Here is a 55,309-nt window from a genome sequence, read left to right on the forward strand (position 1 = left end):
TAACGCGGCGCGCTATGCGCCCGGGGCACAAGTCAGCGTGGTCGTCCGCTATAGCAGGGACAGCCTTCGGGTGTCCGTCGTCGACAAGGGTTGCGACGTTCCACTCGTGTCCCCGGCGGGCGGGGGGCATGGGCTGGTGGGGATGCGGGAGCGGGTGGCGATGCTCGGCGGAACCCTGTCGGCCGGACCCCAGGAGGGCGGCGGGTTCGCGGTGGTCGCGGACCTGCCGTGCGGCGACGGCACCCGCCCGACCTGAGTGAGGCAGACTTCCGTTCCGCTCCGGGCCGGACGGTACGGTACTCACGTGACTATCCGGGTCCTGGTCGTCGATGACCAGGAGATGATTCGCGACGGCCTGGCGACCATGCTCTCCGCCGCGCCCGACATCGAGGTGGTCGGCCTCGCCGGCGACGGGCGCGCCGCGGTCGAACTGTGCCGCGAGTTGTCTCCCGAGGTGGTCGTGATGGACGTACGCATGCCGGTGCTGGACGGGCTCGCGGCCACCGCGGAGATCCTCGGAGGGCGGAACCCGGTTGGCGTCGATCCCTGTCGCGGTGACCCGACCGCGCATAACCGGGGCAGGTCGGGCGATCCGGACGCCGCGCCCGTGCCGAAGGTGCTGATCCTCACCACGTTCGACCTGGACGAATACGTGTACGAGGCGCTCGGTGCCGGTGCCAGCGGCTTCCTGCTCAAGGACGCCTCCGGCGCCGACCTGATCGCGGCCGTACGCGTGGTGGCGGGCGGGGACGCCCTGCTGGCGCCGACCGTCACCCGCCGGCTGATCGGCGACTTCGCCCGCAGGCGTCACTACGAGCGGCCGAGTCCACAGGCGGTCGCGACGTTGACTCCGCGCGAGCGGGGCGTATTGTGCCTGGTTGCCCGCGGGCTGTCCAACGCGGAGATCGCCGCGGAGCTGACGCTGGCGGAGCAGACGGTCAAGACACACGTCGGCAACATGCTGACCAAGCTGGGGCTGCGTGACCGCACCCAGGCGGTGGTCTACGCCTACGAGAACGGCCTGGCGGGCTGATCCGGCGTCCGGGCACGCCGTAAGTACCAATTGCCGGCATCGGCTGATACCTAAGTACTAGCTGCCACTCGCGCCTCAAGCGGGACGCGGCCCGGGCATCTGTTCTCGTAGCGTTTTGATCGCACGCCCGTTGAACACCTTGCCACCAGCCCTTACCTGCCGTTCTCCGCGCGTCCCCCTCGCGACGCCCGCCAGAAGTTGAGGTCTTGTCGAGCATGTCGATCGCCACCATGTCGCCGCCCGCCACCGTGACGCCGCCCGCCACCCGCGGCAGCGACTTCGCGACCCTGTCCGGCCGCATCGCGGCGGCCGGCCTGACCAAACGCCGTCCCGGCTACTACGTCGCCCGGATCAGCCTGGTCGCCGGCCTCTATGTCGCGGGCTGGGCGGCGTTCGTCGCGGTCGGCGACTCCTGGTACCAGTTGCTGGTCGCCCCGTTCCTGGCGATCGTCTTCGCCCAGCTCGCCTTTGTCTCGCACGACATCGCGCACCGGCAGGTCTTCCGCACCCGGCGGCCGAGCGAGATCGCCGGTCTGATCGCCGGCAACCTCGGTATCGGGATGAGCTACGGCTGGTGGATGGACAAGCACACCCGCCACCACGCGAACCCCAACCACGAAGAGCGGGACCCGGACGTGGTACCGGACGTACTGGTCTGGTCCACGCGGCAGGCGGAGGCCAGCCGGGGCATTCCCCGACTGCTGGGGGGCTGGCAGGCGTACCTGTTCTTCCCGCTGCTCACTCTGGAGGGACTCAGCCTCCACGTGAACAGCGCCAGGGCGCTGGCCAGGCCCTCTCTGCGGCACCGGTGGGCGGAGTCCGGGCTGCTGGTCCTGCATTTCGCCGCCTACCTGGCCGCCTTGCTGCTGGTGCTCTCGCCGGCCAAGGCACTGGCCTTCCTGGCCGTTCAGCAGGGGCTGTTCGGGGTGTACCTCGGCTCGACGTTCGCGCCCAACCACAAGGGCATGGAGATGCCGTCCGAGGACGACCAGGAGCAGTGGGACTTCCTGCGCCGCCAGGTACTCACGTCACGCAACGTGCGTGGCGGCCATTTCATCAACGTGCTGCTCGGCGGACTGAACTACCAGATCGAGCATCACCTGTTCCCGAGCATGCCGTCGGTGAACCTGCGCCGCGCCCGGCCGATCGTCCGGGACTACTGCGACGAGATCGGCGTGGCCTACACCGAGGCCGGCCTGATCGGGTCGTACGGTCAGGCGCTGCGGTACCTGCACGAGGTCGGAGCGCCGCTGCGCCGCGGGTCCGAAGCCTGACGGGTGGTCAGCCGCTGACCGGCAACCTCGCCGTTGCCGGTCAGCGCAGTTGCAGCACGCTCATCCGGCTGATCTGCGGTTCCGTGGACGTGCCGGCTTCGGGCGCCGAGTAGCTCGCCACGGTCGTCAGGTGCTCACCGGGCAGATGTTCCCGGCCGGGGTCACCGACGAGCACGAGGGCGCCGCGGGCCGCCGCGCGGCGCAGGAACGGCCAAATCCGCTCCGCGATGGCCCGGCTGTAGAAGACGTCGCCGGCGAGCACCACATCGGCGGGGTCGCCGTCCCCATCGAGAAGATCGCCCGGGGACACCAGCACGGTCACGTCGTTGGCCCTCGCGTTCAGGCCGATCGCGGCCAGGGCGTACGGGTCGATGTCATTCGCCGTGACCGACGCGGCCCCGGCCAGCCCGGCGGCGATGGCCACCAGCCCCGATCCCGACGCCAGGTCCAGTACCCGTCGGCCGGCCACCGTGCGCGGGTGGTCGAGCACGTAGCGTGCCAGCGCCTGCCCGCCCGGCCACGCGGTGGCCCAGAACGGAGCCGCCATCGCCCCGCCCGTCTCGGCCTCCATCCGGGCCCACCAGACAATGGCGTCCTCGGCCAGGTGCAGGCGGACCTCGGGAACCAGGGGCGCCTCGACCAGACGGAGCCGATCGAGTCCGGAAACGGTCGACTCCATCAGCGTGCCCTGCAGATAGGAAGTTGCTCCTGGTCGACTCGTCATGGGGTCAAGCATGACCGACGTCGAGACGGCCCGTACGGGGAATCCCGGCATGTCACGTACCGACAACGGTCGCGGACGATCGGTAGTGGTACTACTCTCTTCTCTGGTTCACTGATCAACACAGGTCAGATGACGAAGGAGTAGTTGCGTGGCAACAGGCACCGTGAAGTGGTTCAACTCGGAAAAGGGATTCGGTTTCATCGCCCAGGACGGGGGCGGCGCCGATGTATTCGTGCACTACTCCGCCATCGCCAGCAGCGGGTACCGGGAACTCGCTGAGGGTCAGAAGGTCGAGTTCGAGATCACCCAGGGCCAGAAGGGCCCTCAGGCGGCAAATGTTCGACCTCTCTGAGGTCGACCGCCCGGAATATCGGAGGCCGGCGGCCAGGCTCGACCTGCCGCCGGCCGACGGTTCCCGCCGCCGCGTCCCCGCCGTTCCGGCCTCTCACGAAGCCTGAGTGGTCAGCAGGTAGTCGTCGGCCTCGGGGCTCCACTGCAGACGGACGGCTCCACTGGTGGCCGCCGCCTTGCAGAACTGCAGGAAGCTGCGGTAGCCGAGCTTCTTCTCGCTGAAGTCCGGCCGCACCCGGCGGAGCTGGTTCTTCAGGCCGGACAGCGCCACGGTGCTGTCGTTGCCAGCCAGGTCCGCGACCACGGCGCGGAGTAGCCCGAACGCCACCTCCCGATCGCCGTGTTCGGGCAGGGACACCTCGGGATCGCCCTTGGCGGGGCCCTCGGCCAGCTCGACCACGTTGCGCTCGGCGAGGTGACGCAGGAGTTCGCCGAAGGTGCGGAACCCGTAGTTCGACTCGCTGAAGGTCGGGTCCTTGCGCAGCAGGGTGCGCTTGAGCGTGGAGGCCGTCACCGCACCGCTGGAACTGCCCTGGAGGCCGGCCACGGTCTGGGCCACGAGGCCGGCCAGCGCGTCGACGTCGTGAACGGGTTCCTCGCCGGTCGGTTGCGGCTCCGGTTCCTGCTCTGGTTCCTGCTCCACCGGTAGGGGCTCGGGGCTGGGTACCCGTGCCGGGCGGGTGCGCCGGCCGCGCGCCGGTGGGGTCTCGATCCCCTCGAGACGGTCGTAGTAGAGGAACTCGTCGCAGGCCGGCGGGAGCAGCGCCGAGGTCGACTTCTCGACTCCGACGCCGATGACCCGCTTGTTGAGTTCGCGAAGCTTCTGGACCAGGGGAGTGAAGTCGCTGTCGCCGGTGCAGATCACGAAAGTGGAGATGTACTCGCGTTCGAAGGCCAGCTCCACCGCGTCGACGGCCATCTTGATGTCGGCGGCGTTCTTGCGGGAGGCGCCCATGCGCTGGGGCATCTCGATGAGCTCGACGTGGGACCGGGTGAGCATGCGCCGGTCCTCGTCGAAGTACGACCAGTCGGCGTAGGCCCGGCGCACCACCACTCGTCCCCGCTCGGCCAGGGCGTCGGCGATCGGGCGCAGGTCGAAAGCCATGCCGCCGAGGTGTTCGCGTGCGCCCAGCGCGAGGTTCTCATAGTCGAGGAACAGCGCGATGCGATCTTCCTGGTCCACGGGATCAGCCTACGACTCGACCGGCGGCGGCTCAGCTCAGGATTCGCTGGTAACACACCGAGATCGGCGAGCCGACGTAGTGACCGAACAGGGGGATGGTGCGGTATCCCTCGCGCTCGTAGAAGCGGATCGCGTCCGGCTGGCCGGTGCCGGTCTCCAGCCGGAGAGTCTGCCAGCCGCGGGCGAGCGCGGCCCGCTCCAGGGCCCGCAGGACGGCGGCCGCGACTCCGGTGCCCCGTGCGTCCGGCACCACGTACATCCGTTTGATTTCCGCGACAGCCGGGCCGAGCCGGCGCAGGGCGCCGCAGCCGAGCGCCGTGCCGGCCCGCCGGTCGACCGCGACGAGAAACACGTCGACGTCGCCGGCCGACGGCGGAGTCCCCGGCTCGTGGTCGTCACAGCCGTAGCGCGCGTCCAGCTCGGCGCGCTGGGCCGCGCGCAGCCCGGCGCCGGCCGGGTCGTCCCAGGGCCGCTCCTCGATCAACCAGTCCGCCATGCCCGCCTCCGATTCGTAACAGCCGTTCCGAGAACAGATGTTACGGTAACGTCTGTTACAGCCGCGTGAACTCATCCCGGGAGCGACCGATGCCACGCACGGCGGACCGCCCAGCTCAGGAACAACTGCTGTCCCGGGCGGTCTGGCAGGTGCTCGCCGAGCAGGGCCTCGACCGGCTGACCATCCGCGCCGTCGCGGCCACCGCCGGCTGCACCACCGGCCTGGTCATGCACCGCTTCCCCAACCGGCAGGCGCTGCTGCTGCACGCCCGGCAGCTGCTACACGAGCGCACCCGGCAGCGGATGGAGGCGCGTGAGGTGGCCGCCGCCGACGCGCATGCCGCCCTGCGGGCAGTACTCGCCCAGAGCCTCGCCGTCGACTCCGACGGCCGTACCCACGCCGTGGTCTGGCTCGGCTTCCTCGCGGCGGCTGTCAGCGACGAGGAACTTGCCGCGGCCCACCGCGTTCACAACCGTGCCTTCCGCGACCGCCTGGCCCGGCTCGTCTCGGCCGCCGCGCCCGACTGGCCGCGCGCTCGGGTGACGACTGCGGTGACCGCGCTGGCCGCGATGGTGGAGGGTGCGGCGGTCCTGGGCGCGGCCGATCCGGAGGGCTATTCGGCGCACGCGCAGCACGCCGCGCTCGCCGCCACGCTGACCGCGTACGGCCTCGGCTGAGTGCACGAGTATGTGAGTGCGCAAGTACGCGAGTAATCGCGACCGGGATTCCCAGTGATTCCAGCAATGGCCCGAACATTTCCACGATTGCAAATCTCTACAAATGTAAAACAATGTCCGGGCGGCCGAGAACGGGTGAAACACCGCCGGAACGGGCGCCCGACCGCGCAACGATAAATGCAGGTGGCTGCATGTTTGCCGGTGATTCGCATGTGGGCCAGACGCCGTTTGCCGTGCTCGCCGAGATTGGCGCTGGAACACGTCATCGAGCCCGCGAAGGAGACTTCTGATGGGACACGGCCACCCGCATCCCCACGACCACGATCACGACCACGGTGATCTTTCCCCGGTCCTCGACGAGTCCATCCCCGACAGCGAACTGTCCCCGACCGACGTCTCCCGGCGTCGCTTCCTGCGCGGTGCCGGCGTGCTCGGCGCGGGTGCCGCCGCGGCGGCGGCGGGTGCGTTCGCGGCGCCCGGAGTCTCCGCGGCGCACGGCGACGGCGCGCCGCTGGGCCGTTCCTGGGCGGGCCACTCCCGGCACAACGGGTACCTGTGGCTGGCCGGCGACCACCACATCCACACCCAGTACAGCAGCGACGCCCAGTACCGCGTCATCGACCACGTCCGGCACGCGAACGCGTACGGCCTGGACTGGATGGTCATCACCGACCACGGCAGCGTCCAGCACGCGAAGATCGGTGTAGACAAGGTCAACCCCGACATCGTCGCGGCCCGGGCCGAAGTCGACGACACGCTGGTGTTCCAGGGCATGGAGTGGAACATCCCGGCCGCCGAGCACGGCACGGTGTTCGTCCACCCGGGCAAGAACGAGGTGGCGGTCCTCAAGGAGTTCGAGAACACCTTCGACGGCGTCGTCACCAACACCGCCGACTCCACCCCGGCGAACGAGGCCCTCGCGGTCTCCGGCGTCAACTTCCTCGCCAGCGCGGTCGCGAAGCGGCGGGTTCAGGACGCCCTGTTCCTGGCCAACCACCCGGCCCGCAAGGGCATCGACTCGCCGCACGAACTGCGGGCCTGGCGCGACGCGCAGCCGCACATCGCGGTCGGGTTCGAGGGTGCGCCCGGGCACCAGGCGTCGGGCATCCCCGCACCGCTCGGTCCGGGCGGCGGACGCGGCGCCTATGACTTCGCGCCCAGCGCCGCCTCCTTCCCGGACTACCCGCTGGAGAGCTACCGCACCTGGGGTGGTTTCGACTGGATGACCGCCACCGTGGGCGGGCTGTGGGACAGCCTACTGGCCGAGGGCAAGCCCTGGTGGATCACCGCGAACTCCGACTCGCACCAGGTCTACGCCGACACTGCGGTACGCGGCGGCGGTGACTTCAACACCAACGGCCGGTACGACGACCCGGTGTACGGCGGCGGGGCGCTGGGGACCTCGTTCTCCGACTTCTGGCCCGGCTTCTACAGCCGCACCCACGTCGGCGCGGCCGACTTCTCCTACGCGGCCGTCATGGCCGGGCTGCGCGCGGGCCGGGTCTGGGTCGACCACGGCGGCCTGATCGACGGGATCGACGTGCGGGTCAGCGCCGGCGGGAGTTGGGTGACCCTCGGTGACACGCTGGTCGCCCGGCGCGGCACACCGGTGGAGCTGAGCGTCACCGTCAACCTCGCCGGCGGACCTAACTGGGCGCAGTTCCAGCCCAAGCTCTCCCGGGTCGACGTGGTCCGCGGTGCGGTCACCGGCCCGGTCTCGAACCGGGACAGCTTCACCGCGCCGAACACCAAGGTGGTGAAGTCGTTCGAGGTCACCAAGCCGTCCGGCCAGGTGACGTTCACCTACCACCTCGGCGACCTGGAGCAGGGCTTCTACCTTCGGCTGCGGGGCACCGACGGCAAGCGCACCGCGCCCGGGTTCCTGGGAGCCTCGATCGACCCGGCCGGCCCGGCGATGGACGTGGTCGGTTCCGCCGACCCGTGGGCCGACCTGTGGTTCTACACCAACCCCATCTGGGTGCTGCCCAAGCGATGAGCGTCTACGGCCTGGATCTGGGCCACGCCACCACGGTGGAGGCCGAGCACTGGCTGGCGGACCTGCCGTCAGTGCCCGGCCTGGTGGCCTGTACCCATCTGGTTCATCACGGTCGCCGCCGGGTGGTGATCACCCTTGCCGCTCCGGCCGGTCTGGACACCGTCGGGTTGCCGTACCGGGCGGACCAGCCGACCGGTGAGGACGGCGCGACCCGGACAGCCGCGGACGACCATGCCGCCGGACGGGCGGGACGAGCGGTGATCTACCCGGGCGTGGAGCGGCTGGTTGGCGTACTGAGCGTCGCCGACCTGCTCGCCGCGAGCGCGATCGGCCGGGTGAAGCTCATCGGCGGCGTGGACCCGACCGTCGCACCGGACACTCTGATCGACACCCGGGACTTCGTGCGTCCACAGTGGATGGACGGCGAACTGACCCTGGTGGCCACTCCGGCCCCGGCCGGGCGGATCGCCCCGTTCGAGGTCCCCAACCCGACGCCGTGTTGCGGCGGCAGCCACTGACGGCCTCACGAATTCGGAGGAAATCAGCGAGCGATCGGATGAAATGAACCATTGACCGCCGTCGGTATGCTCGGCGGATGGCTGCTCGGCACGAGTCAGGTCAGGAAGATCCGGATCGGGCCGCCGTGCGGTTCCTGGTTCTCGGCCCGGTCGCCGTGCAGGTCGACGATCTCGAAATCGCCGTGCATCGCCCGAGGGAGCGCGCGCTGTTGGCCTACCTCCTGCTGTCTGCCAACCGGATCGTCCCGTTGGTGGAGTTGGTCGAGGCGATGTGGGGCGGGATCGCGCCCGCGACCGCGAGGGCGCAGATCCAAGCGGATGTGTACGCGATCCGCCGGGTGTTCCGCGAATCCCGGGCGCCCGACCCGATCGGTACCGTGCAGGGCGGTTATCGCATCGCGGTCGGCCCGGCGGAGCTGGATCTCGCCGAGTTCTCGCAGGCGTTCGCCGGTGCCCGGAAGTCCATCGACCTGGGCAACTCGGAGACCGCGGCGCACCTGTTGAGGCAGGCACTGGCACTGTGGCGCGGGCCGGCGCTGGCCGGGCTGCGTGGCGCGTACGTCGACGCCGCCCGGGCCGGCCTGGAGGAGCGCTGGCTTGCCGCGCACGAGGAATTGGCCGACATCGATCTGCATCTCGGACGGGAGACCGAGGTCGCAGCCGAGCTGGGCCGGTTGGTGCAGGCGTACCCGCTGCGGGAGCGGTTGCGCGGCCAGCTGATGGTTGCGTTGTACCGCAACGGTCAGCAGGCTGAGGCGCTGGCACTCGTACGCGACCTGCGCAGGCAACTGGCCGACCAGTACGGTCTGGATCCGAGCCCGCAGATCCGGCGCGTCGAGCTGCTGATCCTGCGGGACGACCCGGCACTGCGCGCCACCCACCGCTCGCGCTGGCTGTTCGACGACGCGTCCGCGGCGCCCGGCGGCGACGGTGACTCCCAGCCGGCGCGGCCGGCTCCGGCCGAACTGCCCCCGGCCATACCGGACTTCGTCGGGCGCGGCGCCGAGGTGGCGCGGCTGGACAGCCTGCTGCCCGACGCGACGGCCAGCGGGCTGACCACGCTTGCGATCGTCGGTCGCGGCGGGGTCGGCAAGACCGCCCTGGCGGTCTGGTGGCTGCACCGGATCGCGCACCTGTTCCCCGACGGCCAACTGTTCGCCAACCTTGAGGGCTACGGACCGGGGCCGCGGCCCGGGCCAGCCGACGTGCTCGCCCGGTTCCTGCGCACCCTGCGGGTGCCGGAGGAGCGGATCCCGACCGGCCAGGACGAGTTGGCCGGGCTCTTCCGCAGCCTGGTCGCCGGCCGCCGGTTCCTGATCCTGCTGGACAACGCCGCCGACGCCGACCAGGTGGTGCCCCTGCTGCCCGGCGACGCGCGGTGCCTGGTCGTGGTCACCAGCCGCGACCGGTTGGGCGCGCTGGTCGCCACGCAGGGCGCCCGTCGGCTCACCCTCGACGTGTTCGACGAGGACGAGGCGCGGGCGCTGTTGCGCGCGGTCCTGGGTACGGACCGGATCACGGCGGAAGAGGACGCCTGCGCCGATCTGGTCCGGCTGTGCGGGCACCTGCCGCTCGCGCTGCGCATCGCCGCCGCACGCCTCGACGATCAGCACTCCACCCCGATCGCCGAGTACGCCGCCACGCTGGCGGCGGCCGGACCGCTGGGCGGCCTGGCCATCGACGAGGACCCGCAGGTCGCCGTACGGGCCGTGATGGATGCCTCGTACGTCCAGTTGACCGGCGACGAGCGGCGGCTGTTCGTCCTGCTCGACCTGGTTCGCGGTCCGGACTTCACCGCCGAGGTCGCGGCCGCGCTCACCGGTTGGTCGGTGTCCCGCGCCGAGACCGCGCTCGACCGGTTGGCTGCCGGGCATCTGCTCAACGCCGCCGGCACCCGGTACGCGATGCACGACCTGGTGCGCATCTTCTGTGCCGAACACGCCGGGAGCGAACCGGACGGCGGGGACCTCGACGCCGCGCGGGAGCGGATGTTCGGCTGGTACCTGCACCAGAGCGATGCCGCCGCCCGGCTGCTGTACCCGCAGATAGTCCGCCTCGAATTGCCGCCGGCACCGGCGGGGCTGCCACCGGTCGGTTTCGGTGACCACGGCGACGCCCGCGCCTGGCTCTCCGCCGAACTGCCCAATCTGTTGGCGGCCATCGAGTTCGCCGGTCCCCGGCCGGTGGCCTGGCTGCTGGCCGACGCCCTGCGCGGGTACTTCTGGCAGACCCGCCGCACGCTGGACTGGCGCCGGGCCGCCGAGGCCGGGCTGGCCGCCGCCGCCGAGCGCGGGGACCTGGCCGCGCAGGCGGCGGGCCGGCTCAGCCTCGGCCAGATGTCGTACTGCTCGCGGCTGTACCCGCTGGCCATCGAGCACTACACGGCGGCGCTGGCGCAGAGCCGCGACGTCGGATGGCCGCAGGCACAGGCGGCGATCCTGACGAATCTCGCCTCGGTGGTCGCCGACACGGGGCGACCGGCTGAGGCCCTGGAGCATCTCCTGGCGGCCCTGCCCATCAACCGGGCGGAGGGCTGGCGTGCCGGCGAAGCGATCACGCTGGGCAATCTCGGGCTCGTCGCCGCGTCGGCCGGTCGGCTGGCTGAGGCGGAGAACTGGTACCTCCAGGCCCTGACCCTCCACCGGGAAGGGCAGTCGTACGCGAGTACCGCCGTCATCCTGGGCAACCTCGCCGACATCGAGATTCTGACGGATCGGCCCTCGGCGGCGTTGCGGCACGCGACCGAGTCGCTGAACCTGGCCCGTAAGGTCGGCCGGCTCGACGCCGAGACGCTGGCGCTGATCTACCTCGCCGACGTCGAGGGGGCCAGGGGTGACCTGGCCGTGATGCTCCAGCGCGCCACCGAGGCGGTGCGCCTCATGAGCACCGGCAACGACCTGCAGATCGAGGCCATGGCGCGCAACAGCCTCGGCCGGGCGTTCGGTCGCTGCGGCGACCACCGCGCGGCCCTCGACCAGCACGCCGCGGCACGCCGGCTGGCCATCGAGACGGGCAGCCGCTTCGTCGAGGTGGAGGCGCTGATCGGGCTGGCCACGATCCGGCTGTCCGTCGGCGAACTGGCCCAGGCCGAAGCGGACGTTCAACGGGCGATCGAGGAGTCCCGCGCCCTCGGGTACCGCGTGCTGGAGGGGTACGCGCTCGGCGAGCGGGCGCGGCTGGGACTCGCCGCGGGCGAGTTCAAGGAGGCGATCCACGACGCCCGCGAGGCGCTGGCCATCCACCGGGAGACCGGCGGCCGGCAGGGGGAGTTGCAGGCTCTCGCGCTGTTGAGCCGCCTCGGAGCGGACACCTAGCGCCGGCGCGATGTGCGGCGGTCCACCCCCCGTTCTGGCAGACCGCCGCGTCACCGGGAATCACCACCAACTGGCTGTCCAGGCGCTGTACGTGGTGCCCCAGTACAGGCAGCTCAGCTCGTCGTCGATGCAGTGGTACCTGGTCGTCACCGTCCGGTGGACCTTGTTCGCGCCGTAGTAACGGTAGGTGTACTGGTAGTTGGAGCATGCCTTGTAGACGTCGGCGCTGCTGAACCCTTGCTCGTCGTGCTCCCACACCTGGTCGTCAGGCGTCTCCCACCACACCTCGGTCGGAGTGTTCTGGTAGAAGTACGGCGAACTGAAGGTGGCGTATCCGTAGTACGCACCGATGCTGAGCGCGGAGCCGCACGGGCCGACCACGCCCTGAGGCGTCTGATACAGGTAGTACGCCGGCTCAGCACTCGCCGGACTGGGGGCGACGAGCACGCCCAGCCCGGCCGCGGCAACGGCAGCCACCGCCAGCGCGGACACCCGCCGTCCGAATCTGCCTTGCCACGCACCGAATATCCTCATCGGTTCTCCCTTGTGAAGAAAGTGGTGCGCTCAGGTTGCGCCGCGCCGTTGATGCGCCCGCTATGCGTCCGCTATACGTGCCGGCCGCGTTCGCCGGACAGGTGGTGCCGCCGCGCCCAGTCGGTGATCGCACGGGCGATCCCTTCGGGCTGGTCCTCCGGCGCATGGTGACCGGCCGGTCCGACGTGCTGTGTCTCGAGCGCGGCGATGTTCGCCGCGCACCACTCGGCCAGCTCCGGCCCGATCCCGAGGGTCGGCGAGGAGTCGAAGGTGAGCAGCAGCTTCGGTACGTCGCCGCTGCCGGCCAGCCACTTCCCGTACCCTTGGATCCGTTCGAAGACGTCGGCCGGCTCACCATCCAGCGGCAGCGAGCGCGCCCACTCCAGGATCGGGCGGCGGCTCTCCCGGGTCGGGTACGGCATCCGGTACGCCCGCATGTCCTCCTCGCTCAGCGGATTGAGCACCCCGCGGGTGAAGGCCGACTCCAGGAAGAAGTTGTCGTCGAGCACCAGCGCCTCGCCGCGCGGGCCGCGCATGGCCTCGGAGCGCGAGCGCGGTCCGTCGCCCAGCTCGCTCCACGACATCGGCCGCACGATCGTCTCGAAGAACGCCACGCCGCGGACGCGCCCGGGATGGCGGGCCGCCCAGTCGAAGGCGAGCGATCCGCCCCAGTCGTGACCGACGAGCACCACCTCGTCCAGCGCGAGCCGGTCGAACCAGGCGTCCAGGTAGCGGGCGTGGTCGGCGAACCGGTACGGCAGGTCCGGCTTCCCGGACCGGCCCATGCCGATGAGGTCGGGGGCCAGCAGCCGGGCGGACAGGTCGACCGCGGGCAGCACGTTGCGCCAGAGGTGGGAGGAACTGGGGTTGCCGTGCAGGAAGACCCACGGCGCGCCGCTGCCGGCTTCCTCGTGGTGCATCGTCGAGTCCAGCACGTTCGTCACCGGCATGGTCGCGCCTCGCAATCGTTCGTCACACTAACGTTAGTCACACAAACGAAGTTAGATTGTTAGTGGGACTAACGCAATGGGTACGATGCTCGGGTGACTGAGAGCACGCCTGAGCTGGTCGCGGCGGCGCGACTGCGAAACCTGCCGACCCGGCTGCTGTCCCTGGCGGCCATGCACTCCGACCGCCGGGTGAACGAGGCGCTCGGGCGGGTGGATGCCCGCAAGTGGCATTACGCCGTGCTCGCCACGCTCGACGAGTTCGGCGCCGCCAGCCAGGCGGAGCTGAGTGACCGCACCCGCATCTACCGCAGCGACCTGGTCGCGGTCATCAACGAGCTGACCGACCGGGGCTTCGTGGAGCGCGCGGCCGACCCGTCGGACCGGCGCCGGAACGTCGTCACGCTCACCCGCCAGGGGCGCCGGCAACTGCTCAAGCTCGACAAGCTGCTCGCCGAGTTGGGAGACGAGGTGCTCGCCCCGCTGACCGAAGCGGAGCGGGAGCAGTTCACCCGACTGCTCACCGTTCTCTTGCGGTACCACGACCAGGGCATGTAGCTCCGGATTGTCTATCGCGACATATCGCGATAGCATCCCCGGCCATGGCCACTCGACGCACCCAGAACACCGCCTTCGGCGCGGGCACGATGAAGGCGATCGAACAGCATGTCGACCCCGACCAGCGCCTGTTCGACGATCCGCTGGCCGGACGGCTGCTCACCGGTCCGCCGGCCGTCCTCGTCCGGGTCGCCCCGCTGCGGAAGCTGCTGGTCGCGGCGATGGGCCGGATCGCACCCGGCCTGGTGGGCGGCATGGTCTGCCGCACCCGTGCCGTCGACGACGCGACCGCGGAAGCGCTGCCCGGCGTGCGGCAGGTGGTCATCATCGGCGCCGGGTTGGACACCCGGCCGTACCGGCTCGCCGGCCTGGACGGCCTGCCGGTGTGGGAGTTGGACCTGCCCGAGGTGCAGGCGGCCAAGCGGGCGGCGATCGGGCGCGTGCTGGGGGCTCCGCCGGCCAACGTGCGCTACGTCCCGGTCGACCTGGAGACCCGACCTCTCCCGACGGTACTGGCGGAGGCGGGTTTCGACGCGACGGTACCGGCTCTGCTGATCTGGGAGGGGGTCTGCATGTACCTGCGGCGCTCCGCCGTGGACGAGGCCCTGGCGTTCGCCGGTTCCCTGCCAGGCGGCAGCCGGCTGGTCTTCACCTACCTGCCGGAGTGGGTTCTGACCTCCCCGAAGTACGCGTCGCTGGTTCGACGCATGCACTGGAAGACCGGGTTCCCGCCGGACTCGCTGGCCGCGGTGCTCAGTGGGTACGGTTTGAGCCTGCTCGACGACGCCGGCCCGGCCGAGTACGAACAGCGGTACCTCGCGCCACGCCACCGTACGCTGCCGGTGTTCGAGATCGAGCGGTGCGCGGTCGCCGCCGCGGGCGATCGTCCACTGTAGACATAAACGCCGACCGGCCGAACCGAGGGGGAGTCCGATGACGACGAAGTGGACGCTGACCATCGACTGCGCGCGGCCGGCCGCGCTGGCCGAGTTCTGGAGCCTGGCGCTGGGCTATGTCGAGGCTCCTCCGCCCGCCGGCTACGGCAGCTGGCAGGAGTGGTTCGTCGAGGTCGGGGTCCCCGAGCAGGAGTGGGACGACGGCGCCTACCTGGTGGACCCCGACGGAGTGCTGCCGCGCATCTCCTTCCTCAAGGTGCCGGAGTCGAAGGTCGCGAAGAACCGTGTCCACCTGGACGTCCAGGTCGGGGGAGGGCGTCAGGTGCCGTGGGAGGTCCGGTGGCCACGGGTGACGTCCGAGGTGGCCCGGCTCACCGAGGCGGGTGCGACCGTGCTCCACGAGATTGTGCTGGACGGGCGGCCCGATCACGTGATGATGGCCGACCCCGAGGGCAACGAGTTCTGCGTGCTCTGAAGCGGCGTCGGGGAGTGACGCGTGACGGAATCCGGGCGGACCGTGGCTCGTTACGCTGATCGCAAAATTTTGCACTGAAGCGGTAATCGATTGCGGACTGGATCTAAATTTCTTACGCTGCCGGGGTGACCGACACACCCCTCGTCGAGGCCCGCGGGCTCACCAAGGTCTACCCGGCGCGCGGCTCGTCAGCCGAGTTCCGGGCGGTCGACGGCATCGACTTCGCACTGCGGCGCGGCGAGGCGTTCGGCTTCCTCGGGCCCAACGGCGCGGGCAAGTCCACCACCATGCGGATGATCAGTGCGACGTCGCCGATCACCGGCGGCACCCTGCGGGTGCTCGGCTTCGACCCGGTGGCGCAGGGGCCGCAGGTGCGGGCGCGGCTCGGCGTCGTGCCGCAGGACGACTGCCTGGACCGCGAGCTGACGGTACGGGAAAACCTCTACATCTACGGCCGCTACTTCGGCCTGCGGCGCGCGGTCATCCGCGAGCGCGCCGAATCCCTGCTCGACTTCGCGCAACTGCGTGACAAGGCCGACGAGCAGGTCGAGGTCCTGTCCGGCGGCATGCGGCGCCGGTTGACGATCGCCCGGTCGCTCATCAACGAGCCGGAGATCCTGCTGCTCGACGAGCCGACCACCGGCCTGGACCCGCAGGCCCGGCACGTGCTGTGGGACCGGCTGTTCCGGCTCAAGCAGGACGGCGTCACGCTCATCCTCACCACGCACTACATGGACGAGGCGGAACAGCTGTGCGACCGGCTGGTGGTGATGGACGGCGGCCGCATCGTCGCGCAGGGCACGCCGCGCGAGCTGATCGCCGCGCACACCACCCGCGAGGTACTTGAGCTGCGGTTCACCGACCAGGACACGGCGGCGGAGAAGCTTCGCGCGTCGGCGCTGTGTGGTGACGGCGGCCGGCTCGAGGTGCTGCCCGACCGCGTCATGGTGTACGCGGACGACGGCGAGGCCGCGCTTGCCGCAGTCCACGCGCTGCGCCTCTCGCCGCTGACCGCACTGGTGCGCCGGGCTTCGCTGGAGGACGTGTTCCTCACGCTCACCGGCCGATCGCTCATCGACTAACGCGCATTCTCAGGGGAGACCGGCATGTGGCGCGGGTTCAGCTTCTGGCTGTTGCAGTACCGGCGGGTGTGGCGCGGCACGATCGTGATCAGCGTGGCCAACCCGCTGCTGTTCCTGCTCGGTGTCGGTGTGGGGATCGGGCACCTGGTGGACCGGCAGGCGTCCTCGCCCATCGCCGGCGTGAGCTACCTGGCGTTCTTCGCGCCCGGGATGCTCGCCGCCGCGTCCATGCAGACCGCGTACCTCGAATCGACCAACCGGGTCGCGTGGGCGGCCGCCCCGGACGGCGCGTACCGCGCGGCGACCCCGACCCCGCTGTCTCCGGCCCAGATCCTGGGCGGGCACCTGCTGTTCATCGCGTTCCGGATCGCCACGTCCAGTGCCGCCTTCACTCTCGTGATGGTTCTGTTCGGCGCCACCCACGGCTGGTCGGCGCTCGCCACGCTGGGCGGCGCCGTGCTGACCGGGTTCGCGTTCGCCGCACCGTCGGCCGCGTGGGCGGTCGGGCTGCGCCAGACCCGGCGGATCAACTCCGTGTTCCGGTTCGTCATCATGCCGATGTACCTGTTCTCCGGCACGTTCTTCGCGATCGCGCAACTGCCGCACTGGCTGCGCCCGGTCGCGTATCTGCTGCCGCTGTACCACGGAGCCCAGCTGTGCCGCACCCTGTCCCTGGGCACCGCGACCGCCGCGGCCACCGCCCTGCACGCCGGCATCCTGCTCGCACTGGCGCTGGCCGGCATCGCGGCCGCCCGCGTCGCGTACCGCCGGCGGCTGCACCCGTGACCGCGACCGATCGGAGGCCCCGATGACCTCGCTCGCCACCGCCCGCCCGCCGGTGCCGGCGGCGACGCCGTCGCGCACGCTCGCGATGGTCGAGCGCAACTTCATGATTTACCGCCGGTCGATCACGCCGCTGCTGTCGGCGATGGTGGAACCGGTGCTGTACCTGGTGTCCATCGGCGTCGGGGTGGGCATGCTGGTCGGCACCGTGCCCGGGGTACACGTGCGCTACGCCGCCTGGGTGGCGCCCGCGATCCTGGCCACCACGGCCATGAACACGGCGTTCAACCAGACCAGCTTCGGGGTATTCAGCCGGATCCGGATGGAGCGCACGTACGAGGCGATCCTGCCCACCCCGGTGTCGGTCACCGATATCGCGTTCGGGGAAGTGGCCAGCGCGGTCATCAACGCGGTACTCACGTCAATCGGGTTTGTCGTGGTGATGGCGGTGGCCGGGCTGGTCACCTCGCCGGCCGTACTGCTCGCGGTTCCGGCCTCGGTACTGGTCGGGTTCGCGTTCGCCGCCGGCGGGCTGGCGGTCACCACGGTTCTGCGCGACTTCACCGACTTCCAGTACATCCAGCTGGTCATGCTGCCGATGTACCTGTTCGCGACCACGTTCTATCCGCTGTCCACGTACCCGGCGGTGGTCCGGCCGGTCATCGAGATCCTGCCGCTGTACCAGTCGATCCAGCTGATCCGCGAGCCCGCCCTCGGCGACGCCGGCTGGGGCGCCCTGGTGCCGCTGGCCTACCTGCTCGCCTTCGGTGGGGCCGCGATGTGGATCGCGGTGCGCCGGATGACCCGGTCGATGCTGAAGTAGCCGGCGCTCATGAGGCTGGGGTGTGGGCCAGCACGACCTCCGGCTCGCCGGTGTCGACCGCCCGCAGGATCGCCTCCGCGACCTGCTCGGCACGCTGCGGCGCGAACCGGCCGCCGCCCGCGTACGTGCCGGCCCGCAGCACCGAGTGGAACTCGGTCGCGGTCACCGACGGGTATACCAGTGACACCACGATATTGTCCGGGGCGAACTCGGCGCGGGCCACCTGGGAGAGCATGTTCAGCGCGCTCTTGCTCGCCGCGTACCCGCCGACCCCCGGAATGACCGCCCGCGAGGTACCGGAACTGACGTTCACGATGGCGCCGCCGCCACCCGCCCGCATCACCGGCAGTACCGCCTGCATCGCGGCGAGCGCACCGTAGACGTTCAGTTCCATGACGGCTGCGAAGTCGTCGAGCTTGATGTCCTCGATCGGTACGTGCAGCCCCTGCCCGGCATTGTTGATCAGCACGTCCACCGTGCCGTAGCGGTCCACCGCGGACCGGATCACGTCGTGGACCTGTTCCGGCTCCCGGACGTCCGCCGGTACCACCAGCGCGTCGGGCAGCTCGGCGGCCAACTCCTCCAGCCGTGGCACCCGGCGAGCGGCCAGCACCACCCGGGCGCCGCGCGCGGCGGCGAGACGGGCGGTGGCCGCACCGATGCCCGACGAGGCGCCGGTGACCACGACGACGCGACCTGCGATCTCCATGCGCAGATGATGTCACGGTGACCCGGTCGTGCAGCTTTCGGTCGATGGCCACGGAACGTAGCCGCATCGATGCACACGGAGTTGCCGTGCCGGGCGTGGCAACCTTCGCGGGCAGATTCGCATCTAAGAAACGTGGAAGCGGATAGCGAGTTCGACGAGTTCGTTCGGTCGCGAACACCGGCGCTGACCCGATTCGCGTTTCTCCTCTGCGGCCATGAGGCGACCGCGCAGGACATCGTCCAGTCCGCGCTGGCCCGCACCCTGCTGCGCTGGCGCCGGATCGACCCGGGACGCGTCGAGGCGTACGTGAAGACGGCCATCGTCAACGAGCAGCGCTCGCTGTGGCGGCGGCGGTGGCGTCGCGCGGAGGTTTCCACCGGCGCACTGCCGGAGCGGGCCGGCGAAGACCCGACCGGCCGGTCCGACGACCGGGACGCGCTGCGCCGGGCGCTGCTGGAGTTGCCGACCGGCCAGCGTACGGCGGTCGTGCTGCGATACTTCGACGATCTCACCGAAGCGGAGACGGCAGCGGTCATGAACTGCTCGGTCGGCACGGTGAAGAGCCAGACATCCAAGGGGCTGGCCCGGCTGCGCGCTGCGCTGACCGGCAGCGAGACTGTGACGGCGGTGGCGTGATGCTGACCGAGGACGATTTGCGTACCCGCTTACACGCGCTCGCCGACCCGGTTCAGGCGGCGCCGGACCCGGTCCCCGAGGTGCGCCGCCGGATGCGGGTGCTGCGCCGCCGGCGTACCGCGACCACCGTGGCTCTCGCCGTCGTCGTGGTGCTGGCGCTGGGCTTCGCGGCCGGGTACGGCCCGTTGAAGCCGCACCACCGGGCTTCGGTGCCCGGGCACGGCGTCGCCCCCACGCCGTCCGCGTTGCCGCCCGCCAAAGCGCCGGACCTGGCGCACCTGCGCCCCGCCCAGCAGGTCTGGCCGGGCCAGGTGCGTCTGCTGCAGGACCGGCTCCCGGACGGTCGTGACTACACGGTCTGTGGCTCGCTGGGCGATGGCCGGTACCTGATCGCAGTCCGGGCCGAGAAGGACCGGTACGGAGACATCGCGGTGCTCGACACCCGGCACGGCGACACGCTGACCGTACTGAGCGTCGCGTCGGCCGGTCAGGGCACCATCAGGTACCTCCCCCAGGAGGCCAATGCCACCAAGGACGGGGTCGCCTGGATGGCGTACGCCGCGGGAACGGACCACCAGTGGACCACCGAGATCTGGGCGTCCACGCTGACCGCCCACAGCGCGAAGCTGGTGGCCACCGTGCCCGGCGACCAGTCGGTGACTCCGGGCATGGTGTCCGTGGTGGGTGACCGAGTGATCTTCGAAGAGACGGGCGGGGGTATTGGATACGGCGCGATGCTCGCTGGTGGACCCGGCCTGATGTATTCGGTGCCGAGAACCGGCGGCCAGCCGCAGTTGATCGACAGCAGCATCGGCCACCACGCGGTGACCGGAGCCTGGGGAAGCAACGAGCCGCCCACCGATTCGCCGGACGCCGGGACGGCGCCCAGCTCGAACTTCGAACTGCTCAACGTGCTGACCGGCGCGCGCATAGCGGCCCGGCCGAACCCCGCCACGAAGCTGACGGCGATGGATGGTTCTTCCGAAAACACCATGTCCTGCACACCGGACTGGTGCCTGGGCGAGGCGAGCCATGCCCAGGGCCTGGTCAGCGGGATGGCGGTACAGCATCCGGACGGCAGCGGCTACGTGGAAACGAGTTGGGCTCGGCCGACCTCCGTGTTCGGCGGCGGCCGGTTCGTGATCGGCATGCAGGACCTGCCCAACGACCGCGTGCAGGACTTCGTCTGGGATGTGGTCACCGGCGCCGCCGGAACGTTCGGCCCACCGGGGCCGTCCAATGGGCACTCTCTTCGCATGGTGTTCGACCCCGCGCAGAACACCTTCGCCTGGCCGGGATCGGGCGGCAAGCTCGTCCTCGACACCACCGCGTTCGGGTAGGTCTGAGGGGAGGTTCGGCGGACAGTGGTATCGACGAGGCTGACATAGACTGTGGTGATGAATCCCGTTCGTACCGCACGTACCACCGGGCTGTTGGGAATCGCCCGGCCAGCGGTGCTCGCGGCGGTGGCGGTGGCCACCATGCTCGCCGCGGCGGCCTGCAAGCCGTCGTCGGCCGATACCGCGTCGTCGGCACCAAGCGGATCGGTCGCCGCGGCGGCGACCGCCTCGCCGGTACCGGCGACAACCGCGCCGACGGTCGACCCGACGGTCGACCCGACGCCGAGCGCCGCACCGAGCACCGCGCCGACCACCGCGGCGCCCAGCCCGAAGCCGACGCGGACAGCCAGCGCCGGCCCACTGCGGATGGGCAGTTCCGGCCCGGCCGTGGTGCATCTCCAGCAACAGTTGACGTCGCTCGGCTACTGGGTCGGCAACGCCGACGGCAAGTTCGGTTCGGTTACCCAGCAGGCCGTCTTCGCGTTGCAGAAGGCGGCGAAGCTGTCCCGTTCGGGTACGGTGACCGCCGCGACACAGAAGGCGCTCGACGCCGGCACCCGTCCCAAGGCGAGGAGCACCTCGGGTCACATCATCGAGGTGGACCTTAGCCGCGATCTGCTCATGTTCGTGACCAATGGCCACGTGGACTACATCCTCAACACCTCGACCGGTGGCGGATACGTCTACTACGACCAGGGCACCCGCAACGTCGCCAAGACACCCAAGGGCCACTTCAAGACCTACCGGGTGATCGACGCTCCGCACCGGTCGTCGCTCGGCCTGCTGATCCGGCCGCGCTACTTCACCGGTGGGTACGCGATCCACGGCGACGGCTCCGTACCGTCCTATCCCGCCTCGCACGGCTGCGTGCGGGTGAGCAACTCCGCGATTGACTGGATCTGGGCCAAGAACCTGGATCCGATCGGCACCACCGTCTGGATCTACTGATACGCGCGAGCCGGTTCGTCCGCGTCTACTGATGCGGGCGAGCCGGTTTGACGGATGCCGGGCAGCCGGAGCGGAGTTCAAGTTCGTTCATGCTTGAACTCCGCTCCCTGGTGCATCGCCCATTCGCGAGGGCCGCGCTCGGACGCCGACGGGGTCCGCCAGTCGCTACTCGGCCTCGGCCAGCCGGTACACCCGCGAGTCGCGCCGCTGGAACCCGAGCCGCTCGTACAGCCGGTTGGCCGCCTCCCGCGACGGCCGGGACGTCAGGTCCACGGTCCGCGCCCCCGCCGCCCGGGCCAGTCGGACGGCCTCCAGGGTCAGCGCGGCGCCGACTCCGCGGCCGCGTGCGGACTCGTCGACCACCACGTCCTCGATCCACGCGCGCAGCCCTGTCGGGATCGGGAACGTGACCAGGGTCAGCATGCCGACGATCTCGCCGTCGACGCGGGCCGCCAGGAAAATGTTCCCGTTCCACGAGATGAGGCGGGCCAGCCCGTCGGCGTCCAGCGGCGGCGCCGAGCGGGACAGTTGGGGCAGCAGGCGGCCGAGCGCCTTGACCAGCTCTTCGGACGCCTCGCGTACGACCTCAACCTCGACACCCATGCCGGCACTCTATCGGCCCGGGGTCACCGGCCGGCCGCTGCCGGGCCGGGAGCGGTGACGGGGCGGTGCCGGCCCGGTGACGGTGGCGCGGGTACGGGAGTCGCGGGTACGGGAGTCGCGGGACTACACACGTGTGTAGTATCTTGTACTCGTGAGCAGTTTTCGGCCGATGCGTGTAGGAGGTCGGCGGTGACGATCGACCCGGGCGGCGACCGGGCTCCGGAGGACCTGACGGCCCGCGCCCGGATCAGGGACGCGGCGCTGCGGATCTTCGCCGATCGTGGCATCGACCAGGCCACGATCCGGGAGATCGCGAAAGCCGCCGGGGTGTCCTCCGGGCTGGTTCGGCACCACTTCGGGTCGAAGGAGGCGCTGCGCGACGCCTGCGACGCGTACGCGGTGGAGCGGATGAACCAGATCCGGCAGCAGATCTTCACCGAGGGAAGGTCTCGCGACCAGGCATTCATGGGCACCGTCCATCCGGTGGCGATGCTGATGCAGCGCTACCTGGCCCGGTCGTTCCTGGACGGTTCCGAGGCGGCGGCGGCGAGGTTCGACGACATGGTTCGGCTCAGCGAGCAGTGGCTGACCGACCACGGCATCGTGCCTCGTGACCTGCGCGCCTACGCGGCGGTGTTCGTCGTCATGCAGATGGGCGTCTTCGCCATGCCCGAGCAGGTGTCCCGGGCGATGGGCGCCGACGTGCGCACGCCGGAAGGCAACGCCCGGATGCTCGCCGCGATGGTGGACATCTTCGCCCACCCGCTGCTCACCCCGGAAGAGGCCGCGATGTCGTTCGAGGCGCTCGACCGGTTCATCGCACGTTCCCCCGAAGGCGGCGCGCGGAATGAGGCGCGCCCAAAGGAGTAGGCGAGATGACCGAGGCGATTCGCACAGAGGGTCTGGTCAAGACGTTCGGGCGCACCCGCGCCCTGGACGGGCTCGAGATGAGCGTGCACACCGGAGAGGTACACGGCTTCCTCGGTCCCAACGGGGCGGGGAAGACCACCACCATCCGGATCCTGCTGGGCCTCACCCGGGCCGACGCGGGCACCGCCCAACTGCTCGGCGGCAATCCGTGGTCCGACGCGACCGCGCTGCATCGCCGGCTGGCGTACGTGCCCGGAGACGTGACCCTGTGGCCCAATCTCACCGGCGGTGAGGTGATCGACCTGCTCGGCCGGATGCGCGGCGGACTGGACAAGCAACGCCGCGCCGATCTGCTGGAGCGGTTCGACCTGGATCCCCGCAAGAAGGGCCGTGCCTACTCGAAGGGCAACCGGCAGAAGGTGGCGCTGATCGCCGCGCTGGCGTCCGATGTGGAGCTTCTGGTGCTGGACGAGCCGACCTCGGGCCTCGATCCGTTGATGGAAGAGGTGTTCCGCGAGGCGATCCGGGACGAGCAGCGGCGCGGCGACCGCACCGTACTGCTGTCCAGTCACATCCTCTCCGAGGTCGAGGCGCTCTGCGACCGGATCACCATCATCCGCGACGGCCGGGCCGTCGAGACCGGCAGCCTCGCCGACATGCGCCACCTGACCCGCACCTCGATCCGCGCGGAGCTGTCCGCACCCGCCGACGGGCTGGCCGCCCTGCCCGGGGTTCATCACCTGCACGCGGAGGACGGCAAGGTGAGCTTCGACGTCGACACCGAGGCGTTGGACTCCGCGCTGCGCCAGCTGACCGCGGTCGGTGTACGCAGCCTGGTGAGCCAGCCACCGACGCTGGAGGAGTTGTTCCTCCGGCTGTACGACCGCAAGGGCGAGGCCGCCCCGCGCGGTTCCGGCGCCGGCGCGGAGGTCGCGCGATGAACGAGCTGGTGGGCACCGGACGGCTGGTCCGGCTGATCCTGCGGCGGGACCGGGTCCTGATGCCGCTGTGGGTCGTCTGGATCGCCATCATCCCGATCGGCTACGTGGCATCCATCAACGGGCTGTTCCCCACGGCCGCCGGCCGGCAGACCTACGCCGACGAGAGCGCGCACAACGCTGGGTTTGTCGCGCTCTACGGCCGGCTGTTCGGGTCGAGCCTCGGCGAGCTGGTCGCCTGGCGGGCCGGGTTCATCCCGGTCGCGATCGGGCTGTTCACCATCCTCACCGTCATCCGGCACACCCGGATGGAGGAGGAGACCGGGCGCCGCGAACTGCTCGGCGCGACGGTCGTCGGCCGGTACGCCGGCCTGGCCGCGGCCGTCCTGACCACCTGCGTCGCCAACCTGGTCCTCGGCGCGCTGGTGGCCCTCGGCCTGATGAGCCAGGACCTGCCGGCCGCCGGCTCCTGGGCGCTCGGCCTGGAGTTCGCCGCCGCCGGCTGGATGTTCGCCGCGCTCGCCGCGGTCGTCGCCCAGCTCACCGCGAGCGCCCGCAGCGCACGGTCGATCGCGATCGTGGTACTCGCGGCGACGTACGTGCTGCGGCTCGCCGGGGACATCAGCGCTATCGGGAGCGGCGCGGTGTCCTGGCTGTCCTGGCTGTCACCGATCGGCTGGGTGCAGCGGATCCGCCCGTACGGCGGCGACCGGTGGTGGCCACTCGCGCTCGCGGTCGGTGTCACGGCGGTACTCGTCTGGGTGGCCGTCGCGCTGTCCGCGCGCCGCGATGTCGGCTCCGGCCTGCTGGCTTCCCGCCCCGGTCCGGCATCCGCCGGCGCCGGCCTGCGCTCGCCGCTGGCGCTGGCCTGGCGGCTGCACCGCGGTCTGCTGCTCGGCTGGGCGGTGGGCTTCGCCCTGCTGGGTATCGTGTTCGGCGGCGTGGCCAAGAGCGTCGGGGACATGGCTCAGGACAACCAGACCTTCGCGGATATCGTGGCGCGGGTCGGGGGCACCGCCGGAGTCATCGACAGCGACCTGGCCGGCAGCATCGGCATCCTCGGGCTCATCGCGGCGGCGTACGCCATCCAGGCCACACTGAAGCTGCGCGACGAGGAGACCAGCGGGCACGCCGAGCCGGTACTGAGCACCGCGACCGGCCGGCTGCGGTGGGCCGCGGGCCACCTGCTCTTCACGTTCCTGGGCCCGGCGGTCGCGCTTCTCGCCAGCGGGCTGGCGATGGGAATCACGTACGGGTCGACCGCCCACGACGTCGGTGGGCAGGTGCCCCGATTGGTCGCCGGCGCGATGGCACAGCTGCCGGCGGTCTGGGTACTGGCCGCGATCGCGGTGCTGTTGTTCGGGACGCTGCCCCGGCTCTCCCCGGTCGGCTGGGGCGCGCTGGCGGCCTGCCTGCTGCTGTTCCTGGTCGGTGGCGCGGTGCGGCTGGACCAGTGGGTGATGGACATCTCGCCGTACACGCACCTGCCGCACCTGCCCGGTGGCGAGGTGACGGCGACGCCGCTGGTGGTTCTGACGGCGGTGGCCGCCGCACTGGCGGTGGTGGGGCTCGCCGGCCTGCGCCGCCGGGACATGCCGACCCCCTGACGCCGGGCGTCCGGCCGCCCGTCCCGCCCGGCCGCGATGCGGCCGGGCGGGTGCGCTCAGCCCTTGTAGTTGAAGACCTGCCGGAGGGTGTGCCGGATCTCCACGAGGTCACGCTGGTCGGCCATCACCTGGTCGATCGGCTTGTATGCGGCCGGGTGCTCGTCCACCAGCGCCTCCGCACGGTCGGCGTTCCAGGTGCGGCCGGCCATCGCCTCGGCCAGCGACGCGCCGGTCAATTCCTTGCGCGCCTTGGTCCGCGACATCCGCCGGCCGGCCCCGTGCGAGCAGGAGTTGTACGACGCCGGGTTGCCCAGGCCCCGGACGATGTAGGACTGGGTGCCCATCGAGCCGGGGATGACTCCCTCGTCGCCGTGCGCCGCCTTGATGGCACCCTTGCGGGTGACCCACACGTTTTGGCCGTGGTGGTTCTCCTTCGCCGTAAAATTGTGGTGGCAGTTGATCGTGCGTACCCGATCGCCGTACCCCACCACCTCGAACAGCGCCGCCACCACCGTCTCGTCCATCCGCGCCCGGGACCCCATCGCGTACCGCTGCGCCCACAGCATGTCCCGGATGTAGTGGGTGAACTCCGGGGTGCCCTGGACGAGGTACGCCAGGTTCGGGTCGTCGAGCTCGATGAAGTACTGGCGCATCAACGCCTTCGCCTTGTCGATGTGCCGGGTGGCGAGCTGGTTGCCGATGCCCCGCGATCCGGAGTGCAGCACAGTCCACACCCGGTCCCGCTCGTCGAGGCACACCTCGACGAAGTGGTTGCCGGAGCCGAGCGTGCCGAACTGGGTCAGCACGGTCTTCTCCTGCTTGCCGGTCAGCTCGGTCTCCGGACGACCGATCGCGGCGAGCGCGTCGGTGGCCGGGGCGTCCTCGTGTCCCTGAGCGACGCCGGCCGGAATGCGCTTCTCGACCAGTGGCATCAACGCGGACAGGTCAGCCGGAAGGTCGCCGGCGGTCAGCGTCGTCTCGGTGGCGACCATGCCGCAGCCGATGTCGACACCGACGGCGGCCGGGATGATGGCGGCCGAGGTCGGGATGACCGAACCGACGGTCGCGCCGATGCCGAGGTGGGCGTCGGGCATCAGGGCGACATGCCCTCGCACAAAGGGCAGGCGTGCGGCGCGGGACGCCTGATCGATGGTGTCCTGGTCGATGTCGCTGGCCCACGAAACCAGGTTCGGGGCTACCTGACGAGGCACGGTGTCTCCCTGAGATTGTGCGTGATTGACTGCGGCCAGTGTGGCGCTCCGGACGCCTTCGCGCGCACGGTTTTTCGGTGGTAAATCCGTTGCGCGCTCCGGTAGCGTCCAGCCGTCCGGCGGATGAGGAGGCACGCGCTTTGGACCTGCCACGGCACTTCACGATCCGGGAGAGCAGCCACCGGGTGCTGAACCCGGTCACGCCCGAGAAAATCGCCCTTCTCGGTGACGCCATCCGGTGCGGCGCCGGCATGTCGGTGCTCGACCTGTGCTGCGGCAAGGGCGAGATGCTGTCGACGTGGGCCCGCGACCACGGCATCACCGGCACCGGCGTGGACATCAGCACGGTCTTCATCGCGCGGGCCCGCGAGCGCAGCGCGGAGTTGGGTGTGGCGGACCGGGTCGCGTTCGTCCACGGGGACGCGTCGAGCTACGTGGCCACCGAGCCGGTCGACGTCGCGGCGTGCATCGGCGCGACCTGGATCGGCGGGGGTGTCACCGGCACGGTGGCGCTGCTGCAGCGCAGCCTGCGCCCGGGCGGGCTGATGCTCATCGGTGAACCCTTCTGGAAGGCCGAACCGCCCCACCAGGAGGCGATCGAGGCGTGTCACGCCGAGTCGAGAGACAGCTTCCAGACGTTGCCCGGCCTCGTCGAGCTGTACGGCGACCTCGGCTACGACCTCGTCGAGATGGTGCTCGCCGACGACGACAGCTGGGACCGTTATCGCGCCTCGCAGTGGCTGAACATGCGCCAGTTTGCCGACACGCACCCGGACGACGAACTGGCGCCGCAGTTTCGTGCCGAACTTCAACGCGGGCCGCGCGACTACGTCCGGTACGAGCGGCCGCTGCTCGGCTGGGGCATCTTCGCCTTGATGCAACGCTAACTCGGAGCCAGAGCGTGCAGGATTTCCTCGGCACGCCCGGCCCCGGCAACCGGATCGGCGTCCGGTGAACCGATGGCCGGATCCCAGTTGAGGTCGAAGAAGAGCTCGGTCACGCCCTGTTCCGCCAGCCAGTCGATGTCGCCGCGAACCTGCGCGAGCGTGCCCCGCAGCGGTTTCCGCTCGGCGCCGGTTGCCTTTTCGCCGAGCCGTACTACGCCGCGGCACACGACGCGTACCGCCGCAGGATCCCGGCCGGCCCGGCGCGCGGCTTCCCGTACCACCGCGACGCCCTCGCCGATGCGCGTCAGGTCCTGAGCGCTGCGGGTGATCCAGCCGTCCGCGATCCGCCCGGCCCGGCGCAGAGCGGCCGGCGCCGAACCGCCGAGCAGCACCGGCGGTCCCGGGCGCTGTACCGGCTTCGGCTCCATCCGGCCGGCCGGCACCGTGTAGAACTCCCCGGCGTGCCGGCTGACCCCGTCGGCCCACAGGGCGTGCAGCACGGCCACATACTCCTCGACCCGGGCGCCACGCCGCTCGGCGGGCGCGCCGGTGGCGATGAATTCCGCGGCCGACCAGCCGGCGCCCAGCCCCAGGTCGAGCCGGCCGCGGGAGAGTACGTCCAGGGAGGCCGCCTGCTTCGCCAGGTAGGCCGGCGACAGGTACGGCACGTTGACGACGGCGACCCCGAGGCGGATCCGGGTGGTGTGCGCCGCGGCGAAGGCGAGCGCCACCAACGGGTCCAGGACGCTCTGGTACACCGGTTCCAACTCCTGGTCTGTCGCCACGAGCAGCCGGGTGAACGTCCACAGGGAGTGGTAGCCCAGCCGCTCCGCCTCGGTGGCGAACCGGGTGATGGTGCCGGGCTCCGCCCACGTGCCGGAGACCGGCAGTCCGAATCCGATCTGCATTCCTCGACCCTATGCCGGTCGGTCGCTCAGTGCCGGGCGGCGGTCCGCAGGCTCGGTACGGCCAGGCAGATCACCGCCGCCGCCAGCTCCAGGCTCGCGCTGGCGCCGAACGCGGGTACGATTCCCAGCCATCCGACGGCGGCGCCCATCACGGCGACCGCCAGCGGCGTGATGCCCAGGTTGGCGAGCGTCTGGACGCTGCTGACCCGGCCCCGGTACGCGTCGTCGGTGTGCCGCTGCGACAGCGAGGAGATGAGGACGGCCAGCGGTCCGCTGGTGATGCCCGCGACCGCGGTGACCGCGGCTGCCACGGCGGGTACCGGAGCCAGTACCACCGCGAACACCGCGGCGCCCTGAACCGCCGCGCACACCGCCATCATCGGTCCACTTCGGACAGTCAGCCGGGTCATCAGGAGCGCGGACGCGGCGGCGCCCAGACCGAAACCCGCCAGCATCAGGCCGATGCCGCCCGCGCCCCAACCGTGCCGGTCCGCCACGACGGCGAGCCCGACGTTCATCGGGCCGACGAAGCCGAGGTTGGCCAGCAGCGACACGGCCAGCAGGGCGCGCAGCAGCGGATGCCGGCCCAGGTACCGCAGCCCGTCGCGCAGCGACCGGCCGATCGGCTCACGCACCGCGGCGGCGGTCTCGCGGGGCCGCAACCCGGACAGCGCGGCCACCGACACGATGAAGGTCGCCGCGTTGACCGCACTCGCCAGTGACAGTCCGCCGAGCGCGACGAGCAGGCCGCCCAGCGGTGCGCCGATGGTCAGCGCGATGCGGGCCACGAGCGTGTTCAGGGCGGCGCCGCCGGTCAGCTGGTCCGGCCGGAGCAGCCGGGGCGCGAGGGCACCGGCGGCCGGCAGGAACACCGCGTCCGCGATGCCGAACACGAGAGCCACCACGACCAGCAGTGCGATGCCGGGCCGGGCCAGCGCGATCGCGGCGGCGGCCAGGGACACGGCGGCGCGGACCAGGTCGCTGCCGATCATCAGGCGCCGGGGCCCGTACCGATCGACGATCGCGCCGCCGAACAGGAGCAGGATCAGGCGCGGCACGGATGAGACGGCGAGGATCACGCCGGCCAGGCCGGGGGAGGCGAGCCGGACGGCGCTCCACGACAGGGCGACGTACCAGACCTGGTCGCCGAGGGTGGAGACGGCCTGGCCGCCGATGTAGCGCAGGTACCCGGGCTCGCGGTAGGCGGGCCGGCGCGGCGGAGCGGCCGTCTCGGCGGCAGCCGATCCGACGGTGGTGGTCATGGTCGCTCCGGGAAGGCGTGGAAGAAAAGGAACACGTGCTCGCGGCTCTCGCCGCTGTCGGCGGTCTCGCTCTGATCGATCCGCTCGCTCGCCTGCCGCCCATGCCGGCTCCACCGCTGGAGGACCTCGAGCAGTTCGGCGGACACCTGCTCGAGTTCGGCCGGGGTGAGGCGGAGGAACGAGTCGCTGCTCGTGGCCGCGTCCTGCCACGCCTCGCTCCAGCTTTCGCGGCTCTGCTCGTACCGGTGCAGCCGGGCGAACTCGTCGGCGACCATCTGCCCCTTCACGGCCGACGCGACGGCCTGCCCCTCCGGGGTGGGGAAGTCGCGCCAGGCCCAGGTGGTCGAGCCCTGTACCGTGCGCCACCACCGTTCCCGCCGGTCGCGGGCCAGCTCGGGGACGTCCTCGATGAAGCCGCGCCGGGCCAGCTCTCGCAGGTGGTAGCTGATCAGTCCGGGGTCGCCGTTGACCCGCTTCGCGAGCGTGCCGCTGGTGGCCGGGCCGATCTGACTGAGCAGCCGGTACAGGCGCTGGCGGATCGGTTGGGCCAGACCCTTGAGCACCTCGGGATCGTCGATCCGGCGGGGCTGTGGCTGTTCTGCGCTCATGACCCGACGGTAGATCCAGAAGAATTATTCCACAATGTTCCTACTGGATCTTACGAGTCTCGATATCTTCCGCTCACCGCTGCGCGAGCTGGACCGCGCATGCCGCGCGTACCGCCGCCCGCAGGTCGGCCACCGGCGGCCCCGAGCCGCCCCACCACGCGTCGTCGATCCCGGACAGGTGGCCGAGCGGCAGGCCGAGCACCTCCGGTGAGCGCCCGGCGTGCGTGACCACCTCGTCGACCCGCCGCACCACCCAGCGCTCCCCGGCCCCGGCGGACAGGCACTGGCGCGCCAGGTGGTGGAACACCAGGGCGGCGGCGGCCGTCGCCGTGGCGGGCAGCGCGACCGACATCTCCGCCAGGGCGGCGGGCAGCAGCTCGGCCACGGCCGCCACGTCCGTGTCATCCCGGCCAGCCAGATCCCGCAGCACCTGGCCGTCGTGCCCGATGACCAGCCAGTGCGTCGCCCACCAGGGCACTCGTTCCAGGGGCGCGCCGCCGAGCACGAACAGCGCCGCCACCAGCTCGGGTGACGGCACGAAGCCGCCGTCCGCGCCTTCCGTCCAGGACATCGTCACATCATCCGGTCCGGTTGCCCCCCCCGCCCGCCGCGCCCGAGCCAGACTGGCCGCCCCCGGATCGTCGCCCGGGATCGTGGCCCGGCCGCCGATCCGGGATCGCGGGGGCCGGTGACCGCCCGTACCGTATCGGTCATGGACGATGCGGGACAACCAGCGCCGATCTGGTGTCTGGTGGCCAATGTGGTTCAGACCCGCAAGTACGGGATCGGTGGCAACGAGGTCCGCAAGGGACTGCGCATCTTCGCCGGCGGCACCCGGGTGTACCTGTCTGGGCTGTTCCACTGCTGGGACGCGTTGCCGGTGGTCGGCCTCAGCCGCCGGCCGCACCGGCTGGTCAACGTCGTGGTGCATGCCCGGTTCCTGACGAACTGGCGGCCACGCATGGTCTACAGCCCGGCCGTGCTGCGCGCCGTCACCGCCGCGGACGTGGGCCTCGACCTGCCGCACCGGTACCGGCAGCACAGCGGCCTCGACCGGGCGGCAGAGGTCGACCGGGCGGCCGGGTGCTACCGGGACTGGCTCGTCGAGGTGGCCGAGAGGCTCACCGCGATCGGCGTCGAGCAGGCGGCCAGGGCACAGGCGGCGCAGGACGCCTATCAGGCGGCCACCGGCGGTGCGGGGTCTCCCTCGACCGCGCGGCCGAGCGCCGACCGCGCCTGATGGAACGCTAAGAGACGAGCGCGTCGGCGCGGTCGGCCGCCGCGATCCGGGCCTCGATCTCGTCCTGCGGCAGCGGCGTGAACTGCTCCGCCGCGGCCAGCGCGTCCGGGTGTATCGACACGTCGCCGGGCATGCAGAACCCGGTGACCGGCTGGGAGAGCGTGAACCGTACCGCCTCGCGGATCGCCGCCGGATCGCGGTGCGGCTCGTACCAGGTCGTCGCGTGGTGATCCTCGGTGCGCCACGGGCCCCGGGCCACCGCCTTGATGGCCATCACGCCCAGGTTGCGTTGCGCCGCCACGTCGAGCAGTGCGGCGAAGTGCGCCCGGTAGTCGGGCAGGGCGAGCATCGGCGCGTTGACCGGCAGCATCACGGTGTCCAGGTCCACCCGCTCCAGCGCGGTGCGGAACAGGCGCGGTACCTGCTGGAAGTGGCCGGTGATGCCGATCGCGCCGACCAGGCCCTCGTCGCGGGCCCGCACCAGCGCCTCGGCGGCACCGCCCGGGGCGAGTACGGCGGCCAACTCCTCGTCGGAGTTCACCGCGTGCATCTGGTACAGGTCGAACCGGTCGGTGCGCAGCTTGCCCAGCGAGCGCTCCAGTTCGGCGCGGGCACCGGCGGCATCCCGTTGCAGGGTCTTGCACGCGACGAACATCCCGTCCCGGTACTGGGGCAGCACCTCGCCGGCGAGGTCTTCGGCCATGCCGTACTGCGGGGCGATGTCCAGGTGGTTGACGCCGGCCGCGACCGCCCGCTCGAAGGCGGCGGCCACCACATCGACGGTGGTCTCCCAGAACGCGGCGCCGCCCAGGATCGCGACGCTGGATTCGTGGCCGGTCCGGCCGAGTGCTCGACGCTCCATGGGTCGATCCTGGCACACCCAGTGATCCGTCGCGCGGATCAAGGTCACGTTTCCTCGCCGGTGCCGGCGACCACGCTGTCTGTCGCCGGCCCGCTATGCGCCGATGGCCGTCACGCCGCGGGCCGCCGACCACTCGTCGAGGACGTCGCGCCCGGACGCGACCGCGAGGTCGAGCAGTCCGGGAAAGCGCCGGTCGAGGTCGGACCGGCGCAGCCGGTTCAGCCGGCGGGTGCCCTCATCGCGCTGGCGGATGACCCCGGACTCGCGCAGCGTCCGGAAGTGCCCGCTCTGCGTGGACTTGCTGACCGGCAGCGCGAACGTGGTGCAGGCCAGCTCGCCGTCGGGTTCGACCTCGGCCAGCCGGGCCACGATGGCCAGCCGCACCGGGTCGGACAGCGCCGCCGTCACCTCGGTGAAGCGCAGCTCGTCGCGGTCCGGGTGGACGAGGTCGGTCGCGGTACGGCTTGCCATTCCCCGATGGTACCCCAGCATGTTCGCGGTTTCCGAACATCTGCTATGTTCGAGAAACTTGAACATGATGGGAGGGGCTCGATGTCTCGGTGGCGATTCTGGGCCTGCGCGTACACATTGCTGATCTTGGTGACCGGAACCAACCTGCCGACTCCGCTGTACCGCGCCTATGAGGCACGGTTCGGCTTCTCCCCGCTCACGTTGACGTTGATCTTCGCCGCCTACGTGTTCGTGCTGATCCCGTCGCTGCTGATGGTCGGGCCGCTGTCGGACGCCGTCGGGCGGCGCCGGGTACTGCTGCCCTCGGTCGGCGTGGCGGCGCTGGGATCGCTGGCCTTCGCTCTGGCCGGCGGCACCGGCTGGCTGTTCGCCGCGCGGCTGCTCCAGGGGCTCGCGGTGGGCGCCGCCTCGGGGGCGCTGACCGCGGCGCTGACCGAACTGGAGCCCCGCGGCGACCGGCGCCGGGCGGCGCTGGTGTCCACGGTGGCCTCGGTGGGCGGGCTCGCGCTGGGGCCGCTGCTGGCCGGTTTCCTCGCCCAGTACGCCCCGGCGCCGCGCGTCCTGCCGTTCGTGGTGGAGCTGGTGCTGCTGGTACCCGCGGCGCTGGCCATGGCCACCCTGCCGGCCACCGGTACCACCTCCGCCGGCTGGCGTCCCCGGAGGCCGCAGTTGCCGGCGGCCGTCCGGCCCGCGTTCGCGACCGGCGGTATGGCGAGTTTCCTGGCGTTCGCCGTGGTCGGGCTGTTTCTCACTCTGGTACCGACCTACGTGACCGCCCTGTCGCACAGCGGCAACCTGCTCGTCGGCGGCGCCGCGGTGGCGTTGATGCTGACCTGTTCGGCCCTGGCCCAACTGGCCGGGTACGGCCGCACGCCGCACCAGCTGGCCGTCGCCGGCCTGCCGTTGCTCACGGTCGGGCTGGTGCTGCTCGCCGTCTCCGGCAGCGTCTCGTCTCTTCCGCTGCTGCTCGCCGCGACCGCGGTCGCGGGCGTCGGCCAGGGCCTGACCTTCCTCGGCGGCCTCACCGCGGTCAACCACGCGGCACCGGAGGGTCGCCGGGCCGACGTGCTGTCCAGCTTCTACGTCGTCATCTATCTCGGAGTCGGCCTGCCGGTCGTCGGGGTCGGCTTCCTCACCACCGAGGTCGGCCTGCTGGTCGCCGTGCGGTACTTCGCCGCCACCGTCGCCGCGCTGTGCCTGGTCGTGCTCGCCGTGCTGGCCGCGAACCGGGACCGCGCCCGGTGATCCGGGCGCGGTGGCGGCGCTTTGTGCGCGGTGCTTTGTGCGCGGTGGCAGTGCGGGGGACCGTCAGGGGTGGGCGGGCAGTGTCGCCGGCTTCGCGGACCGGGCGAAGTGGCGATTCGCGCTCGGCGTGTACATGGCGACCGATGCGACCACCACGCACGCGATGTGCAGCAGCCGTACGGCGACGAAGGCCCAGGCGATCCGGCCGGTCTCGCCGCTGAGTGCCTCGGTGACGGACTGTCCGTCGAGAAGCGACATGACGGCCGGTACCACCAGGGACGCCAACCCGACGCCGGTCAGCAGCACGGTCAGCGCGGTCCGGGCCCAGCGCCGGCCCCGGGCGAAGTGAACGGTGAGCGCCAGCGCGACCGAGTAGACGACCAGCCGCAACCCGACGTCCGCCCAGAGGCTCGGGCCGAACTGGTCCTGCCGCACGGCGTGTGTGACCGCGAGTACCGACTCGGCGGCCCCGGCCGCCACGGCGGCCGTCCACGCGCCGACAGCGAGTCGCACGGTCGAGGGAGAAGAAGCAGTAGTAGTCATGCCACAGACGATGCCGTCCGGACCGGCGCTGATCGATCCGGTCAGCGTCAGACCTGTCTTCGGGTTGTCCCTACCATCGGCCGGGCGTCTTCGCGCCGGGCGCCTTGGGCCGGGGGCTTTCGCGCCGCGCGCTTTCGCGGTGGGCGTCTTCGGCCGGGCGCCGGGCACCGGGCGACAACCCGGTGCCGTTCTCGGGAGCGTCCTGATAGCTTCGCCTCGTGACGGGGGATCAAGGGATCGAGCAGGGCCGGGATCCGGTGGGCGACCAGCGGCAACGACTCGACGGCCGATTCGCGAAGTTCTGGGCGGCGAGCACCACGTCCGCGCTCGGCAGCGGCCTCGCCACGATCGCCGCGCCGCTTCTGGTCGCCTCCCGGACCAACGACCCGTTGATCGTCTCCGCCGGATTCGGTGTGTCCTGGCTGCCGTGGCTGCTGTTCTCGCTGCCCGGCGGCGTACTCGTCGACCGGGTCGACCGGCGGAAGCTGATGGTGTTCATCGACGCGGTACGGGTCGTCGCGATGGCGGTCCTCTCGCTGGCCATCGTCGCCGGGCACGCCAGCATCGCGCTGCTGTACGCCGTGCTGTTCGTGGTCAACACCGGTGAGGTCGTCTTCCGTTCGGCGAGCCAGTCGATGATCCCGTCGGTCGTGCCGCGCTCACTGCTGGAACGCGCCAACGGCTGGCTGGCCGGTGGCGTCACGCTGACCCAGGGCATGCTGGCCGGGCCGCTGTCCGGATTCCTGTTCGCCGTCGCGGTGAGCATCCCGTTCCTCGTCAACGCCGGAACGTACGCCGCCAGCGCCGTACTCATCGCGCTCGTCGCCGGCGTGTACCGGTCAGGCGCCGTGCCGCAAAACAGCGTGCCCTCAAGCGGCGTGCCCTCAAGCGCGGACGGTGAGCCGGACGGGCGGACGACCGTACGGGGCCAGATCGTCGAGGGCTTCCGTTGGCTGATCCACCAGCGGCTGCTGCGTACCATGGCGGTCCTCATCGGGCTGCTGAACCTCACGCTCACCGCCGCGGTCGCGGTGCTGGTACTGCTCGCGAAGGACCGGCTGCACCTCGGCGCGGTCGGGTACGGGCTGCTGCTGACGTGCATGTCGGTCGGGGGCATCGTCGGCTCCGTCATCGGTGACCGGCTCATCAAGTGGGTCACCGCGACCTGGACGATCCGGATCGGGCTGCTGATCGAGGCCGGCATGCACCTCGCCCTGGCCGCGTCCCGCAGCGCGTACTTCATCGGCTTCGCGCTGTTCGCTTTCGGCGTGCACGGATCGCTGTGGAGCATCGCGGCAAGCTCGCTGCGCCAGCGACTCACCCCGCCGGAGATGCTCGGCCGGGTGTCCAGTTCGACGCTGTTCATCTCGGCCGGCGGCAACTGCGTCGGTGCGGTGCTCGGTGGTGTGGTCGCGGCCGACTTCGGCATCACCGCGCCGTACTGGGTGGGTTTCGTGGTCGCGGTGGTGGTGACGGCGGTGACCTGGCGGGTGTTCAACCGCGCGGATGTCGCCCGGGCGTACGCCGAGCCGGAGCACCGCGATTCCGTCCCGCAGGCGAGCGCGGCCGCCTGAGACCGGGCGGGGTCAGGCGTTCGCGGTCTCCGGCTTGCGCGCCTCGATCAGGAACCGGGTGGAGTGCGCCACGAACGGGCCTTCGGCCTCGATCAGGTCGTGCATCGCGGCGAGCCGCTCCCGGTACCGCTCGACCGTGAAGCCGGGGACGATCCAGATGACCTTGCGCAGGAAGTAGGCCACGGCGCCGACGTCGTGGAACACGGCGCGCAGGGTCGCCTCCCGCAGGTCGACCACCGACAGCCCGGCCGCCCGCGCCGCCGCCTCCGCCAGTTCCGGCTCGCGCCCGGACTGGCCGCGCGGCCACCGGCCGAGGAAGAAGTCGGTCAGCTCGATGACGCTGTCCGGGCCGACCTGCTGGGAGAAGTAGGTGCCTCCGGGAGCCAGTACCCGGGCGATCTCCGCCCACGGAGTGCTCACCGGGTGCCGGCTGACCACCAGGTCGAACGCCCCGGAGCGTAGGGGCAGGTGCGTTCCGTCGTCACCGACGACCCGGACCCCGCGGGGAGCCAACCGAGCGGCGGCCCGGGCGAGATTCGGCGGCCAGGACTCGGTGGCCGCGGTGACGGCGGGCAGCTCGGGTACGCCGGCGAGCACCTCACCGCCGCCGGCCTGCAGCTCGACGGCGACCCGGGCGCGGGCCATCCGCTCGGCCATCATCCGCGCGTATCCCCAGCCGGGGCGCTCCTCGGTCGCCCGGCCGTCCAGCCAGGAGAAATCCCAGCCCTCGACGCTCGCCGAGGCGGCCTCATCGATCAACTCGTCGAACGTGGACATCCGGCGATCATGGCACGGGAGGCGCGCCGCCGCGACACGATAACTCTCCCGCGACGCGAAGAAGGCCGCGACGTGATTTGACCTGAACCCCACTTCACCATCGATGATCTGTCGATGGGACAGACCACGGCACCGGCCGCCCGTCCGGCGTCAACCCGACTCGGACCGTACGGGCGGGTGCTCCGCCAGCCCGTGCTGCGCCGGATCCTGCCGGGGATGCTGGTCTCCGCGCTCGGTGACGGGATGAGCCTGGTCGCGGTGGCCTGGCTCGCGGTTCAGATCGCGCCGCAGGGTCAGCGGGGTGCGTGGACCGGGCTCGCGGTCGCCGCGTACTCGCTGCCGGCCACGGTCGGCGCCGCCGTACTCGGCCGGCTGGTTCGCGGGCTGCGCGGGGTACGGCTGGTGGCGGTCGACGCGTCCCTGCGGGCGGTGGTGCTGGGTACCGTCGCGGCGCTCGCGGTGGCGGGTGTGCTGAGCCCGGTCGGGTACGTGGCGCTGCTCGCCGTGTCGTCGCTGATGCACGCGTGGGGCAACGCCGGGACGTACACGGTGATCGCCGAGCAGTTGCCGGACGGCGGCGACCGGGTGGCCGGCAACGCGCTGGTGTCCACGTTCACCCAGGCGGCGATCGTGGTCGGCCCGGCACTGGCCGGCGGCCTGACCGCGGTGCTCGGCCCGGGTTGGGTGATCGGGGCGGACGCGGCGAGCTTCGCGGTGCTGGCGGCCTGCTGCGCCTTCACGTCCGGAGCCAGCTCCCGGCCCGCGCCGGCCGGTGCGGGTGCGCTGCCGGCCGGGCAGGCGGAGCCGGCTGTGCAAGCGGAGCCGGCCGGGCAGGCGGAGCCGGCTGTGCAGGCGGAGCCGGCCGTCGAGCCTGTCGTCGAGGCGGCTGTCACAGAGCGGTCGGCTGTCGAGGGGCGGCCGGCTGTCGAAGAGGGATCGGCCGCCGGGGCGGAGCCGGCGGAGACGAGCGGCTGGCGGGTCATTCTCGGGCATCCGCAACTTCTCGGGCTGACCGCGGTGACGTGTGTGTTCTTCTTCCTGTACGGGCCGGTCGAGGTCGCCCTGCCGATCCACGTCGCCGACGACCTGCACGGTTCCCCGAGCCTGCTCGGCGCTTTCTGGGCCGTGTTCGGCGTCGGCGCGGTTCTCGGTGGTCTCGGCGCCGGCCTGGTACGCAACCGTCCACTGTGGATAGTAGTGGTCGGCATCATCATCGGCTGGGGGGCGGCGCTGCTGCCGGTCGGGCTCATCCATGCCGCGGTACCGGGGATCGTCGGGTTCGGCGTCGGCGGCCTGATCTACGGCCCGTTCCTGGCCATCTGTACCGCGCTGTTCCAGCGCACCAGCCCGCCCCGGGTACTGAGCCGGGTGCTGGCCACCCGCGCCGCGCTCACCGGGCCGTCCGCCGCGCTCGGCACGTTGCTGGGCGGCCCGGCCGTCGGCGCGATCGGTGGCCGGCAGACGCTGCTCGCCTCCGCGCTGTCCACCATCGCCCTGGGCGTCGTGGTGGCCGCGGCCATCGCCGCGAGCCGGGCGCGGGCCGCCCGGCCACCGTCGGGCCGGGTGCGTCCCGAGCCGGCCGATGCGTCGCGCCGGCCGTGGGCTGAGCCGGCCGATCCGTCCGGCCAGCCGCGGGCTGAGTCGGCCTTGGCTGAGCCGGCCGATCCGTCCGGCCAGCCGCGGGCTGAGTCGGCCTTGGCTGAGCCGGCCGGGTCAGCCGGCGGCGGACATCATCCGGCCGACCAGATCCGCTGACGTGTTCGACCGCTGGTACTCGGACTTGTGCAGGGTGCCGCCCATCAGCGGCACCGGGTTGCGGTAGAGCGCCGGGCTGTCCGCGGAGACCATCGCGGTGAAGTGCAGCTCGTGGACGCCGGTCTCGGCGAGGATCCGGGCGATGTTCCGCTCGTTGACTCCGCCGCCGGCCATCACCACGATGCGGTCGCCGGCCCGCTTGACCAGTTCCGCGATCAGCGGCGCACCCTCCAGCACACTGCTCTCCTGCCCAGAGGTCAGCACCCGGTCGACGCCCAGCTCGATGAGCTGTTCCAGCGCGGCGTACGGGTCGCGAACCATGTCGAAGGCCCGGTGGAACGTGATGCTCGCGTCTCCGGCCGCCTCGATAAGGCGTCGAGTCGTCTCGACGTCGATGTCGCCCTCCGGGGTCAGCGCACCGATCACGATGCCGTGCGCCCCGGCCGCCACCGCCGCCCGTACGTCGCGGACCATCGTCTCGATTTCCCGCGAGGAGTAGATGAAGTCGCCGCCGCGCGGGCGCACGATGACGTGTACCCGGATGCGGCGCACGCTGCTCACCGCCGTCTCGATGGTGCCGATGCTGGGCGTGAGTCCGCCGTCGAAGAGCGCGGCGCACAGCTCGACCCGGTCGGCGCCGCCCTGCTCCGCCGCCACCGCCGCATCGGCGCTGTCGATGCAGATCTCGAACGTGGTCATCGATCCTTCTTCCCATTGCTTGTGGCGGCGTTGCTTGTGGCGGCGTTGCTTGTGGCGGAATTGCTCGTGGCGGCGTTGCTCGTCGCGCCCTGCCCGATTGTTCCGGAGGCGCCGGTAAAGCCTTCGATGAAGCCCTCGACGGCGCCGACCGGCTGGCCGCCCCCGAGGACGGGCAGGCTGCGCAGCGCCTCGGCACCCGGCGTCGGCACCCCGGCCGCCTCCAGGGCCGCCAGCGCGATCAGGGTGGTGGCGCGCGGGCTGCCGTCGATGGCCTTGACCGCCACCGCGTACCCGTCGCGGGTCGCCGCCGCGAGTACGCCCTCGGCGCCGCCCTTGGCGATCATCCCGGGTACCGCGCGCATCAGCGCGGTGTTCGGGTGCCCGTCCCAGCCGCCGACGTACTCCGGGTACCCGCGCATCGCCGCCGCCACCTCGGCCTCCGGGCTGCCCGCCGGAGCGAGCGCCAGCGCCTGGAACCCGGCGGCCAGGCCGCGCAGCGGCAGCCCGAACAGCGGCGCCCCGCAGCCGTCGACGGCCACGTGCGTCACCGCGGTACCGGTCACCCGCTCCACGGTGTCGCGTGCCTCCCGCTGCACCGGGTGCTCCGGGTCCAGGTACCCCTCGTCGGTCCGCCACGAGTGCGCCGCGGCGGCCGCGAGCATCGCCGCGTGCTTGCCCGAGCAGTTCATCCGTATCCGCTGCGGCCCCTCGCCGGCCCGGATCATCCGCAACCGGGTCGCCTCGTCTTCCGGCCAGTCGACCGGGCAGCGCAGCGCCTCGACCGGCAGGCCGGCGGCGGCGAGGATCGCCGTCACCACGGTCGCGTGCCGGTCGTCGCCGGTGTGGCTGCCGGCCGCGATCGCCAGCGCCGGGCCGCTCAGCGGTGCTCCGGCGGTCAGCGTGGCCAGCGCCTGCAACGGCTTGAGCGTGGAGCGGGGCAGCACCGGTTCATCGGGGACTCCGGCCGCGAGCACCACGTCACCGGCCGGGTCGAGGACGACGACGCTGCCGTAGTGCCTGCTTTCCACGAAACCGTTGCGGGTCACCCGGGCCAGTTCGGCGTACCGGTCGTCGAGGCTCACACCATACCTCCGCGTTGAGAAACCAGTGGCGGTACCGCATCCCGGCTCGCCGAGCGCTGCCGCCGCCCGAACAACCGGCCACCGCGGGCCTGCAGTACCCGGGCGAACTTCGACAGCGACGCGTTCACGATGAGGTACAGCAACGCCACCATCAGGAATGTCTGGATCAGCAGGTGGGTGAAGGAAGACAGCACCTGCCCGCTGTAGAGCAGTTCGGTGTAGCTGACCACGAAGCCCAGCGAGGTGTCCTTCAACAGACCCACGAGCTGGCTGACCAGTGTCGGGGCCAGTCGCAGCACGGCCTGGGGCAGGACGACCAGCCGCATGACCTGCCAGGGGCGCAGGCCGATGGCAAGCCCCGCCTCGGACTGGCCGCGGGGCAGCGCCCGGATGCCGGCCCGGAAGATCTCGGCGAACGCGGCCGAGTTGGACACCACCAGCGGCAGGACCAGCTTCCAGAACAGAGAGAAGTTCAGGCCGTAGTGCGGCAGCGCGAACAGGGTCACGTAGATGAGCAGCAACGCCGGTACGGTACGGAAAATCTCCACGTACGCGCCGGCCAGGTACCGCGGCACCCGGCGCCGGGACAGCCGACCCAGGGCCAGCAGCAGGCCGAACGCGCCGCCGAGCACCGCGGTCGCGGCGGCTGCGCGAAGCGTGGCCCACAGGCCGGTCAGCAGGTAGCGCCAGATCGGCCACTGGGAGAACGGCTGCCACCGGGCGGCGGCCAGCTCACCGTGGTCGGCGAACTGCCGGACGGCGAGGGCGATCGCGGCGACCACGACCACCGCACCGACCACGGTCGCGATTTTGATCCGGCGCCGCCCGCGCGGCCCCGGTTCGTCGAACAACAGCTTCTGGTCGTTTCTCGTGCTCATCGGACGATCGCCAGCTTCCGCTCGAGCCTGCCGGTGGTGAACCCGATGATGAGCGCCATCAGCATGTACGCGATGCCGGCCCCGGTGAACACCTCGATCGGCTGAGCCTCGACCAGGTTGACGTTGTTCGCCGCCTGGGTCAGCTCCACCACTCCGACCGCCGCCGCCAGCGACGTGTTCATCAGCAGCGCGATGCAGATGTTGCCGATCGGCTGGATGACCGCGCGCAGGGCCTGCGGCAGGATCACGTGGCGCAGGGACTGGCTGAAGGTCAGGCCGATGGCCCGGGCCGCCTCGGCCTGGCCCACGGCCACGGTATTGATGCCGGCCCGTATCGCCTCGGCCATGTACGCGCCCTCGTAACACGCGATGACGATGGCGGCCGAGGTGAACAACGGGAACGTGATGCCGATCTGCGGCAGTGCGAACACGAACAGCACCAGCAGGGCCAGCAGCGGCAGGTTCTGGAGTACCTCCACGTAGACCAGCCCGATGCCACGCAGCATCGGCACGGGCGTGATCCGCAGGATCGCGACGATGATGCCGATCAGGAGCGCGGCGATGGTGGTCACGACGGTCAACTCGACCGTCGTGACCACCCCGTGGCCGAGCTCACTGAGGTGCCCGGTGAGCGCATTCATGGCAGTCGGCTATCCCTCAGGATCCCTGGGCGGAGCCGATCGCGGGCGGGGTGGGCGTGGTGCCCTGCACGACCGAGCCGAGCGTGGCCTGCCAGACCTTCGCCCAGGTACCGTCCGCCTCGATCTTCTTCAGCCAGTCGTTGACGAACGCCTTGAACTGGGCGTCGTCGTGGTTGAGTCCGATCCCGTACGGCTCCGTGGTGAACGGCTGTCCGACCACCTTGATGGCCGGGTTCGCCTTCGCGTCCGAGGCAAGCAGGGTCAGGTCCTGCACGTACGCGACGCCACGCCCCTGGGTCAGGGCCTGCACCGCCTCCGGGTCGGTACCGAACGCGACCTGCTTCGAGCCGGGCGCCGCCGTCGGCAGCTCGGTGACGGCCGGAGTGTTCGCACCGACGATCACCGTCTTGCCGGCGAGGTCCTTGACGCTGTGGATGCTGTTGTCGCCGGCCTTGACCGCGACCGCGAGGCCGGAGGACATGTACGGGCCGGCGAACGCGACCTGCTGGGCCCGCTCCGGCGTGATGGTGTACGTGTTGAACACCGCGTCGACCTGCTTCGACGACAGCATCGCCTCACGGGTCTGGGTGCCGATCGTCACCGTCTTGACGTTGGTCTTGCCGGTGATGTATTTCGCCAGCAGCTTCGCCATGTCGGCGTCGAAGCCCTCGATCTTGCCATTCGTCGGGTCCTGCTGGGACAGCAGCGGCGCGTCCAGCGCGGCGCCGATGGTCAGCACGCCCTTCTGCTTGATCATCGCCATCGTGCTGCCGGCCGGGATGTCGGCCGCGGACGCCACCGGTGCGTTGTCGTACACCGACTGGGCAAGCACGCCGCTGCCACCGAGCCCGTTGCCCGGTGCCGAACCGGCCGCGCTGCCGCCGCCCGACGAACTGCTGCCGCAGGCCGCGAGGGCCAGGGCGGCGGCGGCCGACACGGCCGCCATGGCCACGGTCCGGCGTGGACCGAGGCGCTTTCCGAAAATAGACATGTCGCTCTCTCCGAGGGGTCAGTGCGGAAGAATCTTGGATAGGAAGTCCCGCGCGCGCTCGGTGCGTGGCGCGGAGAAGAATTCGTCAGGGGTACCGGTCTCGACGATCCGGCCGTCATCCATGAAGATCACGCGATCGGCCGCACGCCGGGCGAAGCCCATCTCGTGCGTCACCACGATCATGGTCATGCCCTCGGCGGCGAGGGAGACCATGACGTCGAGGACCTCGTTGACCATTTCCGGGTCCAGCGCCGAGGTCGGCTCGTCGAACAGCATGACCTTGGGGTGCATGGCCAGCGCCCGCGCGATCGCCGCGCGTTGCTGCTGGCCGCCGGACAGTTCGGCCGGGTAGTTGTCCGCCTTGTCGCGGATGCCGACCCGGTCGAGCAGCGCGAGCGCCTCGGCCCGCGCCTCCGACTTGGACATCCGGCGGACCTTGGTCGGGCCGAGCATGACGTTCTCCAGCACCGTGCGGTGGCCGAAGAGATTGAACGACTGGAAGACCATGCCGACGTCGGCCCGCAGCCGGGCCAGTTCGCGACCCTCCGCCGGCAGTGGCCGGCCGTCGATGTCGATGCTGCCCTGACCGGCCACCTCCAGCCGGTTCAAGCACCGGCACAGGGTGGACTTGCCGGAGCCGGACGGCCCGACGACCACGACCACCTCTCCGGCGGCCACCTCAAGATCAACATCCTTGAGTACGTGGTGGTCGCCGAACCACTTGTTGAGCTGCCGGACCGCCACCATAGGCGGCTCGGGCCGGTCTGCCCGTGCCGTCTGACGCGGCAGATCTAGCGGAGGGCTTGCGGACATAGCAACCCTCTTCCTCCAGCAATCGAACGAAGTTCTTGTGTTCCTGAACTATCTCACGCCATCTAAGGCACCTGCCAGAACCAAGTCAACAGCTTGCCGAAAAAAGCCCACGGTGCTAAGAACCAGACGTGACCGTCGACGACGCACCGGGATTCGCCGCCAGAGGCAGTGCTCGCGATCTGCTGCGCCTGGTCGCGACCGGTGCGGCGGAGAGCCGGGCGGATCTCGCCCGACTGTCCGGTCTGTCCCCGTCGACCGTTTCCCAGCGGGTCGAAACGCTCATCGGCGACGGGTGGTTGCGCGAGGTCGGCGAGGGCAAGTCGCGGGGCGGGCGGCGGCCACGCCACCTGGAGATCCCCGGCGACGGGGGAGTGATCGGCGCGATCGACCTGGGCGCGCACCACGCCCGGGTGGCCACACTCGACCTGTCCGGGCACGTGATCGCGTCGAAGTCGATGGCGGTCGAGGTGCACGACGGGCCCGAGCCGGTGCTCGGCAAGTTGCTCGCCGCGGTCACCGAGTTGGTCGGTTCGGGGACCGGAGCGGCGTTGCGCGGCATCGGCGTCGGTGTCCCGGGGCCGGTCGAGCACAGCGCCGGCCGGATCGTGTCGCCGTCCCGGATGCCCGGGTGGAACGGCTTCGACGTGTACCGCTTCTGTACCGATCGCGTCGAAGTGCCGATAGCGGTGGACAACGACGCGAACCTGATGGCCCTTGGTGAGCACCGCTCGGCCCGCGCCGACCTTGACCACGCGGTATACGTCAAGGCCGGCACCGGCATCGGCGCCGGCGTCATCTCGGGCGGCCAGCTCTATCGCGGCGCACAGGGATCGGCCGGCGACATCAGCCACTGCCGGGTCGTCTCGGCCGACCCGGCGCCACTGTGCAGCTGCGGCAACACCGGCTGCCTGGAGGCGGTCGCGAGCGGTGCCGCGCTCGTCCAGGCGCTGGCCGAACGCGGGATACCGGTGACCAGCCCGGCCGATGTCATGCGGCTGGTCGACCACGGCGACCCGCACGCCACCGCGATCGTGCGCTCTGCCGGCCGGTACATCGGCGAGATCCTGTCCGTGGTGGTGAACTTCTTCAACCCGCAGGCGGTGTTCATCGGCGGCCTGCTGGCCGACTGCGAGCCGTTGCTGGCCAGCATGCGGGCCTCGCTGTACGAACGGTGCCTGCCGCTGGCCACTCAGACGCTGCTCATCGAGCGCCTGTCCACCGGCGTCGACGCGGGGATCCTCGGCGCCGCGCAGCTCATCATCGACCGCATCATCGAGAGCTGAGCCAATGACAGTTCTGGACGCGTTCTCGCTGGCCGGCAAGGTCGCCGTGGTCACCGGCGCCAGCCGGGGCATCGGCCGGGCCCTGGCGCAGGCGCTGGGGGAGGCGGGTGCCGCGGTCGCGGTGACCGCCCGCACCGCCGAGCCGGCCCAGCGGGCCGCCGACGAGTTGCGGGCGGCCGGCATCAACGCGCTGCCGGTGAGCCTCGACGTCACGGATCCGGCCCAGGTCGACCGGATGGTCGAGCGGGTGAGTGACGGGCTGGGCCCGATCGACGTACTGGTCAACAACGCCGGCATCAGCATCGGCCGGGCCGCCCTGGACACACCGGAGCAGGTGTGGCGCGAGGTGCTGGCCACGAACCTGGACGGCGTCTGGTATTGCTGCAAGGCGGTCGGTGCGCAGATGGTGGCCCGGGGCTCCGGAAGCATCGTCAACGTCGGCTCGATGTCCGGCATGATCGTCAACCGGCCTCGGTGGCAGCCGCCGTACCTGGCGTCGAAGGCCGCCGTGCACCAGCTGACCAAGGCGCTGGCGGCGGAGTGGGCGCCGCACGGGGTACGGGTGAACGCGGTGGCTCCCGGATACATCCTGACCGAGGCGTCACCGGTGGATCAGCCGGAGTACCGGGAGTGGTGCGTGGAACCGGCGGCGATGAAGCGCTACGGCCTGCCCGAGGAGTTGGGTCCCGCGGTGGTCTTTCTGGCCAGCCGGGCGTCCAGCTTCATGACCGGCTCCGTCGTGGTCATCGACGGCGGCTACACGTTGTTCTGATGGACGGGCGGCTGCAGGAGTTCCGGGGCGACCTCACCGGGTACTGCTACCGGATGCTCGGCTGCCCGTTCGAGGCCGAGGACGCGGTACAGGAGACCCTGGTGCGGGCCTGGCGGAACTTCGACCGGTACGACGACTGCCGCTCGCCGCTGCGGTCGTGGCTGTACGCCATCGCAACCAACGTCTGTCTCGACATGGTGCGCGGCGCCCGGCGGCGCGCCCGCGCCATGGATCTGTGCCCCGCGTCGCGGGCCGGCACGCCGCCGGGTGATCCTCTGCCCGCCAGCGCCTGGGTCCACCCGATCCCCGACAGCCGCATGCTGCCCGCGAACGGCGACCCGGCCGAGCCGGTCGCCGGGCGCGAGACGGTCCGCCTGGCGTTCATCGCGGCGCTCCAGCTCCTGCCGCCCCGCCAGCGCGCCGTGCTGATTCTGCGTGACGTGCTGTGCTGGACCACCGCCGAAGTCTCGGGCCTGTTGAACACCAGCGTCGTGTCTGTCACCAGTGCGTTGCAGCGCGCCCGGGTCAACCTGCGGGCGGCCGGCGTCACACCGGGCGGCCTCCCGGCGGTGCCGGCCGGGCAGCGGCGGCTGCTCGACCGGTACTGCGCGGCTTTCGCGGAGTACGACGTCGAGACGCTCGTGTCGCTGCTGCGCGAGGACGCCACCATGTCGATGCCACCGTTCGCCTGGTGGCTGCGCGGTCGCGAGGAGATCCGCCGTGCGCTGCTCGGCGCGGGGCGGCCCTCCGACGGCGTCCGGCTGGTGCCGACCGTGGCCAACGGCTCGCCCGCGTTCGGGCAGTACCGGGCGGCCGGACCGGACGGTGGGTACCGGCCGTTCGCGCTTGTCGTCCTCGAACTGTCCGGCGACCTGATCCGGGACACCACCACCTACCTCGACGCCGAGCGGCTGTTCCCGCTGTTCGGCCTGCCGGCCGAGATCCCCGGTACCGGCAGCGACGAGTTCGCCGTCGCCGCGTCGCACCAGGGGAAAAGCGAACTGCGCATCAGCTAGCGGCCCGACGCGCCCTCGCGGCGGAGCGCGGTGGCGATTATCTCCGAGCTCGCGGCGTGCAGGGCCTGTGCCGCCGTCTGCCCCGTCGCGGCGAGATAGGTGTCGACCAGCCTGTTGCCGACGGCGTACCCGGCCCCGGTCGGCAACCCCACCGGAGTGACGCCGAAGCGCTCCGCGTTGGCGTCGCCGTGTACCCAGGCCGTGAAGTTCTGCATGCCGGTCACGTCGAGGCCGGACACCACCTTGGCGAAGACCGCCTCGTCGTGGAGGTGTGGCACGCCGATGCGGGTGTGGCCCAGTTCGTCGCCGTAGAGCTGGCGGGCGAACGCGTCGGCCAGCCCCTCGGAGACCACGTGCTCGCCGACCGTGACGGTCGCCGGGTTCCACACGACTCCGCCCGGGCTGTAGCGCAGGTTGTGGTTGAGCTCGTGCACCGCGGTGGCCTCCAGCCGTTCCAGGTTCTCGGGGAAAGGCCAGAGCGTGATCAGGATGTAGCCCGATATTCCGCCGTTTCCGGTGAGGCCGAGGCTGGGGCCCATGAAGTGAGCGTCGCCGGGGTCGCCGAGCACGACCAGCACGGTGATGGCCGGGACCTCCAGCCCGGGCGTTGCCATCAGCTGCGCGGCAAGTGCGGCGTCAAGGGCCCCCTGTATCCGGTCCCAGGCCCCGGCCGCCGCCAGCGTCTCGAGTGCGTCGAGGCAACGCTCCTCGTCGCGGTCGAGGGGAAATCCGGACGCCCACCGGTGCATGGTCACCAGATCGACGTCTCCCGGGAAGAATCGGTACATGCCCTTCACGGGCTCGAGCATCGAACGCAGCATGGTGACCCGGTCCGCGGCCGGGGCCCGCAGGACTTGTTTCATTGCCGAGTAGCTGTCCAGCACGGTGATCGTCATGTCGGCCGACGCTAAACACTGACGCAACGTCAGGGTCAACCCGAAAACGAGACGCATGCCCGGGAGAGAAATGTAACCGGAAATGTAACCGGCTAGGCGGAAATGTAACCGATCCCGAGTTACATTTCCGCTGTACCGGCCGGGCGACCAGTGTGACCCTGGCCGGTTGGTGCCCGATCGCCCGGCCACGACCGGCCCTGCGAGCGGCCGAAATGCCCGGAGAATTCCGCCGATCGGAGCGGTTGCGTGGCGCGCTGGGCAATGTGACTTCGGTGCTGGAAATGTAACTCGCCACCGGTTACATTTGGCCGGTGGTCGACGACTTGAGTGATCTCGTCCGTACTCTCCGCGCCTCCGGCGGCGACACCACCGATGTCGAAGTCAAGTCCGCCGGCGGCGGGCTCCCGGCATCGCTCACCGCGTCGCTGAGCGCTCTGGCCAACCTTCCTGGCGGCGGCACCATCATTCTCGGGCTGGACGAGCGCGCCGGATTCCGGCCGGTCCGCCTGGCCGATCCCCAAACCCTCAAACAGGGGCTCGCCGCGAAAGCGCGCAGCTTCACGCCTCCGGTGCGACTCACGATCACCGACGGCATCGTGGACGGCGAGCCGGTCGTGGTCGCCCGAGTGCACGAATGCGATCTGTCCAACAAGCCCTGCCGGGTCACTTCGACAGGGGACGCCTACATCCGCGGGTACGACGGGGATTTCCGGCTCTCGGATCTGGAAGTTCAGGGGTTCTTCTCGGCCAGGCAACCTCCCTTGTTCGATCGGAAGCCGGTCGACGGTGCCAGTGCCGATGATCTCGACCCCGATCTGGTCGCGTCGTACCTGGCGACCGTCCGCGAACGCGATCCCACCGGGCTCGGCCGGTTCTCCGACGACACAGAGCTGCTTCGCCGTGCTGGCGTCATCCTCGCCGGAGGACAGCCCACGGTCGCCGGCCTGCTTGCCCTCGGCCGACATCCTCAGCAGTTCTTCCCGCGTTACGTCATCCAGGCGTCCGCCGAGCCGCGGCCCGGCGATCCACCCGCCGTCCGTGCCCGCAATCAGGCCACCATCACAGGTCCGATCCCGCGGATGCTGGACGCCGCCCTTGCCTGGGCACGCCGCAGCTTCGACACCGCCATCATCACGAATCCCGACGGCAGCGTGACGGACCAACCCGGCTACCCGCTCATCGCGTTTCGGGAGGTCATCGCCAACGCCTTGATCCACCGCGACCTGGACCACTGGTCTCAGGCGTTCGCCGTCGAGGTCCGCCTACGCCACGACCGGCTGGTCGTGACCAATCCCGGCGGTCTGTACGGCATCACCGTCGACAGGCTCGGCCACGACGCCATCACGTCCGCGCGTAACGCTCAGCTCATCGCGATCTGCCAGCATGTCCGCTCGCTCGACACCGGCGGGCGGGTCATCGAGGCTCTGGCCACCGGGATCCCCACCATCACCTCGGCGCTGGCAGACCAGGGGTTGCCGGCAGCCCAGTACATCGACGCCAGCATCCGGTTCACGGTCATTCTCCGCTCTGCGGTGGCCCGCCAGAAAACCACCGACCTCGGCTCCACAGAGGTCCGGGTCTACGAGGCGTTGAGGGACGAGCCCCGCACCGTCGCCGACCTGGAGGTCTCGCTGGCATTGACTGGGCCGAACATCCGCAAGGCGCTGCGCAGCCTGCGCGGGCACGGGTACGTGCGGCAGGACGGCGGCAAGGGCCGCACCACCACGTACCGGAGGGTCGACGGATAGCCCCTCAGGCGTCGATGCGCGGAAACAGCGGCTCCGCCGGCGGAAGCAGCCCGCCGACCGGAGTGCACTGCGCCAGTACCCGGGCCGACGCGTCCGGCAGGAACGGCGCGAGCCGCTCGCCGAGGAAGCGGCACGCCTCGACCAGACCCGACAGGCAGTCGTTCAGCCGCTCGCTCGCGTACGGGTCGCCCGCACGCTCGGCCCGCGCCAGTTCCCAGGGGCGTTCCCGCTCGATGTACCGGTTCGCCTGCTCGACGATCGTCCACACCGCCGCGATCGCGCGCCGGAAATCCAGGTCCGCCAAGGCTTCCGCCACCACCTCGGGTACGGCGCGGCAGGTCTCCGGCAGGTCGCCGAGCACCCGCGCCGGGTCCGGCCGGCCGTCACGGTACCGGTGAACCATCGTCACCACCCGGTTGACCAGGTTTCCGATCCCGCCGGCCAGATCCTCGTTGGCGCGGCCGACCATCCGGGCGACCGTGAAGTCCGCGTCGCCGACCCGGGGCACCTCCCGCAGCAGCCACCAGCGCACCGCGTCCGTCCCGTACCGGTGAACCAGCTCGACCGGATCCACCCGCGTGCCTGACGACTTGCTGATTTTCCGGCCGTCGACGGTGAGGTAGTCGTGCACCAGGATGTCGGTCGGCAGCGGCAGCCCGGCGGACAGCAGCATCGCCGGCCAGTACACCGCGTGGAAGCGCAGCACCCCCTTGCCGATCACGTGTACCCGCCGGTCCGCTCCGGCCCACCAGGTCTGGTAGGCGCGCTCGTCGCCGCCGTAGTCGAGGCTGGTCAGGTAGTTGCCGAGCGCGTCCCACCAGACGTAGACGACCTGCCCGTCATCGCCCGGGACGCTGATGCCCCAGCCCCGCGCTCGGGCCTGCGAACGGGAGACGGAGAAGTCGCGCAGGCCGCCCTCGATGAAGGACAGCACCTCGTTGCGCCGGCCCGCCGGTTCGATCCGCAGCCGGCCGCACGCGATGGCCTCATGAATCCGGTCGGCGTATCGGGACAGCCGGAAGAACCAGTTCTCCTCGGCGATCCGGGTGGGCGGGACCCGGTGCTCCGGGCAGCATCCGCCGTCGAGTTCGTCCTCGGTCAGGTAGTGCTCGCAGCCGACGCAGTACAGCCCCTCGTACCGGGCCCGGTACAGGTCCCCGGCGGCGGCGCAGGCGTGCCACAGCCGCCGTACGCCGGTTTCGTGGCGCGGGTCGCGGCTGGTGCGGATGAAGTCGTCACAGGACAGTGCGAGGGGTCCGCGGAGCGCGGCGAACGCCTCGGCGTTGCGGTCCACGAATTCCCGCACGGGTACGCCGGCCGCCTGCGCCGCCAGCACGTTCTTCAGCGAGTTGTCGTCGGTACCGGTCAGCAACCGCACCTCGTCGCCGCGCTGCCGATGGTGCCGGGCCAGCACGTCGGCCTGTACGGCTTCGAGGGCGAAACCCAGGTGCGGTGCGGCGTTGACGTACGGGATCGCGGTGGTCAGGTACACACGGGTCATCGATGCTCTCCTGTCGGCGAGGAGGCCCCGGAGCGCCGACTGAGGAAAACGCGTCGAGGCCCCGTCTGACGGAGCCTCGCGAATGTTCTCGTCGCGCGTGTCAGCCCCGTTGGCGGGGCATCATGGCCTGGCGCGGCGAGCAAGTCACGCGACGAGGCTAGCAGGGCCGGATAGCGTGTGTCGCATGGAAATCGAACCGCTCGACGGGACCTGGCAACGGGTGCCCAGGCTCGATGCGGTGGCCGCGGTGGCTCGGCTGGCAGAGCTGACCGGGGTCCGGCTGGCGATCGAGGGCCCGTGCGGCGGCGGGGAGGTGGGCGCGGCCTACGTCCGGTGGCCGGAAGGCCGGCGCTCGGTTCTGACCTCGGGTAGCCCGGGCAGCGTGGAACTGGTCGCGGACTATCACCCGGACAACCTGCTTGTCCACAATGGACACATCGCCGCGGTGGTCGACTGGGACGGTGCGGGACGCGGCGACCGCCACTTTGACCTGGTGACCCTGCGGTTCGATCTGAGCCGGCGGGCGCCGGAGCTGACCGGGTGGCTGGACGGGCTGCTGCGCGACGCGATACCGGCTGGCCGGCTGCGCGCGTACTGGGCGCACATGAGCCTGCGCCTGGTCGACTGGAGCATCCGCCACCACGGCCCGGCCGCGGTCGACGACTGGCTGTCCATCGCCGAAACCGGAATCCGAACGTCGGGGTGAGGTGGGCTGCTCCGACCGTGAGGCCGGGCGCGGCCGGGACAGGGGCTAGCCCAGACCGGAGGCGAGCAGCCGGAATGCGTTGCCGGCGGAGGTCTTCGCCGACTCGTACAGCGCGTCGGCGGTCTCGCCAGCGGACAGGCGGCGCCAGTTCTCGCGGGCCAAAACGCGCTGCACCGCGATGATCTGCGCGGCGGCCAGCCGGGCCGTGAGGCCGTCGGGGGCGTGCCCGGTCTCGGCGTGCCCGCTCTTGGTGAGCGCGGTCTCGGTGAGCGCAGCGGCCAGCGCCTCCTCGTCCCGGGCGATGTACGCGTTCATGCGCGCCGACAGGCTGGCGGTCGAGAAGACCAGATTGTGGAAGGCGAGGACCTGGGGATGGTCGTTGAGGCCGGTGACCGGGTCCCGGCGGGCGAGGCCGTCCAGGAAGTGGTCGCGCAGCGCGGTCAGCGGCGCCCGGTGGGTCGGACGCTGCCGTACCACCCGCGCCGCCTCCCCCTCGTGGTCCGCGATCCGGTGCAGGACCAGGTCTTCCTTGGTGGGGAAGTAGCGGAACAGGGTGGGCTTGGAGATCTCGGCGGCCGCCGCGATGTCCGCGACCGACACGCGATCGAAACCGTGCTCCAGGAACAGCGAGATCGCGGCGGAGGACACGGCGTCGTGGGTGCGCTGCCGCTTGCGTTCTCGCAAGCCCGCCCGGTCTGCCACGGATCGAGCGTACCATTGCTGTAACCCGGTTAATATTGTTACCGAGTTACGATATCCTGTCCAGGTGCGAGCCCCCCAACGTGACCGGCTCGACCGCGACTTCGCGGACGAGCTGGAGTTCCTGACCCGCGTCCGGCGCGCGTTGGCCTGGATGCTGGAGCACGCCCAGATGCGGGTCGCCACCGGCGATCAGGTGGCCGGCGACCGGTACACCGCCGAGCGGCTCGGCCGGATGCTCAAGAGCTACGCCAAGGAGCTGGCCGAGGAGCCGGACAGCCCGCTGTACTTCGGGCGGCTGCGGTTCGGCGACGGGCCGGACGCCGACGAGCACCGCAACCAGAGCTACTACCTCGGCCGGCGGCGGATCACGGACGATACCGGCCAGCCGCTGGTCATCGACTGGCGGGCGCCAGTGTCGTCGCGCTTCTACCGGGCCAGTGCCCGCGACCGGCAGGGCGTGGCCGCCCGGCGCCGGTTCGGCTGGACGGCGCACCATCCGGTGCGGCTGACCGGCTTCGAGGACGAGCACCTGGACCGGGGCGAGGAGCTCGGTACGGCCAGCCAGCTGCTGACCGCCGAGATCGAACGCCCTCGGGTCGGGCCGATGCGCGACATCGTGGCCACGATCCAGCCGGACCAGGACGAGCTGGTACGCGCCGACCTCGACCGCTCGCTGTGCGTACAGGGCGGGCCGGGTACCGGCAAGACAGCCGTCGGCCTGCACCGCGCGGCGTACCTGCTCTACGTCCACCGCCGGCAACTCACGCACAACGGTGTCCTGGTGGTCGGCCCCAACCCGGCGTTCCTGCACTACATCTCTGCGGTGCTTCCGGCGCTCGGCGAGGTGGACGTGCGGCAGCTCACCCTCGACGAGGTGCTCGGCGAGACCCCGCCGCGGGCGGTGGACACCGACGAGGCCGCCCGCGTGAAGCACGACGCGCGGATGGCGGCCGTGCTGCGCCGGGCGCTGTACGCCCAGATCACCGAGCCCGTCGAGCCGGTCGTGGTACCGGTCGGCTCGTACCGGCTGCGGGTGACCGTCACCGCGCTGGCCCGCCAGGTCGTCAGGATCCGCGTCGAGGACGTGCCCTACGGCGTCGGCCGCGAGCGGCTACGCGCCCGCATGGTGGCCATGTTCCAGCGGCAGTTGGAGGCCCACGGTGAAACCCCGACCAGGCGGTGGCTGGACACGATCGGCCGCGCCCGTCCCGTGGTGGCGGCGCTCGACCGGGCCTGGCCGAAGGTACGCCCCGACGAACTGCTCACCGCGTTGCTCAGCGATCCGGACGCGCTCGCCCGGGCGGCGGACGGCCTGCTGACCGCCGAGGAGCAGAAGGCGATCCGGTGGCAACACAAGCCGCGCTCGTACAAGAGCGCGAAGTGGTCCGCGGCCGACCAGGTGCTCCTCGACGAGATTGCCGGGGCCATCGAACACCCGGCCAGCTACCGCCACATCGTCATCGACGAGGCGCAGGACCTGTCCGCCCTGCAGTGCCGCGCGCTCGCTCGGCGCAGCGCGCACGGCTCGCTGACCGTGCTCGGCGACCTGGCACAGGGCACCAGCCCGTGGGCCGCGAGCGACTGGCACGAGCAGCTGGCGCACCTGGGCAAGGCCGACTCCCCGGTCGAGGCGCTCACCGTGGGCTTCCGGGTACCCGCGGTGGTGCTGGCCTTCGCCAACCGGCTGCTGCCCGGGCTGCACGTGGCGGCACCGCCGACCCGGTCCCTGCGCACCGACGGCGCGCTGCGGGTGCGGCACGCACCCGACCTGCCGTCCGCCACCGTCGCCGCGGTTGGCGCCGCGCTCGAACACGAGGGCTCGATCGGCGTGATCGCGACGGACGCGTTGCTGGCGACCCTGTCCGCGGCCCTGCGCGCCGCCGGCATCGCGGTCAACGCGGCCGAGGAGGACAGTCCCGACCGGCGGGTGACCGTGCTGCCCGCGGCGCTCGCCAAGGGGTTGGAGTTCGACCACGTGATCGCGGTCGAACCAGACGACATCGTGCGTGCCGAACCGCGCGGGCTCAACCGGCTGTACGTGGTGCTCACTCGTGCCGTCTCCCGGCTGGACGTGCTCCATTCCCGGCCGCTGCCCGCGCTCCTCGCCGACGGTTAGGCGCGCTCCCGCCGATCGGCAGGACAGCGCCTACGCGCCAACCCGGTCGCGCGGGCGCCCGATCGTGGTCAGGGTCACCACGATCGCGGCCAGCCAGAGCGCGGCTCCCAGGAGGCCGGCGCGGTGGGTGCCCGCGACGAAGTGTGCCGGGTCGCCGCCGCTGCCGGCGAGCGCGCCGAAGACCGCGACGCCCAGCGCGGTTCCCGCCTGGCGGGCCGTGTTGTTGACGCCGCTGGCCAGCCCGGAACGGTCGGACGGGACGGCCGCGATGGCCGCGGTGACGACCGACGCGGTGAGCAGACCCAGGCCGACGCCGAGCCCGAGCAACATCGCGAGCAGCCACGGGTACGGGCTGGACGGGCGGAGCAGCACCAGGCCGGCCTCTCCGGCCGCGCCGAGCGCCAGGCCGGCGACCATCGGTGGGCGGGGGCCCAGGCGCGCCGTGATCCGGCCGGTCACCGGGGACAGCGCGGCCAGCGGCGCGAACCCGGGCACCAGGAGCAGCCCGGCCCGCAGCGCGTCGCGGCCCTGGACGTCCTGCAGGTACAGGGTGGTCAGGTAGATCGTGCCGTTCCCGACCAGGTTCATCGCCAGCGCGACGGCGTTGGCGCCGGCGAACGCCGGTACCCGCAGGAGACCGGTCGGCAGCAGCGGGTCACGCGCCCGCCGCTGCGCCGCGACGAACCCGAAGCCGGCCGCCACCGTGACCGCGCCGGCCACGACGACCGTGCCGGACAGCCCGGTACGCCCGGCCGTGATGACCGCGAACACCAGCCCACCCAGGGTGAGCGCCGCGGCGACCAGGCC

At 71.2% G+C, this 55,309-nt stretch carries 57 protein-coding genes (1 of these 57 cut by a window edge); 31 read left to right on the forward strand and 26 right to left on the reverse strand.

The window, feature by feature from the left end; genetic code table 11:
• The 3 genes from Raf01_RS27740 to Raf01_RS27750 form a co-directional block, all read left to right on the forward strand.
• The coding region (locus Raf01_RS27740; RefSeq protein WP_373319586.1) for a sensor histidine kinase at window positions 1-256 on the forward strand (256 nt) is incomplete at its 5' end.
• A 48-nt stretch (window positions 257-304) separates the two neighbouring features.
• Window positions 305-1,033 (forward strand): response regulator, encoded by a 729-nt coding sequence (locus Raf01_RS27745; protein ID WP_203920976.1) that lies wholly within the window; start codon window positions 305-307, stop codon window positions 1,031-1,033.
• 215 nt (window positions 1,034-1,248) lie between these two features.
• Entirely contained in the window at window positions 1,249-2,307 is a 1,059-nt protein-coding gene (locus Raf01_RS27750; protein WP_239133967.1) for a fatty acid desaturase family protein, read from the forward strand.
• Window positions 2,308-2,347: 40 nt separating this feature from the next.
• Here the strand turns inward: Raf01_RS27750 and Raf01_RS27755 are convergent, their stop codons facing one another.
• Window positions 2,348-2,986 carry a class I SAM-dependent methyltransferase gene (locus Raf01_RS27755; RefSeq protein WP_239133991.1) on the reverse strand — a complete coding sequence of 213 codons (639 nt, stop codon included), beginning with the start codon at window positions 2,984-2,986 and terminating at the stop codon, window positions 2,348-2,350.
• A gap of 193 nt (window positions 2,987-3,179) precedes the next feature.
• On the opposite strand from Raf01_RS27755, the gene Raf01_RS27760 reads away from it, so the two are divergent.
• Window positions 3,180-3,383: a cold-shock protein gene (locus tag Raf01_RS27760; protein ID WP_203920977.1), complete on the forward strand. Its 204-nt coding sequence runs from the start codon at window positions 3,180-3,182 to the stop codon at window positions 3,381-3,383.
• A 93-nt stretch (window positions 3,384-3,476) separates the two neighbouring features.
• Here the strand turns inward: Raf01_RS27760 and Raf01_RS27765 are convergent, their stop codons facing one another.
• Both Raf01_RS27765 and Raf01_RS27770 read right to left on the reverse strand, forming a co-directional pair.
• On the reverse strand, window positions 3,477-4,565 hold the full coding sequence (locus tag Raf01_RS27765; RefSeq protein ID WP_203920978.1) for an NYN domain-containing protein: 1,089 nt from the start codon (window positions 4,563-4,565) through the stop codon (window positions 3,477-3,479).
• Between the two features lie 31 nt (window positions 4,566-4,596).
• Window positions 4,597-5,061 carry a GNAT family N-acetyltransferase gene (locus tag Raf01_RS27770; protein ID WP_203920979.1) on the reverse strand — a complete coding sequence of 155 codons (465 nt, stop codon included), beginning with the start codon at window positions 5,059-5,061 and terminating at the stop codon, window positions 4,597-4,599.
• Window positions 5,062-5,150: 89 nt separating this feature from the next.
• On the opposite strand from Raf01_RS27770, the gene Raf01_RS27775 reads away from it, so the two are divergent.
• The 4 genes from Raf01_RS27775 to Raf01_RS27790 all read left to right on the forward strand — a co-directional run bounded on the left by Raf01_RS27775 (window position 5,151) and on the right by Raf01_RS27790 (window position 11,566).
• Window positions 5,151-5,738: a TetR/AcrR family transcriptional regulator gene (locus tag Raf01_RS27775; RefSeq protein WP_203920980.1), complete on the forward strand. Its 588-nt coding sequence runs from the start codon at window positions 5,151-5,153 to the stop codon at window positions 5,736-5,738.
• Window positions 5,739-6,027: 289 nt separating this feature from the next.
• The gene (locus Raf01_RS27780; protein WP_203920981.1) at window positions 6,028-7,734 is read left to right on the forward strand and encodes a PHP domain-containing protein; all 1,707 of its coding nucleotides are present in this window, start codon (window positions 6,028-6,030) and stop codon (window positions 7,732-7,734) included.
• Window positions 7,731-8,252, forward strand: a complete 522-nt coding sequence (locus tag Raf01_RS27785) for a hypothetical protein (protein ID WP_203920982.1) — start codon at window positions 7,731-7,733, stop codon at window positions 8,250-8,252. The genes Raf01_RS27780 and Raf01_RS27785 overlap by 4 nt, the downstream gene beginning before the upstream one ends.
• A 77-nt stretch (window positions 8,253-8,329) precedes the next feature.
• Window positions 8,330-11,566 carry an AfsR/SARP family transcriptional regulator gene (locus tag Raf01_RS27790; RefSeq protein WP_203920983.1) on the forward strand — a complete coding sequence of 1,079 codons (3,237 nt, stop codon included), beginning with the start codon at window positions 8,330-8,332 and terminating at the stop codon, window positions 11,564-11,566.
• A 60-nt stretch (window positions 11,567-11,626) separates the two neighbouring features.
• On the opposite strand, the gene Raf01_RS27795 is transcribed toward Raf01_RS27790, so the two are convergent.
• On the reverse strand, window positions 11,627-12,100 hold the full coding sequence (locus Raf01_RS27795; RefSeq protein WP_203920984.1) for a hypothetical protein: 474 nt from the start codon (window positions 12,098-12,100) through the stop codon (window positions 11,627-11,629).
• Window positions 12,101-12,171: 71 nt separating this feature from the next.
• On the reverse strand, window positions 12,172-13,050 hold the full coding sequence (locus Raf01_RS27800) for a haloalkane dehalogenase (protein ID WP_203920985.1): 879 nt from the start codon (window positions 13,048-13,050) through the stop codon (window positions 12,172-12,174).
• A 93-nt stretch (window positions 13,051-13,143) separates the two neighbouring features.
• On the opposite strand from Raf01_RS27800, the gene Raf01_RS27805 reads away from it, so the two are divergent.
• From Raf01_RS27805 to Raf01_RS27830, 6 genes are all read left to right on the forward strand, one after another.
• Window positions 13,144-13,605: a MarR family winged helix-turn-helix transcriptional regulator gene (locus tag Raf01_RS27805; RefSeq protein ID WP_239133968.1), complete on the forward strand. Its 462-nt coding sequence runs from the start codon at window positions 13,144-13,146 to the stop codon at window positions 13,603-13,605.
• A 44-nt stretch (window positions 13,606-13,649) separates the two neighbouring features.
• Window positions 13,650-14,501 (forward strand): class I SAM-dependent methyltransferase, encoded by an 852-nt coding sequence (locus Raf01_RS27810; protein WP_203920986.1) that lies wholly within the window; start codon window positions 13,650-13,652, stop codon window positions 14,499-14,501.
• A 37-nt stretch (window positions 14,502-14,538) separates the two neighbouring features.
• Window positions 14,539-14,976, forward strand: a complete 438-nt coding sequence (locus tag Raf01_RS27815) for a VOC family protein (protein ID WP_203920987.1) — start codon at window positions 14,539-14,541, stop codon at window positions 14,974-14,976.
• A gap of 125 nt (window positions 14,977-15,101) precedes the next feature.
• Complete coding sequence (locus Raf01_RS27820; RefSeq protein WP_203920988.1) at window positions 15,102-16,058, forward strand: ABC transporter ATP-binding protein; 957 nt, start codon at window positions 15,102-15,104, stop codon at window positions 16,056-16,058.
• Between the two features lie 24 nt (window positions 16,059-16,082).
• Entirely contained in the window at window positions 16,083-16,844 is a 762-nt protein-coding gene (locus Raf01_RS27825; protein ID WP_203920989.1) for an ABC transporter permease, read from the forward strand.
• A gap of 22 nt (window positions 16,845-16,866) precedes the next feature.
• Window positions 16,867-17,664, forward strand: coding sequence for an ABC transporter permease (locus Raf01_RS27830; protein ID WP_203920990.1), 798 nt, complete (start codon window positions 16,867-16,869; stop codon window positions 17,662-17,664).
• A 7-nt stretch (window positions 17,665-17,671) separates the two neighbouring features.
• Here the strand turns inward: Raf01_RS27830 and Raf01_RS27835 are convergent, their stop codons facing one another.
• Complete coding sequence (locus Raf01_RS27835) at window positions 17,672-18,373, reverse strand: SDR family NAD(P)-dependent oxidoreductase (protein WP_203920991.1); 702 nt, start codon at window positions 18,371-18,373, stop codon at window positions 17,672-17,674.
• A 132-nt stretch (window positions 18,374-18,505) separates the two neighbouring features.
• Here Raf01_RS27835 and Raf01_RS27840 point away from each other — a divergent pair, with 132 nt between their 5' ends.
• From Raf01_RS27840 to Raf01_RS27850, 3 genes are read left to right on the forward strand one after another with little or no spacing between them, the layout of a single operon-like run.
• The gene (locus tag Raf01_RS27840) at window positions 18,506-19,009 is read left to right on the forward strand and encodes a SigE family RNA polymerase sigma factor (protein ID WP_239133969.1); all 504 of its coding nucleotides are present in this window, start codon (window positions 18,506-18,508) and stop codon (window positions 19,007-19,009) included.
• On the forward strand, window positions 19,009-20,349 hold the full coding sequence (locus Raf01_RS27845) for a hypothetical protein (protein WP_203920993.1): 1,341 nt from the start codon (window positions 19,009-19,011) through the stop codon (window positions 20,347-20,349). Before Raf01_RS27840 ends, Raf01_RS27845 begins: the two co-directional genes overlap by 1 nt.
• A gap of 57 nt (window positions 20,350-20,406) precedes the next feature.
• Window positions 20,407-21,297, forward strand: coding sequence for a L,D-transpeptidase family protein (locus tag Raf01_RS27850; protein ID WP_239133970.1), 891 nt, complete (start codon window positions 20,407-20,409; stop codon window positions 21,295-21,297).
• Window positions 21,298-21,462: 165 nt separating this feature from the next.
• On the opposite strand, the gene Raf01_RS27855 is transcribed toward Raf01_RS27850, so the two are convergent.
• Window positions 21,463-21,900: a GNAT family N-acetyltransferase gene (locus Raf01_RS27855; protein WP_203920994.1), complete on the reverse strand. Its 438-nt coding sequence runs from the start codon at window positions 21,898-21,900 to the stop codon at window positions 21,463-21,465.
• A 189-nt stretch (window positions 21,901-22,089) separates the two neighbouring features.
• Here Raf01_RS27855 and Raf01_RS27860 point away from each other — a divergent pair, with 189 nt between their 5' ends.
• From Raf01_RS27860 to Raf01_RS27870, 3 genes are read left to right on the forward strand one after another with little or no spacing between them, the layout of a single operon-like run.
• A complete protein-coding gene (locus Raf01_RS27860) occupies window positions 22,090-22,770 on the forward strand; it encodes a TetR/AcrR family transcriptional regulator (RefSeq protein ID WP_239133971.1) in 681 nt (226 codons plus the stop codon).
• A 5-nt stretch (window positions 22,771-22,775) separates the two neighbouring features.
• Window positions 22,776-23,711: an ABC transporter ATP-binding protein gene (locus tag Raf01_RS27865; protein ID WP_203920995.1), complete on the forward strand. Its 936-nt coding sequence runs from the start codon at window positions 22,776-22,778 to the stop codon at window positions 23,709-23,711.
• The gene (locus Raf01_RS27870) at window positions 23,708-25,315 is read left to right on the forward strand and encodes an ABC transporter permease (protein ID WP_203920996.1); all 1,608 of its coding nucleotides are present in this window, start codon (window positions 23,708-23,710) and stop codon (window positions 25,313-25,315) included. Before Raf01_RS27865 ends, Raf01_RS27870 begins: the two co-directional genes overlap by 4 nt.
• A gap of 56 nt (window positions 25,316-25,371) precedes the next feature.
• Here the strand turns inward: Raf01_RS27870 and Raf01_RS27875 are convergent, their stop codons facing one another.
• A complete protein-coding gene (locus Raf01_RS27875; protein WP_203920997.1) occupies window positions 25,372-26,526 on the reverse strand; it encodes an RtcB family protein in 1,155 nt (384 codons plus the stop codon).
• A gap of 140 nt (window positions 26,527-26,666) precedes the next feature.
• Between Raf01_RS27875 and Raf01_RS27880 the strand changes: the two genes are divergently transcribed.
• Entirely contained in the window at window positions 26,667-27,413 is a 747-nt protein-coding gene (locus tag Raf01_RS27880) for a class I SAM-dependent methyltransferase (protein ID WP_203920998.1), read from the forward strand.
• Here Raf01_RS27880 and Raf01_RS27885 read toward each other — a convergent pair.
• From Raf01_RS27885 to Raf01_RS27900, 4 genes are all read right to left on the reverse strand, one after another.
• A complete protein-coding gene (locus Raf01_RS27885) occupies window positions 27,410-28,321 on the reverse strand; it encodes a TIGR03619 family F420-dependent LLM class oxidoreductase (protein WP_203920999.1) in 912 nt (303 codons plus the stop codon). The two genes, Raf01_RS27880 and Raf01_RS27885, sit on opposite strands and share 4 nt — an antisense overlap.
• 26 nt (window positions 28,322-28,347) lie before the next feature.
• Entirely contained in the window at window positions 28,348-29,583 is a 1,236-nt protein-coding gene (locus Raf01_RS27890) for an MFS transporter (RefSeq protein ID WP_203921000.1), read from the reverse strand.
• A complete protein-coding gene (locus tag Raf01_RS27895; RefSeq protein ID WP_203921001.1) occupies window positions 29,580-30,191 on the reverse strand; it encodes a winged helix-turn-helix domain-containing protein in 612 nt (203 codons plus the stop codon). The genes Raf01_RS27890 and Raf01_RS27895 overlap by 4 nt, the downstream gene beginning before the upstream one ends.
• A gap of 73 nt (window positions 30,192-30,264) precedes the next feature.
• Window positions 30,265-30,762, reverse strand: a complete 498-nt coding sequence (locus tag Raf01_RS27900; protein ID WP_203921002.1) for a hypothetical protein — start codon at window positions 30,760-30,762, stop codon at window positions 30,265-30,267.
• A gap of 141 nt (window positions 30,763-30,903) precedes the next feature.
• Between Raf01_RS27900 and Raf01_RS27905 the strand changes: the two genes are divergently transcribed.
• Window positions 30,904-31,431, forward strand: a complete 528-nt coding sequence (locus Raf01_RS27905; protein ID WP_203921003.1) for a hypothetical protein — start codon at window positions 30,904-30,906, stop codon at window positions 31,429-31,431.
• Between the two features lie 7 nt (window positions 31,432-31,438).
• On the opposite strand, the gene Raf01_RS27910 is transcribed toward Raf01_RS27905, so the two are convergent.
• Both Raf01_RS27910 and Raf01_RS27915 read right to left on the reverse strand, forming a co-directional pair.
• The gene (locus Raf01_RS27910) at window positions 31,439-32,293 is read right to left on the reverse strand and encodes an aldo/keto reductase (RefSeq protein WP_203921004.1); all 855 of its coding nucleotides are present in this window, start codon (window positions 32,291-32,293) and stop codon (window positions 31,439-31,441) included.
• A 93-nt stretch (window positions 32,294-32,386) separates the two neighbouring features.
• On the reverse strand, window positions 32,387-32,764 hold the full coding sequence (locus Raf01_RS27915; RefSeq protein ID WP_203921005.1) for an ArsR/SmtB family transcription factor: 378 nt from the start codon (window positions 32,762-32,764) through the stop codon (window positions 32,387-32,389).
• Window positions 32,765-32,845: 81 nt separating this feature from the next.
• Between Raf01_RS27915 and Raf01_RS27920 the strand changes: the two genes are divergently transcribed.
• Window positions 32,846-34,009, forward strand: a complete 1,164-nt coding sequence (locus Raf01_RS27920; protein WP_203921006.1) for an MFS transporter — start codon at window positions 32,846-32,848, stop codon at window positions 34,007-34,009.
• Window positions 34,010-34,072: 63 nt separating this feature from the next.
• Here the strand turns inward: Raf01_RS27920 and Raf01_RS27925 are convergent, their stop codons facing one another.
• Window positions 34,073-34,552 carry a hypothetical protein gene (locus Raf01_RS27925; RefSeq protein ID WP_203921007.1) on the reverse strand — a complete coding sequence of 160 codons (480 nt, stop codon included), beginning with the start codon at window positions 34,550-34,552 and terminating at the stop codon, window positions 34,073-34,075.
• A 218-nt stretch (window positions 34,553-34,770) separates the two neighbouring features.
• Between Raf01_RS27925 and Raf01_RS27930 the strand changes: the two genes are divergently transcribed.
• Window positions 34,771-36,126: an MFS transporter gene (locus tag Raf01_RS27930; RefSeq protein WP_239133972.1), complete on the forward strand. Its 1,356-nt coding sequence runs from the start codon at window positions 34,771-34,773 to the stop codon at window positions 36,124-36,126.
• A 12-nt stretch (window positions 36,127-36,138) separates the two neighbouring features.
• Here Raf01_RS27930 and Raf01_RS27935 read toward each other — a convergent pair whose 3' ends face one another.
• Window positions 36,139-36,903: a methyltransferase domain-containing protein gene (locus Raf01_RS27935; RefSeq protein WP_203921008.1), complete on the reverse strand. Its 765-nt coding sequence runs from the start codon at window positions 36,901-36,903 to the stop codon at window positions 36,139-36,141.
• Between the two features lie 114 nt (window positions 36,904-37,017).
• On the opposite strand from Raf01_RS27935, the gene Raf01_RS27940 reads away from it, so the two are divergent.
• Entirely contained in the window at window positions 37,018-38,658 is a 1,641-nt protein-coding gene (locus tag Raf01_RS27940; protein ID WP_203921009.1) for an MFS transporter, read from the forward strand.
• Here Raf01_RS27940 and Raf01_RS27945 read toward each other — a convergent pair.
• From Raf01_RS27945 to Raf01_RS27970, 6 genes are read right to left on the reverse strand one after another with little or no spacing between them, the layout of a single operon-like run.
• Window positions 38,617-39,357 carry a copper homeostasis protein CutC gene (locus Raf01_RS27945; RefSeq protein WP_203921010.1) on the reverse strand — a complete coding sequence of 247 codons (741 nt, stop codon included), beginning with the start codon at window positions 39,355-39,357 and terminating at the stop codon, window positions 38,617-38,619. The genes Raf01_RS27940 and Raf01_RS27945 overlap by 42 nt on opposite strands.
• Window positions 39,354-40,439 (reverse strand): asparaginase, encoded by a 1,086-nt coding sequence (locus tag Raf01_RS27950; RefSeq protein ID WP_203921011.1) that lies wholly within the window; start codon window positions 40,437-40,439, stop codon window positions 39,354-39,356. Before Raf01_RS27950 ends, Raf01_RS27945 begins: the two co-directional genes overlap by 4 nt.
• Entirely contained in the window at window positions 40,436-41,317 is an 882-nt protein-coding gene (locus tag Raf01_RS27955; protein ID WP_203921012.1) for an amino acid ABC transporter permease, read from the reverse strand. Before Raf01_RS27955 ends, Raf01_RS27950 begins: the two co-directional genes overlap by 4 nt.
• On the reverse strand, window positions 41,314-41,958 hold the full coding sequence (locus Raf01_RS27960; protein ID WP_203921013.1) for an amino acid ABC transporter permease: 645 nt from the start codon (window positions 41,956-41,958) through the stop codon (window positions 41,314-41,316). Before Raf01_RS27960 ends, Raf01_RS27955 begins: the two co-directional genes overlap by 4 nt.
• A gap of 16 nt (window positions 41,959-41,974) precedes the next feature.
• Entirely contained in the window at window positions 41,975-42,949 is a 975-nt protein-coding gene (locus Raf01_RS27965; RefSeq protein ID WP_203921014.1) for a glutamate ABC transporter substrate-binding protein, read from the reverse strand.
• Window positions 42,950-42,967: 18 nt separating this feature from the next.
• Window positions 42,968-43,696: an amino acid ABC transporter ATP-binding protein gene (locus Raf01_RS27970; RefSeq protein WP_203921015.1), complete on the reverse strand. Its 729-nt coding sequence runs from the start codon at window positions 43,694-43,696 to the stop codon at window positions 42,968-42,970.
• A 194-nt stretch (window positions 43,697-43,890) separates the two neighbouring features.
• Between Raf01_RS27970 and Raf01_RS27975 the strand changes: the two genes are divergently transcribed.
• From Raf01_RS27975 to Raf01_RS27985, 3 genes are read left to right on the forward strand one after another with little or no spacing between them, the layout of a single operon-like run.
• Window positions 43,891-45,045, forward strand: coding sequence for an ROK family transcriptional regulator (locus Raf01_RS27975; RefSeq protein ID WP_203921016.1), 1,155 nt, complete (start codon window positions 43,891-43,893; stop codon window positions 45,043-45,045).
• A gap of 4 nt (window positions 45,046-45,049) precedes the next feature.
• Window positions 45,050-45,817, forward strand: coding sequence for an SDR family NAD(P)-dependent oxidoreductase (locus tag Raf01_RS27980; RefSeq protein ID WP_203921017.1), 768 nt, complete (start codon window positions 45,050-45,052; stop codon window positions 45,815-45,817).
• Window positions 45,817-46,833 carry a sigma-70 family RNA polymerase sigma factor gene (locus Raf01_RS27985; RefSeq protein WP_203921018.1) on the forward strand — a complete coding sequence of 339 codons (1,017 nt, stop codon included), beginning with the start codon at window positions 45,817-45,819 and terminating at the stop codon, window positions 46,831-46,833. The genes Raf01_RS27980 and Raf01_RS27985 overlap by 1 nt, the downstream gene beginning before the upstream one ends.
• Here the strand turns inward: Raf01_RS27985 and Raf01_RS27990 are convergent.
• On the reverse strand, window positions 46,830-47,729 hold the full coding sequence (locus Raf01_RS27990; protein ID WP_203921019.1) for a DUF2268 domain-containing putative Zn-dependent protease: 900 nt from the start codon (window positions 47,727-47,729) through the stop codon (window positions 46,830-46,832). The genes Raf01_RS27985 and Raf01_RS27990 overlap by 4 nt on opposite strands.
• Window positions 47,730-48,040: 311 nt before the next feature.
• Between Raf01_RS27990 and Raf01_RS27995 the strand changes: the two genes are divergently transcribed.
• Window positions 48,041-49,477 (forward strand): ATP-binding protein, encoded by a 1,437-nt coding sequence (locus Raf01_RS27995; RefSeq protein ID WP_203921020.1) that lies wholly within the window; start codon window positions 48,041-48,043, stop codon window positions 49,475-49,477.
• A gap of 4 nt (window positions 49,478-49,481) precedes the next feature.
• Here the strand turns inward: Raf01_RS27995 and metG are convergent, their stop codons facing one another.
• Complete coding sequence (metG, locus tag Raf01_RS28000) at window positions 49,482-50,978, reverse strand: methionine--tRNA ligase (RefSeq protein WP_203921021.1); 1,497 nt, start codon at window positions 50,976-50,978, stop codon at window positions 49,482-49,484.
• 184 nt (window positions 50,979-51,162) lie between these two features.
• Here metG and Raf01_RS28005 point away from each other — a divergent pair, with 184 nt between their 5' ends.
• Window positions 51,163-51,684, forward strand: coding sequence for a phosphotransferase (locus Raf01_RS28005; protein WP_203921022.1), 522 nt, complete (start codon window positions 51,163-51,165; stop codon window positions 51,682-51,684).
• Window positions 51,685-51,729: 45 nt separating this feature from the next.
• Here Raf01_RS28005 and Raf01_RS28010 read toward each other — a convergent pair whose 3' ends face one another.
• Window positions 51,730-52,386 carry a TetR/AcrR family transcriptional regulator gene (locus Raf01_RS28010; protein WP_203921023.1) on the reverse strand — a complete coding sequence of 219 codons (657 nt, stop codon included), beginning with the start codon at window positions 52,384-52,386 and terminating at the stop codon, window positions 51,730-51,732.
• A 64-nt stretch (window positions 52,387-52,450) separates the two neighbouring features.
• Here Raf01_RS28010 and Raf01_RS28015 point away from each other — a divergent pair, with 64 nt between their 5' ends.
• Window positions 52,451-54,502: a HelD family protein gene (locus Raf01_RS28015; protein ID WP_239133973.1), complete on the forward strand. Its 2,052-nt coding sequence runs from the start codon at window positions 52,451-52,453 to the stop codon at window positions 54,500-54,502.
• A gap of 30 nt (window positions 54,503-54,532) precedes the next feature.
• Here the strand turns inward: Raf01_RS28015 and Raf01_RS28020 are convergent, their stop codons facing one another.
• A protein-coding gene (locus Raf01_RS28020) for an MFS transporter (protein ID WP_203921024.1) crosses the window boundary here: on the reverse strand, window positions 54,533-55,309 show its 3' portion. The gene runs 645 nt beyond the window's last position; only the last 777 of its 1,422 coding nucleotides appear in the window; its start codon lies off the right edge, out of view — the gene reads right to left on this strand; it ends in the stop codon at window positions 54,533-54,535.

The sequence above is a fragment of the Rugosimonospora africana genome (genome assembly GCF_016862975.1).
GTDB classification, from domain to species: domain Bacteria; phylum Actinomycetota; class Actinomycetes; order Mycobacteriales; family Micromonosporaceae; genus Rugosimonospora; species Rugosimonospora africana.

Bases quoted from the DNA above. Each gene is read 5' to 3' on its own strand.
- Raf01_RS27750 (WP_239133967.1), top strand. From the start codon at position 1,249: ATGTCGATCGCCACCATGTCGCCGCCCGCCACCGTGACGCCGCCCGCC.
- Raf01_RS27755 (WP_239133991.1), bottom strand. From the start codon at position 2,986: ATGGAGTCGACCGTTTCCGGACTCGATCGGCTCCGTCTGGTCGAGGCG.
- Raf01_RS27770 (WP_203920979.1), bottom strand. From the start codon at position 5,061: ATGGCGGACTGGTTGATCGAGGAGCGGCCCTGGGACGACCCGGCCGGC.
- Raf01_RS27775 (WP_203920980.1), top strand. From the start codon at position 5,151: ATGCCACGCACGGCGGACCGCCCAGCTCAGGAACAACTGCTGTCCCGG.
- Raf01_RS27780 (WP_203920981.1), top strand. From the start codon at position 6,028: ATGGGACACGGCCACCCGCATCCCCACGACCACGATCACGACCACGGT.
- Raf01_RS27785 (WP_203920982.1), top strand. From the start codon at position 7,731: ATGAGCGTCTACGGCCTGGATCTGGGCCACGCCACCACGGTGGAGGCC.
- Raf01_RS27790 (WP_203920983.1), top strand. From the start codon at position 8,330: ATGGCTGCTCGGCACGAGTCAGGTCAGGAAGATCCGGATCGGGCCGCC.
- Raf01_RS27795 (WP_203920984.1), bottom strand. From the start codon at position 12,100: ATGAGGATATTCGGTGCGTGGCAAGGCAGATTCGGACGGCGGGTGTCC.
- Raf01_RS27800 (WP_203920985.1), bottom strand. From the start codon at position 13,050: ATGCCGGTGACGAACGTGCTGGACTCGACGATGCACCACGAGGAAGCC.
- Raf01_RS27810 (WP_203920986.1), top strand. From the start codon at position 13,650: ATGGCCACTCGACGCACCCAGAACACCGCCTTCGGCGCGGGCACGATG.
- Raf01_RS27815 (WP_203920987.1), top strand. From the start codon at position 14,539: ATGACGACGAAGTGGACGCTGACCATCGACTGCGCGCGGCCGGCCGCG.
- Raf01_RS27825 (WP_203920989.1), top strand. From the start codon at position 16,083: ATGTGGCGCGGGTTCAGCTTCTGGCTGTTGCAGTACCGGCGGGTGTGG.
- Raf01_RS27830 (WP_203920990.1), top strand. From the start codon at position 16,867: ATGACCTCGCTCGCCACCGCCCGCCCGCCGGTGCCGGCGGCGACGCCG.
- Raf01_RS27835 (WP_203920991.1), bottom strand. From the start codon at position 18,373: ATGGAGATCGCAGGTCGCGTCGTCGTGGTCACCGGCGCCTCGTCGGGC.
- Raf01_RS27845 (WP_203920993.1), top strand. From the start codon at position 19,009: ATGCTGACCGAGGACGATTTGCGTACCCGCTTACACGCGCTCGCCGAC.
- Raf01_RS27850 (WP_239133970.1), top strand. From the start codon at position 20,407: ATGAATCCCGTTCGTACCGCACGTACCACCGGGCTGTTGGGAATCGCC.
- Raf01_RS27855 (WP_203920994.1), bottom strand. From the start codon at position 21,900: ATGGGTGTCGAGGTTGAGGTCGTACGCGAGGCGTCCGAAGAGCTGGTC.
- Raf01_RS27865 (WP_203920995.1), top strand. From the start codon at position 22,776: ATGACCGAGGCGATTCGCACAGAGGGTCTGGTCAAGACGTTCGGGCGC.
- Raf01_RS27870 (WP_203920996.1), top strand. From the start codon at position 23,708: ATGAACGAGCTGGTGGGCACCGGACGGCTGGTCCGGCTGATCCTGCGG.
- Raf01_RS27885 (WP_203920999.1), bottom strand. From the start codon at position 28,321: ATGCAGATCGGATTCGGACTGCCGGTCTCCGGCACGTGGGCGGAGCCC.
- Raf01_RS27890 (WP_203921000.1), bottom strand. From the start codon at position 29,583: ATGACCACCACCGTCGGATCGGCTGCCGCCGAGACGGCCGCTCCGCCG.
- Raf01_RS27895 (WP_203921001.1), bottom strand. From the start codon at position 30,191: ATGAGCGCAGAACAGCCACAGCCCCGCCGGATCGACGATCCCGAGGTG.
- Raf01_RS27900 (WP_203921002.1), bottom strand. From the start codon at position 30,762: ATGTCCTGGACGGAAGGCGCGGACGGCGGCTTCGTGCCGTCACCCGAG.
- Raf01_RS27905 (WP_203921003.1), top strand. From the start codon at position 30,904: ATGGACGATGCGGGACAACCAGCGCCGATCTGGTGTCTGGTGGCCAAT.
- Raf01_RS27910 (WP_203921004.1), bottom strand. From the start codon at position 32,293: ATGGAGCGTCGAGCACTCGGCCGGACCGGCCACGAATCCAGCGTCGCG.
- Raf01_RS27915 (WP_203921005.1), bottom strand. From the start codon at position 32,764: ATGGCAAGCCGTACCGCGACCGACCTCGTCCACCCGGACCGCGACGAG.
- Raf01_RS27920 (WP_203921006.1), top strand. From the start codon at position 32,846: ATGTCTCGGTGGCGATTCTGGGCCTGCGCGTACACATTGCTGATCTTG.
- Raf01_RS27925 (WP_203921007.1), bottom strand. From the start codon at position 34,552: ATGACTACTACTGCTTCTTCTCCCTCGACCGTGCGACTCGCTGTCGGC.
- Raf01_RS27935 (WP_203921008.1), bottom strand. From the start codon at position 36,903: ATGTCCACGTTCGACGAGTTGATCGATGAGGCCGCCTCGGCGAGCGTC.
- Raf01_RS27940 (WP_203921009.1), top strand. From the start codon at position 37,018: ATGGGACAGACCACGGCACCGGCCGCCCGTCCGGCGTCAACCCGACTC.
- Raf01_RS27945 (WP_203921010.1), bottom strand. From the start codon at position 39,357: ATGACCACGTTCGAGATCTGCATCGACAGCGCCGATGCGGCGGTGGCG.
- Raf01_RS27955 (WP_203921012.1), bottom strand. From the start codon at position 41,317: ATGAGCACGAGAAACGACCAGAAGCTGTTGTTCGACGAACCGGGGCCG.
- Raf01_RS27960 (WP_203921013.1), bottom strand. From the start codon at position 41,958: ATGAATGCGCTCACCGGGCACCTCAGTGAGCTCGGCCACGGGGTGGTC.
- Raf01_RS27965 (WP_203921014.1), bottom strand. From the start codon at position 42,949: ATGTCTATTTTCGGAAAGCGCCTCGGTCCACGCCGGACCGTGGCCATG.
- Raf01_RS27970 (WP_203921015.1), bottom strand. From the start codon at position 43,696: ATGGTGGCGGTCCGGCAGCTCAACAAGTGGTTCGGCGACCACCACGTA.
- Raf01_RS27980 (WP_203921017.1), top strand. From the start codon at position 45,050: ATGACAGTTCTGGACGCGTTCTCGCTGGCCGGCAAGGTCGCCGTGGTC.
- Raf01_RS27985 (WP_203921018.1), top strand. From the start codon at position 45,817: ATGGACGGGCGGCTGCAGGAGTTCCGGGGCGACCTCACCGGGTACTGC.
- Raf01_RS27990 (WP_203921019.1), bottom strand. From the start codon at position 47,729: ATGACGATCACCGTGCTGGACAGCTACTCGGCAATGAAACAAGTCCTG.
- metG (WP_203921021.1), bottom strand. From the start codon at position 50,978: ATGACCCGTGTGTACCTGACCACCGCGATCCCGTACGTCAACGCCGCA.
- Raf01_RS28005 (WP_203921022.1), top strand. From the start codon at position 51,163: ATGGAAATCGAACCGCTCGACGGGACCTGGCAACGGGTGCCCAGGCTC.